Origin of the sequence: Mycobacterium nebraskense (assembly GCF_002102255.1) — a bacterium.
Lineage (GTDB): Bacteria > Actinomycetota > Actinomycetes > Mycobacteriales > Mycobacteriaceae > Mycobacterium > Mycobacterium nebraskense.
Window position 1 is genome coordinate 1 of the sequence record NZ_LQPH01000185.1, and the last position, 56,208, is coordinate 56,208.

The following is a 56,208-nucleotide window of genomic DNA, read 5'->3' on the forward strand; positions in this document are numbered from 1 at the left end:
GCCACACGAAAATCACCACCCCGCACCACAACTCGGCATCAGACCCAGCCCACACCAACTACCATGCAAAATCGAGGTGAGGCCGCCGAATGGCGCATTCTCGCCGACTAGGTCATTGACCGCGGGTCTTGCGGTATGCCTTACAGTTTGTCAGTCGGGCAGAGCTGTCCGGGTACAGGAGGCGTGCTGTTCATGAGTGCTGTGGTGTCGATTCCGCGGTATCCCGGCGACGTGACCCCGCAATGGTTGTCTGCCGCGCTCAGTGGGCGTGGGACACCCGTCGAGGTCGCCGACGTAAACGTGGTCGCGATCGGCACCGGGCAGACCGGTGCGACCTACCGGGTGTCCGCCCGATACGCGACGGATCCCGGTGACCTCCCGCAAACGTTCGTGATCAAGCTGCCGGCCCAGGATGACACCGTGCGCGACCGGGTCGTCATCGGATATCGCAGCGAATGCGCGTTCTACTCATCGGTGGCCGACCGGGTCCAGGTGCCGACACCGAAATGCTTCTACTCCGAGATCACCGAGGATGCAATGGATTTTGCGCTGCTGCTCGCCGATCAGGCGCCGGCGGTGCAGGGTGATCAGCTCGCGGGCTGCGGTGAAGCCGAAGCGCGCCTCGCGGTTACCGCCCTGGCCGGACTGCACGCGCCCAGCTGGTGCGACCCGGTCTGGCTCGACTTCCCGGGCATCGCGTTCGGCAGGCCGGATGAAGCGGGCGCCGGCGGCATGGGCGAGGTGGCGAAGATGAGTGCCGACATCACGCTGGACAAGCTGGGCGACCGGATGAGTGCCGAAGACCGCGAAACATTCAGTGCGGCAATGGGTTTAGTAACGCCGTGGCTGCTCTCCGAGTATGACCGGTTCGCTCTGCTGCACGGCGACTATCGCCTGGACAACCTGCTGTTCGATCCGGACCGAACCCGGGTCAGCGTGGTCGACTGGCAGACGCTCGGCGTGGGTTTGCCGGCCCGGGATCTGGCCTACTTCACCGCGACCAGCCTCAATTCGCAGCTGCGGGCGAGCATCGAGGAAGAGCTGGTCGCCGACTACCATCGCGCGCTAGCGGCTTGCGGCGTCAAAGACTACGACCGCGAAACATGTTGGCGTGACTACCGGCTCGGGGTCTTGCAGGCGCCGCTGATCTCGGCGCTGGGGTTCGCGTTCGCCGCCGCCACGGAACGTGGCGACGACATGGTGCTGGCCATGCTTACCCGCGGGTGTCAAGCGATCCGTGAGCTCGGCACGCTGGAACTGATCGGCTGAGCTCAGAGGTCGCCGGTGAAATCGGCGCTGAGCCACCGATCCGGGCGGATCGTGAAGAGCACCTCTTCCACGCCCTCCATGCTGCGGAGGAACGCGCGGCCACCTTCCTCGCCGAGGTAGCGGATGGCGATGGCCTCCTGCACGTCGGCTGGAGCGGGCCTGGCCGTGTCGACGACGGTGCCTTCGACCACCACGTACTGGTAGGGCAGCTCCTCGCGCTGGACCACCAGCGTCACCGCGCCGGCCCGCTCGATGAGCCGGGCCTTGCGGCTCGATGCCCCGGTGTTGATCCGGATGTCCCCGCCGGGGGTGTAGTCGTACCAGATCGGGACACTGGCCGGCGGTCGGCCGTCGGTGGCGGCGACGGACAGCACGGCGATGTGCTTGGCGGCCAGGAACTCCTGACGTTCGCTCTCCGTGAAGGCTTTCATGTGGCCTGCAAGCCCTGATTCCGGGAATCTATTCCCCGGTGAGCCCGATCAGTACTGCGTCGAGCCCTGATCGACCGGGATCCGGGCCGCGGTGACCTTCCGCGACTCGTCGCTGGCCAGCCAGCACACGGTATCGGCGATCTCCTCCGGCTCGGCGACCCAGTCCGGCAGGAACGGCGTGAGCACGTTGGACAACTGCGGGTTGGTCTCCATGGCCTTGCCCACCGCCGCGACCATTTCGCCCGATCCCATCGCCGTGTTCACCGGCCCGGGATGCACACTGTTGACCCGGATCGAATGCTTGCCCAGCTCGGCGGCGAAAGCCCGCGCCATCCCGGTGACGGCGTGCTTGCTGGCGGTGTAGTGGATCATGAACGGTTGCATCTTCATGCCGGCCGCGGAACTGATCAGGATGATGGAGCCGCCGCGACCCCCTTCGATGATCTTGTCCGCGCCGGCCATTACGGTGTTCCAGGTGCCGGTCACGTTGATGTCCATCACGTCGCGGAAGTTCTCGGGCGTGATGTCGTTCCAGGCCTGTGGAGCCGCGACGCCGGCGTTGGCGACGATGATGTCCAACCGCCCGAGCGCGGCGACACCGTCGTCGACGGCCTCACGCAGAGCGTCGAAATCGCGGGTGTCCACGACCGAGGCGATGATCTTGCGGTTCATTTCCTCAACCAGGCGAACGGTCTCGCTCAGGTCGTCGGGAGTCGCCGGGTCGTAGGGGACGCAGGAGGGCAGCTTGCCGGCGATGTCGACGGCGATGATGTCGGCGCCCTCCCGCGCCAGACGCACCGCGTGCGCCCGGCCCTGACCGCGCGCCGCTCCGGTGATGAATGCCACTCTGCCTGCAAGCTTGCCGCTCATAGTTGCTCCTCTGCTGGGGTTGGCCACTGCGCAGTGCCCGTCACCGCTGCGCCGCTCTTACGAGGTTGGACCCGATGATCAAGCGCTGAATCTCGCTAGTGCCCTCGTACAGTCGCAGCAGTCGCACATCGCGGTAGATGCGCTCGACCGGGACACCATGCATGTAGCCGCTGCCGCCGTGAATCTGCACCGCGAGATCGGCAACGTTGCCGGCCATTTCGGTGCAGAACAGCTTGGCCGCCGACGGCGCGACCCTGCGGTCCTCGCCTGAAACCCAGAGCCGCGCGGCGTCGCGAACCAGCGCGCGGCCGGCCAGCACCCCGGTCTGCTGGTCGGCGATCATCGCCTGGACCAATTGGAAGTGCCCTATCGGTGTGCCGCCCTGCGTCGCGGTGGCGGCGTAGGAGACGGATTCGTCAAGGGCGCGTTGCGCGGCGCCCACCGCGAGGGCGGCGATGTGGACCCGGCCACGGGCCAGCGAGGTCATCGCCGCTCGATAGCCGATGTCTTCGCTGCCACCGATCAGCGCGCCGCCCTCGACCCGGACGTCGTTGAAGCTGACATCGGCGGTCCACGCGCCTTCCTGACCCATCTTGGCGTCCTTGGCGCCCACTTCGACCCCCGGCGCGTCCGCGGGAACCAGGAATACGGCAATCCCGGGGCCCTGGTCGTCGGCCGGCCGGGTGCGCGCGAACACCACGAACAGATCGGCGACGGGCGCGTTGGTGATGAAGCGCTTCTGCCCGGAGATCACCCAATCGCCCTCGTCGCGAACGGCTTTGGTCCGCAGGCCGGCCGGGTTGGATCCGGCGCCCGGCTCGGTCAACGCAAAGGAGGCGACGACGTCGCCGGACGCCATCGACTCCAGCCAGCGGGCCTTCTGCTCATCGGTGCCGAAGCCGACCAGAACCTGGCCGGCAATGCCGTTGTTGGTGCCGAACATCGAGCGCAGCGCCAGCGAGGTGTAGCCCAATTCCATTGCCAGCTCGACATCTTGCATCAGGTTCAGGCCGAGGCCACCCCACTGCTGCGGGATGGCGTACCCGAACAGCCCCATCTTCTTGGCCTGGTCACGCAGATCATCGGGCACCCGATCCTCGGTCAGGATCTCCTGTTCGCGCGGGACGACGGCGGTGCGAACAAAGTGACGGGTCTGGGCGAGGATCTCCTGAAAGTCGTCGTCGGAAACCTCGGGTTGTTCGGCGGTGGACATAGGCAGACGCTCCATCTTTGGCACTCCGTTGGTGGCGAGTCGCTCAGCCCGCAGCGGGCCGGCCGGCTTAACGGCCCGGGTGGCAACCCGGTACCGGAGCAGATCCTATATGAAATATGATATTCGACTGCCGGGGCGTCCCCGGGACAAAAAGCCAGAGGGAGGCGGAATCAGGTGTCGTTGTTGACGGGTCAGACCGCAGTAATCACCGGCGGTGCGCAAGGACTGGGTCTGGCCATCGCGGAGCGCTTTGTCGCCGAGGGGGCGCGAGTTGTGCTCGGCGACGTCAATCTCGAGGAAACCCAGGTCGTGGCGAAGCAGTTGGGCGGCGATGACGTCGCGGTCGCGGTCCGGTGCGACGTCACGCAGGCGTCCGACGTCGAAACCCTGATCCAGACCGCCGTCGAGCGTTTCGGCGGCCTGGACATCATGGTCAACAACGCCGGGATCACCCGTGACGCGACGATGCGCAAGATGACCGAGGAGCAGTTCGACCAGGTCATCGCCGTGCATCTGAAGGGGACCTGGAACGGCACCCGGCTGGCCGCCGCCGTCATGCGGGAGAACAAGCGGGGCGCCATCATCAACATGTCCTCGGTGTCGGGGAAGGTCGGCATGGTCGGCCAGACCAACTACTCGGCTGCCAAGGCCGGCATCGTCGGCATGACCAAGGCGGCCGCCAAAGAGTTGGCCTACCTGGGCGTCCGGGTGAACGCGATCGCCCCCGGATTGATCCGCTCCGCCATGACGGAGGCTATGCCGCAGCGCATTTGGGATTCAAAGGTTGCCGAGGTGCCGATGGGTCGGGCCGGCGAACCCAGCGAAGTCGCCAGCGTGGCGCTGTTCCTGGCTTCCGACCTGTCCTCGTACATGACCGGCACCGTCATGGAAATCACCGGCGGCCGGCATCTATGAGCGCGATGCGCGACACGGTCATTTGTGAACCCGTAAGGACCCCGATCGGCCGCTACGGCGGGATGTTCAAGTCGCTGACCGCCGTCGACCTGGGGGTCGCCGCCCTCAAGGGTCTCCTCGAGCGAACCGGACTCGCGCCCGAGGCGGTGCAGGACGTCATCCTGGGCCACTGCTATCCCAGCAGTGAGGCGCCGGCAATCGGGCGGGTGGTCGCGCTGGATGCCGGCCTGCCGGTGACGGTCCCCGGGATGCAGGTCGACCGCCGCTGCGGGTCGGGCCTGCAGGCGGTGATCCAAGCGTGCCTGCAGGTGGGCAACGGCGATCACGATCTCGTCATCGCCGGCGGCTGCGAGAGCATGAGCAACGTCGCCTTCTATTCCACCGATATGCGTTGGGGCGGCGCGCGAAGCGGCGTCCGGGTGCACGACGGGCTGGCGCGGGGCCGCACCACCGCCGGGGGTCGGCACCATCCAGTGCCCGGTGGGATGCTGGAGACTGCCGAGAACCTGCGCCGCCAGTACGGCATTGCGCGTCTGGAGCAAGACGAGCTTGCCGTGCGGTCGCACCAGCGCGCGGTGGCGGCCCAGAAGGACGGCATCTTTGCCTCGGAAATAATTCCAGTGATCATTCCTACCCGCCACGGCGAGGAACTGATCGACACCGACGAACACCCACGCGCCGACACGTCGGTCGAGTCGCTGAGCAAGCTCAAACCCGTTCTGGCGGGCGAGGACTCAGAGGCGACGGTCACCGCCGGCAACTCCAGCGGGCAGAACGACGCGGCGTCGATGTGCGTGGTGACCACACCCGAGAAGGCCGATGAATACGGTCTGACGCCGTTGGTCCGCCTGGTGTCGTGGGGGCTGGCGGGGGTGGCGCCCCACATCATGGGCATCGGACCGGTACCGGCAACCGAGGTGGCGCTCGCCAAGGCCGGCCTGCAGCTTTCCGGCATCGACCTCATCGAACTCAACGAGGCCTTCGCCGCGCAAGCGCTTGCGGTCATGCGGGAATGGCACTTCGGCACCGCCGACCAGGAGCGGACGAACGTGCACGGATCGGGCATCTCCCTGGGTCACCCGGTCGGCGCGACCGGTGGGCGGATGCTGGCCACGCTGGCGCGCGAGCTCACTCGCCGCGAGGCGCGCTACGGCTTGGAGACCATGTGCATCGGCGGCGGCCAGGGCCTGGCCGCGGTGTTCGAGCGGGTCGCCCCGACGTGACCGGGCCCCTGAGCGGCCTCACCGTCGTGGAGGTCTCCAGCTTCGTCGCCGCCCCGCTGTGTGGCATGACGCTCGGTCAGCTTGGCGCGGAAGTGATTCGGATCGATCCGATCGGTGGCGCGTCCGACGTCCAGCGGTGGCCGCTGGCGGCGGACGGCACGTCGATCTACTGGACCGGGCTGAACAAGGGAAAGCGTTCGGTCACCATCGACCTGCGATCCCCCGAAGGGCAAGAACTGATCCAGCGGCTCATCGTCGAGGGGGACGGCGTGGTGGTGACCAACGCCGCCGGCCTGTCCTGGCTCAGCCACGAGGTATTGACGAACAAGCGGCCCGACGTCATCCACGTCCAGCTCCTCGGACGTGGCGACGGTTCCACCGGAGTGGACTATACGGTCAACGCCGGCATCGGATTCCCGCTCGTCACCGGCCCCGCCGATCATGCCGGCCCGATCAATCACGTGTTGCCCGCCTGGGACGTGTGCTGCGGCCTGTACGCCGCGCTGGCCGTCGTCGCCGCCCTCCGCAGCCGTGACGAATCCGGTGCGGGAGCGCGGATCAGCCTGGCGCTCGAGGACGTCGCACTGGCCACCGCCGGAAACCTGGGCCTGCTCACCGAGCCGCAAGTCACCGGCACGCAACGTCAGCGCCTGGGCAACGCCATCTACGGCCAATACGGGCAGGACTTCACCAGCCGTGACCGCGCCAGGTTCATGGTTGTCACCTTGACCCGCAGGCACTTTCGCGACCTGGTTGACGTGACGGGCACCGGCGCCGCGGTCGCGGCGCTCGCCGATGCGCTGGACGTCGACTTCGGTTCCGAGGGTGACCGCTACCGGTACCGCGACGTGCTGTCCGGCTTGTTCGCCACCTGGTTCGCCGACCACACCGCCGACGAGGTCACCGCCGCGCTGTCCGGCACCACGGTGCTGTTCGAGCGGTACCGCACGTTCGCGGAGGTCGCGGCGGGCCCGAAGGTGACCGCCAACCCATTGTTTTCCCCGTTGCACCAGGAGGGTCTGGGTGAGTATTTCGCCCCCGGCCTGCCGGTCGCGTTCGACGGTGCGCATGCCGCCGGCACAGCCGCGCCGGCCCTCGGGCAAGACACCGCCGACGTCCTCGAGCGGCGCCTGGGATTGACGACCGCCGACATCGAACGCCTCACGAAGGCAAAGACAATCGCTTGCTGAGCAAGCCCAGACGGAAAGACAGCGCATGACCAAACTCGCCCAGACCCTGGGGTTGACCGAATTCCAGACCGAAATCATCGCCACCGTAAGGCAATTCGTCGAGAAGGAAGTCATTCCGAACGCCGCGGAGCTCGAACGCGGCGACACCTACCCGCAGGACATCGTCGACCGGATGCGCGACATGGGCCTGTTCGGGTTGATGATTCCGCAGGAGTACGGCGGCCTGGGGGAGTCGTTGCTGACGTACGCGTTGTGCGTCGAAGAGCTGGCGCGCGGCTGGATGAGCGTGTCCGGGGTGCTCAACACCCACTTCATCGTGGCCTACATGCTGCGCCAGCACGGTACCGAAGCGCAGAAGCAGCGCTTCCTGCCGCGGATGGCGACCGGCGAGTCGCGGGGCGCCTTCTCGATGTCGGAGCCGGAGCTGGGCTCCGACGTCGCCGCCATACGGACTCGGGCGGTGCGCAATCCGGATGGCAACTACACGATCAACGGTCAGAAGATGTGGCTGACCAACGGCGGGAGCTCGACGCTGATCGCGGTGCTGGTCCGGACCGACGAAGGTGCCGACAAGCCGCACCGGAATCTGACCGCGTTCTTGGTCGAGAAGCCAACGGGTTTCGGTGAAGTCGTGCCCGGCCTGGTCATCCCCGGCAAGATCGACAAGCTGGGGTACAAGGGGATCGACACGACCGAACTCATCTTCGACGGTTACCAGGCAGGCGCCGACGACGTTTTGGGCGGCACGCCGGGGCAGGGCTTCTTTCAGATGATGGACGGCATCGAAGTCGGCAGGGTCAACGTGTCGGCCCGAGCGTGCGGTGTCGGTATCCGCGCCTTCGAGCTCGCGGTCCGCTACGCCCAGCAGCGCCACACCTTTGGCAAGCCCATCGCGGAGCACCAGGCCATCGCGTTCCAGCTGGCCGAGATGGCCACCAAAATCGAAGCGGCACACCTGATGATGGTCAATGCGGCCCGGCTGAAGGATTCGGGGGAGCGCAATGATGTCGCCGCGGGGATGGCGAAGTACCTCGCCAGCGAATACTGCACCGAAGTCACCCAGCAGAGCTTCCGGATCCATGGCGGCTACGGCTATTCCAAGGAATACGAGATCGAGCGGCTGATGCGCGATGCGCCGTTCCTGCTCATTGGTGAGGGAACCAGCGAAATCCAGAAGTCCATCATCAGCAAACGGCTGCTCGCCGAGTATCAGGTGTAGCGATGACGGTTCCCGATTTCGCCGCGCGACCGCAACTTTCCGACGACGTCGCACGCTTTATCCGCCAGCGGATCTTCGATGGCACCTACGTCGCGGGGTCCTACGTGCGCCTGGACCAACTGGCCGCCGAGTTGGGAATCAGCGTCACACCGGTGCGGGAAGCGCTCTTCGCCGTGCGCGCGGAAGGCTTGATCGCCCAACAGCCCCGAAGGGGTTTCATGGTGTTGCCGGTCACCGGGCGCGACGTCACCGACGTCGCGAATGTGCAGGCGCACGTCGGTGGTGAACTGGCGGCACGGGCCGCGATCAACATCACCGACGACCAACTGCGCGAACTCAAACAGATCCAGGCGGAACTCGAAGACGCCTACGCCGGTGACGACGACGAGCGGACGGTGAGTCTCAACCACCAATTCCACCGCGCTATCAACGTTGCCGCGGACTCGCCGAAACTTGCCCAACTGATGTCTCAGATCACCCGCTACGCACCGGAATCGGTGTTTCCCGCCATCGAAGGTTGGCCCGAACAATCGATGAGGGACCATCGGCGGATCTTGTCCGCGCTGAAGAAGCGCGACGAGAAGCTCGCACGCGCGGCGATGTCGCAACATCTCGCCGCGGGCGCCGTTCCGTTGATCAATCACCTCACCGCGCGTGGTGTCGTCGTCGACGCGAGCTGTCCGACCTCTGGCTAACTGTTGTTTCCCGCGCACGCCTCGGCATAGGCTGCCTGGGAGGGGGCAACAACATAGAGCGAGGAAAAGTGCCCCGAACGTTTCGCGCATCGGCCCTACTCGTGTCGACTTTGACGGTCATCGCACTTGCACCGCCGGCCGTCGCCGAGCCGCTTGACCCGATCCCCGGCAATGGTGTTTTCATCGTGGGTCCCGACATCGCACCGGGCCTCTACCACACGGGCGGGTCGGGGTCGGCCTTTGGTGTTTGGATAAACAACGTGCCAACCCAGGACTCGATGTGTTCCTGGTTCACCTACAGCACACCCGATGCGAACAAAGAGCATGTACTCCAGACGAATACGTCGATCGGTCCCATGTACGCGAATATCAACTCGGCGGTCAAGGCCTTCGAGTCGCAGAACTGTCAACCCTGGACGCGGGTCTCCTAGGGCAGGTTCGCGTCGGTCAACATCTCGCGCAGCCGACCGGTGTCGACCTTGCCGGTGCCGCCGCGCGGGACGTCGTCGTCGGCTGCCAGCAGCAGCCACACCGTCGGCACCTTGAAGGCGCTCAGCAGCTTTCGCGCGCACCGACTCAGCTGATCGGCGGACACCGCGCCGTCGCACACCACGGCCGCGCCCACCCGCTGGCCCGCCGCTCCGGGCACGTTGGTGACGAAGGCGCTACGGACGCCATCGATGCTGCGCAACGCCCCTTCGACCTCGCTGGGATAGACGGTGGCGCCGCTGACCTTGAACATGTCGTCGGAGCGGCCATGGTAGAACAAGAACCCTTCCTCATCGAGGCGACCCAAGTCGCCGGTGGGGTAGAAGCCGTCGACGGTGAAAAGGTCTTCTCGACTTCGACCGCAGATCCCGCGCAGTGTGTGCGGTCCCCGAATCTGGATCATGCCCACGGCGCCCACCGGGACGGGCTCACCGCCGTCGGGATCGACGATGCGAACCTCCATGCCTGGAAACGGCTTTCCACAGCTGCCCCACGCGGTTCCGGGCATGTCGGTGTCGGCGGGATAGCCGCAGTATGGCCCGAACGCCTCGGTCATGCCGAACAACGTGGCCCGTGCGCCGGGCCGGGCCCGCTGCTCGGGCGGGAGCAGGGCCTGCAGGCTGCCCGGCCGCAGGGCCGACAAATCGGCGCCGACCGTGGCGGCGTGCCGTGCCAGCGTCTCCGCTTGGTCGGGCCAGCCGCGAAACAGCGTCACCCGCTCGGCTTCCAGCAGTTGCAGCGTGGTCTCCGGCCGGGGTATCTCCTCGGTCACCAGCGTGGCGCCGGCCAGCAGCGTGGACAGGATTCCGCTGCCGAAGCCGCCGACCCAAAAGAACGGCATCGGTAGGTACAGCCGGGTGTCGGCCGTGATGCGGCGCGCGGACAGGCCCGACCGCACGGCGCCCAGCGCGCTGCCGTGAGAATGCATGACTCCCTTGGGCGCTCCGCTGCTGCCGGAGGTGAACATGATGACCAACAGGTCGGCGGCCGTGACCGTCGCCGTCATGGCGTCGACGAGTCGGCGGGCCCGATCGCCGGCGGTTGCGTCGGCGAGCCGGTCGGCCGTCCACACCTGACGCAAGGCGGGAAGCGCGGTCCGCGACACCAGGTCGTCGAGGTAGCGGTGCCCGCGGAATTCCTCAACGCTGACCAGGAATTGCACGGCGGCGGCCCGCAGTTGCGCGGCCAGTTCCCCCGCCGCCAGCAGGGTGCTCAGCGGAACCAGCACGGCACCGATGCGGGTCAGGGCGAGGGCCACCTCGACCCAGCGGGCGCCGTTGGGCATGATCAACCCCACCCGGGTCCCTTTGCCGACCCCGGCTTCGACGAAGACCGCAGCGAGATCCCTTGTCGCCGCGTCGAGTTGGCGGTAGCTGATTCGCGACGTCGGGTCGATCACCATCGGCTTGTCGCCGTGAATCTCGGCGCGGGAACGCACTAGCTCGTCGATGGTTGTCGCGTCAGTCATCGAGCAGCTTCCTCAGGTGCGCCCTGTCGACTTTGCCGCTGGAGAGCAACGGTAGTTGGGAGCGTGACACGGCGAGAAACCGCCGGGGGACCTTGTATGCCGACAATTCCGCCTTCAACCGGTCCCGCACCTCCGCCTCGTCGAAGGCGGCGCCGTCCGGCACCACCACGACCGCCGCGACCAGCTGCCCACGTCGGACATCGGGGATACCAAGGACATGGGCAGTCAGTCCGCCGGTGACCTTGGCGATGGCCCGTTCGACCTCCTCCGCCGAGACGTTGGCGCCGGCCGTTTTGATCATCGTGCTGCGCCGACCGGCGTAATAGAAGAATCCGTCGGCGTCGACGCGCACCAAATCGCCGGTGTGGAACCAGCCGTCGGCGTCGAAGCACTCCTCGCGGCTGCGTCGGTGGTAGCGCTGCATCACGTACGGTCCGCGGATGCACAGTTCCCCGACCTCGCCGACGTCAACGGGAAAACCAGTATCGGTGTCGATGATCATGGTGTCGAAGCCGGGCGCCGGCTTTCCGAACGATCCGCGCCTGCTCTCGGGTTGATCGGATTCGTCGTCGCTGATCAGCAGGACGCTGCCGGCTTCGGTCATGCCCAGCATGTTGTGCCGCAGTTCCGGGTCGGCCGGCCGAACGTCGGGCGCCATGATCGGGTACAGGTTGCCGCGCCGCATCGATGACAGATCGCGACGCGGGAAGCTCGGGTGATCGGCCAGGTGAGCGATCCCGGCGCTGAAACCATTGGTCACGGTGGGTCGTTCGGTTTCCAGCAAGTCGAGCGTTTCACCGGGATCGCTCGCGTTGGAACACACCAGCGTCGACCCGGCGACCAAGGTGGCGAGCAGTCCGAACGCGAGGCCGCCGATCCAGAAGAAGGGCGAGTTGCAGAACAGCTTGTCGTCGGCCGTCAAGCCGCGAATCTTGTTGAGGTTCCGCTGATGTCCGAGCAGCGCGGCGTGCGTGTGCACGACCCCCTTGGGGGCGCTGGTGGAGCCCGACGTGTACACGATGGCCAGGGGATCGCAGCCCTGCACATCGTCTTGCGTCGCCGCCAGCAGCTCGGGGGTCACGGTACCGGCAAGCCGGAAGAACCGCTCGATGTCGCGGACGCGCTGCACCGCATCGGGGCGATAGCTGATGCCGACCTGCCGCAGTTGTGGTGCGGCCGGGGAGAACAAGGGTCGGTCGGATTCGAAGTCCGGGTCCGACAGCACCTGCTCCAGCCGTCGCACATAGTCGTGGGTGCGGAAAGACGCGGCGCCCAAGAGTATTTCGACGTCGCCGTCGATCAGCTGCTCGCACATCTCGCGGGCGGTGACGAACGTGGAGAAGGGAACCGCCACGGCGCCGATCCGCGCTGCCGCCAGCATCGCGACGACGAACTCGGGGCCGTTGGGGTACAGCAGGCCGACATGGGTGCCTTTGCCCGCGCCGACCGCGATCAGGCCGCGGGCGAGCTCGGCCGAGCGCGCCTCGGCTTCGCCATAACTGATGCAGTCGCCGTCGCAGACGAGCAACGGATGGTCTCCGCGCGAGCGGGCCTGGTGCGTCAAGACCTCGGCGACCGTCGGGGCGTCACCGCGCATGGTCGCTGTGGGCGACGGGTGCGCTGAAGAAGCGCTGGACCGCACCCAGATCGGCTTTGCCCGACGGTGTCCGGGGGATGGCATCGACGATCGCGATCTCGGTGGGAATCTCGTAGCGCGCCAGCCGCGTTCGCAGATAGTCCACCAGTGCGTCGGATCCGGTGGAGGCGGGCTCACGCAGTTCCACCATGGCGACCGGTATCGCCCCGAGGCGCTGGTCGGACCGGCCGACCACGGCCGCACCCGCCACCGCGGGGTGGCTCTCCAGGGCGGTGCGTATGTCGTCGGGCATCACCTTGAAACCACCGCGGATGATCGCCTGGTCGGCCCGCCCGACGATCCAGACGAAGCCGTCCGCGTCGATCCGCGCCATATCCGTGGTCCGCATCCACTGAGCCGACGGCCCCAGCTGACCCGGCTTGACTTCGAGCAGACCGACCTGGTCGGGTCCGAGCGGCGCGCCATCGTCCCCGACCACCCTAAGGTGCGCGCCGGGGTTTGCGCGGCCGACGCTACCCCGTTTGGTGGACCAATAGCGCTGGTAGTCGGGCAGTGTCCAGCCCGCCACGCCCCCACCGAACTCCGTTGCCGCGTAGGAGGTCAGAACCGGGATGCCGTACTTTTCGGTGAAGGCGTCGGCGTCGTCGGCCGTGAGCGGGGCCGTGCCGCAGGTGACGGCGCGGATGCTCTCCAGGTCGGCCCTCGGCACGTCGGAGTGCAACACCGTCCGCAGGGCCGCGGGCACGAGCGATACCGTGCGCGGGCGGTGTCTGCGCACCGCCTCGACCCATGCATTCAGCTCGAATCGCTCGAGCAGCGCGAATGGTCTTGCATCGGCGATGCATTGCAGCACTCGGAAAATGCCGCCGATGTGCACCAGCGGCGAGTTGACGATCGCGACGCCGCGCCGGAGCTCGGTGGGCGCCGGAGCGCGGTCGGGCTCGGCGCCCATCACGCTGCGCGCCAGCATGTCGTAGCCGAGGTCGATTCGCTTGGGCGGTCCCGTCGTACCGCTGGTCAGCATGCGTACCGCGACGCCGGGCCGCGGATTGGGTTCCGGCGCGGGAGGAATCGTCACACGGCCAACCTGGGAATGGTCCAGGCGACTCGAGATCGTCACGGTGGTCGCGTCACTGGTCGGGGGCACCAGAGTCGCCAGATCGTCGTGCTCCCCGATGATCAGCGGTAGCCCCAGCTCCGCGATGTCGGCCTTGGTGCGCTCGTCACCGCGAGACGGGTTGATGACGACGACGGTGCCGCCGCCCAGCAGTACCCCGAGGAAGGCCGCCACCTGACCGGGGCGGTTGCGCAGCAGCATTCCGACTTCGGGCCGGCGCTCGGCGACCAGACCAGCGATGCGCTGTGCCGTTTCGCCGACCCGCGCCCAGGAGATCCATTGGCCGTCATACTCGATGGCGCGCGCGTCCGGCTGCAGATCGAAGACATCGGCGATGCGTTGACTGAGCGGGTGCGGAGGCATCAGCGGGTCTTCGGGGTGCGTGCGGCGCCTTCGCCGCCGGGATTCTGCTGGGCGGCGAGTTCCGCGGTCCCGAGCGGATTGCCCAGCCGGGTATAGATCAGGCCCTGTTCCATGGCCGCGCGATAAGGCTTGTCCAGCGATTCCCAGATCGCTTTCACCGTGCCCTGAGTCGCGGTCGGTGGCTTCGCGGCAATCGTCACGGCAATCTCGTGTGCGCGGGTCCAGAGCTGCTCGGCGGGCACCACCTCCGAGACCAATCCGATCCGGAGCGCGGTGTCGGAACTGACCCGCTCGTCGTTGCCCATCAGGGCGATGCGCAGCGTCTCGCCTAAGCCGATGCGCCGCATCAGGCCGATCGGCTCCAGCGCGCAGACCAGGCCGGCCGATACGTGCGAGTCGAAAAACGTCGCATCCTCTGAGCAGATGACCACGTCCGATTCGTTGATGAAGTAGAACGCGCCCGCGGTGCACATGCCCTGAACGGCGCACACGACCGGTTTCCACATCTTCTGCCACTTGGGGCTGAGCGCCTCGCCGGGATCCTCGTGATTCCAGATGTTTTCGGGCTGTCCGTATGGCGTTTTGATGTCCAGCCCGGCGCTGAACGCGCGGTCGCCGGCCGCCCGGAGCACCACCGCGTTGACCGACTCGTCGAATTTGACCATGCGCCAGGCGCTGGCCATCTCCTCACACATGGTGCGGTTGAACGCGTTCAGCTGCCCGGGCCGGTTCAGCGTGATGGTCGCTACCCGGTCGGTCTGGTCGACCTCGAGCAGGATGGTCTCGAAAGTCATCGACATTGCCAATCCGGTTTGCGTTTCTCCACGAAGGCCTTGGGCCCTTCGGCCGCGTCCTCGGTGCGCAACACGCGCTCGCGGAACGTTTCGGCCATGATCTCGGCTTCGTGCAGCGGCACATTGAGGCCCTTGAGGATGGCCAGCCGAGTTCCCCGAACCGCCAGTGGTGCATTGGAGTTGACGATGCCGGCGATCTCGTGCGCCCGCTCGAGAAGCCGTTCGTGCTCGACGATTTCGCTGATCAACCCGAGTTCGAAGGCGCGTTGTGCGCTCATCCGCTCGTGCTTGCCCATCAACGCCATCCGCAGGGCAATGGAGCGGGGCAGCACGCGCGACACCCGCACCATCTCGCGTCCGGCCACCAGCCCGATGCTCACATGCGGATCGAAGAAAGTGGCTTGCTCCGAGGCGATCACGATGTCCGATGTGGTGACCCAGTCCATGCCGGCGCCACAGCACAACCCGTTGACCGCGGCGAGCACAGGCTTGGCCGCCGAGCGAAACGGCGGAGTGCCCTCCTGCGGCGCCTCCCATTGGTCGTAGGTCGACAGGTACGGGCGCTCGTAGATCACCTTGCCGTCTTCGGGAATGGCCTTGACGTCGGCCCCCGTGCAGAACGCGCGGCCGGTGCCGGTCACGATGGTCAGCCATACCTTGTCGTCGTTCTCGGCCTCGTCGTAGGCGGCCCGCAGTTCGGTGATCATGTGCGGGCTGAGCGCGTTGAGGGCGTCCGGACGGTTCAGCGTGATAGTGGCGGTATGCCCGTCGACGTCGTAGTTGATGGTGTCGAACGAGTCAGTCGGCATCCTGCTCCCTCATCGGCCTTGGAATTTCGGTGGGCGGCGCTGCCGGAAGGCCGCCAGGCCTTCCTTGAAATCTGCTGTTCGGCAAGATAGTTCGAGGTTGAACAGCTCCTGGGTCATGGATTGGCTCAGCGTCGCGTCCTGGCCGAAGCTCAGGGCCTGCTTGGCCAGCCCGATCGCCGCCGTTGGCCCCGAGGCCAGCCGCTGCAGCAATTCCTCGGTGACGTCGTCGAGTTGGGCGGGGCTCACCGCTTGGTGGATCAATCCCCAGTCGGCCGCGTCCACCGCGCTGACCTTCTCGCCCAGCAGCAGCATTCGCCTGGCCCGTGCCAGGCCGACCAGCCGGGGCAGCAGCCAGGTTGCGCCCGAATCGGGGCTGAAGCCCCGGTCCACGAAGGGCTCCCAGAACACCGCGTCGGTGTCGGCGACGGTGAAGTCGGCTGCCAGCGCGAGGTTGCAGCCGAACCCCGCGGCCCATCCCCGCACGCTGCAGAGCACCGGCAGCTGGATGCTCGCGACGAGCTCGATCACGCGGTGGGCGGCATGAGGGATCCGCCGTACCAGGTCACCGGCGCGGGGGCGCTGCCGGTCATTGGCGGCGACCCAGTCCACTCCGGCGCAGAAGTCGTCGCCGCCCCGGATGTGGACGGCGCGCAACGAATCGTCGGCGCCCGCATCGGTCAGCGCCTCAACCAAGACCCCAATCATTGCCTGGCTCAACGAGTTACGCCGCGATGGGCGATCGAGCGTTACCCGTAACACCGCGCCGTCCCGGCGCGCTGTCACCGAACCGTCGGCACCGGCCGCGTCGGCCTCCTGACTCACCGTCGATTCCGGCCTTTCTGCCGATACGGTTACCCATACAGTAGGCAATACGATTGATACGCTGTATAAGTTAGCAGGGTACGCTGCCGCCGGATATAGCCGGGCCGGAACCCAAGCGAAAAGAGACAAGCATGGCCTTGCAGGAGGGGCGCGCGGAGGGTCGGGCCGCACCCGAGTCGACGCGCACCGGCGACGCCAGATTCGGCGAGCAGCCCCTGGCCCAAACCATGGCCGCCGCCGCCGCCATACGGCGCCTGAGTTCACTGCTGCTCTCACTCGAACATCCGCACCCGACGGTCGACACCATGGTGGAGAAGTTCGCCGAGTGGGAGCGCGAGCTGGCCGTCGCGGCCCCGGTGGACAGCGCGCCGCGGATCGGTGACGTCCCCGACGATCCCCGGCGCGTCTATCTCAACCACGCCACCGACATCGGCGCCTACAATCCGTGCTTTCCGGAGTATCGGTTCGACCACCTCAATGCCGACGAGGCAACCGGGCGAGTTAACTTCCCGCTGGTCTACGAGGGCCCGCCGGGGTTGGTGCACGGCGGCTTTCTGGGTGTCTTCTTCGACTGCGTCATCCAGCACCACAATTGCGTCACGGGCCTTTCCGGCAAGACGCGGTCGCTCGTCGTGACGTTCCGCCGACCGACGCCCATCTTGACCGAGCTGCGGTTCGACATCGTCCGCTCGCAGGTCGAACGCGGCATCGCATCGACAGCGCGGCTGCTGCTCGACGACGAAGTGCTCTGCACCGGCGAGGTGAACACGTTGGCGTCACCGCCGGAAAGGCTGGCCGGGTTTCAATTCGGCAGGCGCCGAAAGGAGTCCACATGACTGCCCCGAACGCCTCGGACGATCGCGTGCTGTTCGAGGTCGACCGCGACTGCCGCATCGCGACGATCACGCTGAACAATCCGGCGCAACACAACTCCTACGACGCGGCGATGCGCGAGGCCGTCGCCCGCTGCCTGGATCGGGTCGCCGACGACGACGACCTGACGGTGGTGCTGTTGCGCGGTGCCGGTGGCGTCTTCTCCACCGGGGCCGACATGAACAACGCGTATGGATGGTACGGCGAGCAGGGCCAATCGGGCGACAACGCGTCGGCCAAGCGCCGTCCCAGTCAGCGCCGGCGACTCACCGTGGACCGCAAGTCTTTTGGGTTTTACCACAACTTCATGGGCTTCCCCAAGGTCACGGTGGGCGAGATCGCCGGCTATGCGCTCGGTGGCGGCTTCGAGATGGCGCTGATGACAGACATCTCCGTGATCGCGCGCGACACGAAGATCGGCATGCCGGCGACCCGCTTCCTCGGCCCCGCGCTCGGCAGCCTGCACATGTTCTTCCACCGGCTCGGGCCGGTGCTGGCCCGGCGCCTGCTGCTGACCGGCGACATCATCGAGGCCACCGAGCTCGAACATCTCGGAATCTTCACCGACACATGCGATTCCGCCTCTGTTCAGGCGCGGGCGCGGTACTGGGCCGAGAAGGCGGCGAAGATGCCCGCCGACGGAGTCGTCATCGCCAAGGAAGCGTTCCGTCTCGTCGAACAGAGTCAGGCATACCAGGGTGAGGAAGTCGCCAGCTATCTCTTCCACGCCTACGGCACTAACCTGCAATTCGGCCCGGGCGAGTTCAACTTCGTCAAGACCCGTGCACAGCACGGAACCAAGGAAGCGTTCCGGCTCCGCGACGAATACTTCGACGTGCCCGAACCCGAAGCGTAATAAGCCGATTCGATGTCGGGCGCTAGCGCGCGGCCGGGGCCTTGGTGCGCGCCCGCGACCCCGGGGACTTGGCCGCCTTGCGTTGCCGTGACGGCGCCGCCTTGCCGTCTTTCGATCCCTTGCCCTCCTCGATCAACCGGCTGGCGTGATCGAGGATGCAGCCGAGGCCGTATTCGAAGTTGGGTTCGTCGGGGGCGCCGATCCGGTGACCGATCCGGCTTACTCGAGCCAGCAGCGGGGTCTTCTCGGGATCGATGGCCACGGCGTCCTCGATCGCGCGCGCACCCTCGTCGGAGGATTGGTTCTTCTCGTACAGCCGCTGCAGCACCACCGAGCCGCGGACGTGCACCGAAACCGCCGAGTACGTGTCGAAAGCATCCTCGGCTGACAGGCCGGCCTCGACCAGATTGGCGATAGCCTTCTCCATCTCCTCGGCGCCCATCCGCGCCGCCTTCGGGCTGAGCGCCGCTCGAATCAGAATCAGGTCGCACAGAATTGGATTGCCCATGAACGTCTTACGCATCAGGCGTGCATGGTTGCGCAGCGTCTCGCGCCAGTCGCTGGCCTCGACGTAGGGGGTGGCGAACACATACTTGCTCAATGCGCGGTCGGTCATCGCGTTGAGCAGGTCGTCCTTCTTGCGGAAGTACCAGTAGATGCTGGTGACGCCGACGCCGAGATGTTTGCCCAGCAGCGGCATGCTCAAGTTGTCAATCGATACTTGCTCCGCGAGTTCGAATGCGCCACTGATGATGTCATCGGGATTGATGGATCCGCGTTCGCGTCGTTGACGCTTATCGGCGGTAGCCTGCTTTGCCACTACGGGCACCTCCATCACGATGTATCCTGTGCATGCGGTCGGAGAGCCGTGCCGACTCACCTGCGCATATGTAGGCGTGTCGCCGCTCGACGATGACCGTCAACCGGCCTTCCGTGCGCTTTTCCATCTGCTACTGTAATACCTATCGTAGGCTTTTTGGTAACGAAGGCTGGACGGGCGAAGATGACCGGGCTAAAGCCATTGAATGAGTCACCCGATGAGCCACGGGAATTGCCATGGATTTAGGCCTGGCGAATGCCGCAACGGTGGTCGTCGGCGGTAGCCGCGGGATGGGTTTGGCGGCGGCCCGTTGCCTCGCCGACGAGGGTGCCCGGGTGGCGGTGATCGGCCGCAGCCGTGACGCGCTCGACTCCGCGGTCGCGGACTTCAAGGCACGCGGTAGCGCGGATGCCCTCGGGCTGGTCGCCGACATCGCCGACCCCGAGCAGGTCGACGGGGCATTCGCCGACCTCGGCCGGCGATGGGGCGGCGAACTCAATGTGCTTGTCAATACGGTCGGGCCGGGCGCGGCGGGCACGTTCGATGAATTGACCGACGAGCAGTGGCGCCAGGCCGTCGAAGACGGCGTGATGGGGATGGTGCGCTGCGTCCGCGCGGCACTTCCGCTGCTGCACAAGGCGCCATGGGCGCGGATAGTCAACTTCTCGGCGCACTCGACCCAGCGACAGAGCGTCATGCTGCCCGCCTACACGGCGGCCAAATCGATGCTGACGAGCGTCTCCAAGAACCTGTCGTTGTTGTTGGCCAAGGATGAGATCTTGGTCAACGTGGTGTCGCCCGGCAGCATCGCGTCCGAGTCGCTGGTCGGTTGGGCGAAGTCGGTGGGTGTCGACGGCGACGACCCCTACGCGCTAATGGACGCCATTGCCAAGCACTTTGGCCACCCGGCGCACATGCCCCGAGCGGGCCTGCCGGAGGAGATCGGGCCGGTGGTCGCCTTCCTCGCGTCGCGGCGCAACTCGTATATGACGGGGGCAAACATCAACGTCGACGGTGGTTCGGACTTCACCTAACCGCCCGGCTCGAAGAAAGTTCGGCTGAGGAGAAGGAGTCGAGTGTGGCAACGGCAAGTGAGGCGCGCGCCTGGGCGCGCGGGGCATTGCGGGGAATCGGCGACTCCCTCTACACCCCGTTCTGCGGTCCGGACGGCGACGACATCGACTGGGACGCCTATCGGACGCTGGTCCGCTACTGCGTCGGCGACCTCGGGCACCCGATGTTGTGGTGCACCAGCGGCCTCTCCGAATTCTGGTCGTTGACCCTCGATGAGCGAAAACGCTTGCTGGAGGTGGCGATCGAGGAAGGGCACGCCGCCAATCCCGACGTCGTCGTGCAAGCCTGCACGGCGGCCATCACGGCGAAGGACTGTCTGGAGTTGACGCTGCACGCTCAGGAGGCCGGCGCCGACATCGCCTACATCCAAACGCCGATGATGGAGGTGCACGGCGGCGAGGGGGTGCTGCGATTCTTCAAATACATCGCCGCCCGCACCGACATCGCCCTGGGCATGTTCAACTCGCCGTCGTCCGGCTACGTGCTGACCGCGGCGGAAAGCGCACGGATCTACGACGAGGTACCCGCGGTGTGCGCCACCAAGGAAGGCGCCTTCCGGCCGGCGAGCAGCCGGATGCTGCATCAGTTGGCCCCCGGCCTGGTGCTCTGGGAATGCGACAAGACGGTGTATCGCGCGGGATGGCTGCGCGACGGCATCGTCTGCCCGGCGCAACTGGGCACCGCGGGCTATCTGTTCGAGACGCCGCAGCGGCGATTGTTTTCCCAGTATTGGGATTTGGTGCAAAACGACAAGCTGCTCGAGGCCATGGACTTCGGCCGTGAGTCGGGCCTGGACCAGTTCGACCTGGACGTCGGATCCTGGTGGACCTGTTATCCGGGACGGCCGGATTACTTCACCCATTGGGGTGGCGCGTTCAAGTACGCCGCCTCGCTACTGGGGCTGCCAATAGGTGCGTATCCGCATTCGCGGCCTCCGCAGGCCGAGTTGCCACCCGAGGCCAAGTCGCAGATTGAGGAGGCCTACCGCCGCCTCGGGCTCATCGGAGCATAGACAGCTAAAAAACCTGCACCACAATCCAACTCATAAAAGAGAGGCCCGGCCACCGACGGTGACCGGGCCTACTCGCTAGCCGTTTACTGTTCGGCCTCCTCGCGCGCCTCCGCCGCCTTGGCCTTGCCGCGGGCCTTCTCGGCCGCAGCTTCCTTCTTGGCCGCGCTGCGCTGCGCGTCGGCCTTGTCCTGCTGGGCCTGGCCCTCGTTGACCAGATCGTTGCGGCCGATGATCGTGCCGACAATCTCCTTGGCCTTACCGAAGACAGCCTCGACGATGCCCTGGATCGCCTCAACCGGGCCGCTCTTGATGTCAACCATCGTGTCTCCCCTCCCTGATAGTGGGTGTCTGTATTGGCTTTCCCTATTCGGCGCTCGGAGAAAACATGATCGGGACGTAGCGCTCGCCACACTCCGGATACGGCACGATCCGTGGCCCCGCAGACCGCGGCCAAAGGTGTGGTTCAGTAAGCCGAAATCCGCTGTTCGGCCGGGGTTCGCGGGGGTGCGGAGGCGGTTGTGGAAAACAGTACCGATAGGTATACAGTATGCGTACAAAACATCGCGGAATTCGTCGGCGATCGTGAGGAGGTACCGGGGGAGATGTCCGGCAGCGACGGCGCTTCCGAGGACGCAGTGCTCTACGAGGCCACCGGCAGCGGCGTCGCGATTCTGACCTTCAACCGTCCGGACCGCCTCAACGCCTGGGGGCCGGACATCGCCGCCGGCTTCCACTCCGCGATCGACCGCGCCGAACAGGACCCCGCCGTCCGGGCGATCGTGCTGACCGGCCGGGGCAAGGGTTTCTGCGCAGGCGCCTATCTGGGCACGCCGAGCTCCGCACCCACCTACGGCGACACGATGGAGAAGGCGAGTCAGACCAACCTTGCCGACTTGGTCGGGGAACGCCCGCCGCATTTCGTGACCACGCTGCGCAAGCCCGTCATTGCGGCCATCAACGGCGCTTGCGTCGGCATCGGCCTGACCCAGGCACTCATGTGCGACGTCCGGTTCGCGGCCGCCGGCGCCAAGTTCGCCGCGGTCTTCGCCCGGCGCGGACTGATCGCCGAGTTCGGCATCTCCTGGGTACTGCCGCGCCTCACCACGTGGGGCGTCGCCCTGGATCTGCTACTGAGCGGCCGTACCTTCCTCGCCGAAGAGGCGGCCGAGCTCGGCCTGGTCAAGGAAGTGGTCGCGCCCGAGGATCTGATGAAGCGTGCGCTGGATTACGCGGAGGACATCGCCCGCAACTGCTCACCGGCGTCCATGGAAGTGATCAAGAGGCAGGTTTACGGTGACGCCACGCGCGATGTCGTGGACGCCACGTCGCGTGCCGAGGTCCTGCTGCACGAGGCGATGCCGCGGCCGGACGTCATCGAAGGCATCACCAGCTTCCTGGAGAAGCGGCCCCCACAGTTCCCCTCGCTCAATTCGACCGACGCTTAGTATTCGCCGGTAATGCCGGAAAGGATGATCATGGCCAACTTGGGTTACAAGGCGATTGACGTCGACAACCACTACTACGAGCCGCTGGACGCCTTCACCCGCCACCTGGACAAGAAGTTCAAGCGCCGGGGCGTGCAGATGGTCAGCGACGGCAAGCGCACCTGGGCGGTGATCGGGGACCGGGTCAACCACTTCATCCCCAACCCCACCTTCGACCCGATCATCGTGCCCGGCTGCCTCGACTTGTTGTTCCGCGGCGAGATCCCGGAAGGCGTCGACCCTGCCTCGCTGATGAAAGTCGAGCGGCTGGCCAGCCACCCCGAGTACCAGAATCGCGACGCGCGGATTGCGGTGATGGACACCCAGGACATCGAAACGGTGTTCATGCTCCCGACTTTCGCGTGCGGCGTCGAGGAGGCGCTCAAGCACGACATCGAAGCGACGATGGCGTCGGTGCACGCATTCAACCTCTGGCTCGACGAGGACTGGGGTTTCGACCGGCCCGATCACCGAATCATCGCCGCGCCGATCATCTCGCTGGCCGATCCGGCCAAGGCGCTCGACGAGGTCGAGTTTGTGTTGGCGCGAGGCGCCAAACTGGTGCTGGTGCGACCGGCGCCGGTGCCCGGTGTCGTGATGCCGAGGTCGCTGGGCGATCCCAGTCACGACCCGGTGTGGGCCCGGCTGGCCGAGGCGGGGGTACCGGTGGGCTTCCACCTCAGCGACAGCGGTTATCTGCACATTGCCGCACAGTGGGGCGGCAAGGCGACCTTCGAGGGTTTCGGCGAAAAGGATCCGCTGGATACGGTTCTCCTCGACGACCGTGCCATTCACGACACGATGGCCTCGATGATCGTGCACGGCGTGTTTACCCGCCATCCCAAGCTCAGGGCGGTCAGCATCGAAAACGGTTCCTACTTCGTACATCGGCTCGTCAAGCGGCTGAAGAAGGCGGCCAACACTTACCCGCGGCACTTCCCCGAGGATCCGGTGGAGCAGTTGCGCAACAACGTGTGGATCGCTCCGTACTATGAGGACGATCTGTCCGAACTGGCCGAAGTCATCGGCATCGACAAGATCCTGTTCGGTTCCGACTGGCCGCACGGCGAAGGCCTCGAGTCGCCGGTTTCGTTCGTTGAGGAACTCAACGGCTTCAGCGAAGCAGATATCCGAAAAGTGATGCGCGACAACGCCCTCGACCTGCTCGGCGTCCCGGTCGCGTCCGGCGTCTAGCCGTTCCCGCTATGAGCGAATGGACCATAGGCGCCGTTCTCGACGAAATCGCCGATGTTATCCCCGACCGGACGATGACAGTGTGCGGCAGTCGCCGCAGCACCTTTCGCGAGTCGGCGGACCGCACCCGGCGACTCGCAAACTTCCTGGCAGGCCACGGGTTAGGAGCCCACCAAGAGCGCGCAACCCTGCAGAACTGGGAATGCGGGCAGGACCGCGTTGCGCTGATCATGCACAACGATCTGTACCCCGACATGGTCATCGGCTGCCTCAAGGCCCGGACCGTCCCGGTGAACATCAACTACTACTACACGCCCCGCGAGGTTGGTGAGCTCCTCGACTACGTGAAACCCCGCGCGGTCATTTACCACCGTGGGCTGGGCGCAAAATTCGCCGATGTGCTGACACCTCTCGGCCTTGACCTCTTGCTGTCGGTCGACGACGGAAGCGGCGCCCCGGAACTGCCCGGCGCGGTCTCCTTGGATGACGCACTGGCGCAAGGGGACACCGACCACGGCGTGACGGCGTCCCCGGACGATCTGCTGATGATCTGCACCGGCGGCACGACCGGTCGGCCCAAGGGTGTGCTGTGGCGACAGTCCGACATCTATGTGTCGTCGATGGTGGGGGCAGACCATGCCTGTGCCCAGGAGATTCACGACAAGGTGCGCGGTAACGCCGGTGCCCCGTGGTTCGCCGTGTCGCCGTTGATGCACGCGGCCGGCATGTGGACGGCGTTCGCGGCGGTCATGGCCGGTACGCCCGTGGTGCTCTACGACACCTCCCGAAAGCTTGACCCGCACTTGGTGTGGGAGACGGCTGAGCGTGAGAAGGTCGGCATGATGACCATGGTCGGGGACGCCTACGCCGCACCACTGGTAGCGCAGCTGCAGCGGGGGTCCTACGACCTGGCGTCGCTGTACGCGATCGGCACCGGCGGTGCCGCAACGAATCCGAAGTACCAGCACGCCTTACTGGAGTTGATACCCCAGCTCACCCTGATCAACGGTTACGGCTCATCGGAGACCGGAAACATGGGATTCGGCCACAGCCGGCGCGGAATGCGAACCGACACCTTCACGCTGCGCGAGGGCGGATTGGTTCTTTCCGAGGACTACAGCCACTTCCTTTCCCCCGGCGAGTCCGAGGTGGGATGGGTTGCCAGGGAAGGGCGAATACCGTTGGGATACTTCAATGATCCCGACGCCACCCGCAAGACCTTCCCCGAGATCGATGGCAAGCGAGTAGTGATTTCCGGTGACCGTGCCGGACTTGAACCCGATGGAACGTTGCGGCTGTTCGGCCGTGACTCGCTGGTGGTCAACACCGGCGGCGAGAAAGTCTTCGTCGAGGAAGTCGAAGAGGTACTGCGCGCCCACCCTTCGATCGCCGACGCGCTGGTCGTCGGGCGCCCCAGCGATCGCTGGGGTGAAGAACTCGTCGCCCTCGTCGAACTCCGTGATGAAGCGACTGCGGCCCCTGAGGAGTTGCATACGCTCTGTACGTCTAGCCTGGCGCGGTTCAAGGCGCCCAAGGAGTTCCTCTTCGTCGAGCAGGTCCAGCGCTTGGGCAACGGTAAAGCCGATTACCGTTGGGCGAAACGCCACGCGACAGCAAAGGCGCCGATGTCGACATGAAAGCAATTGATTGCCTGGTCAACGTTCACTTCGGCGAGACCGAGAAGCAGCCGACATGGATGCTCAAGGTGCGTGACGACTACTTCAAAGGGCCTCAGTCCATGTTCGAACCGGTCGAGTTGTCGGAGCTGCTCGACGAAATGGACGCTCAGGGTGTACGCAAAGCCATCCTGATGGACAACCTCGCCAAGCCGTCGGTGACCGCGCGCAAATTCGTCGAGGAGAAGCCAGAGCGTTTCGCCCTGGCGATGGGCGGGGTGAACCTGTTGCGGCCAATACCGTCCCTGCGGGAACTTTCCGCCATCGTCAATGATCTGCCCGTTGCGTATGCCGCTGTGGGGCCCAGCTTTTGGGGCGACGGCCAGTACCCGCCCAGCGACGCCGTCTATTACCCGCTGTACACCAAGTGCGCCGAGCTCGAATTGCCGCTGTGTATCAACACCGGTATTCCCGGGCCCCCCATTCCCGGGGAGGTTCAAAACCCGATCCACCTCGACCGGGTCTGCGTGCGATTCCCGGAACTGAAGCTATGCATGATTCACGGGGCGGATCCCTGGTGGGACATCGCGATCCGGTTGTTGATCAAATACGCCAACCTACGCCTGATGACTTCGGCGTGGTCGCCAAAGCGGTTGCCGGAGAGCCTGCTGCACTACATGCGGACCCGCGGGCCCAACAAGGTGATCTTCGCTTCCGACTGGCCAGTGCTGAAGATGCGCCGCGTCGTTCCCGAAGCGGCCGGGCTGGACCTGCCCGCCGACGTTCTCGAAAACTATCTCTACAACAATGCACAAGAATTCTTCTTCGGTAGCCACGAGGAGCGTTGAGTATGGACCGTCATGAGCTACGCAGGCTCGACTACAGCCTGACGTCGGATCACGAGGCGTTGCAGGCCGCGTACCGCGATTTCTTCAAGACGCACTGTTCGATCGAAACCGTGCGTGCCGCCGAGGAAACCGGCTTCGACAAGAACCTGTGGGAGCGGTTGTGCGCCATGGGCGCAACGACCATGGCGCTCCCGGAATCCGCAGGCGGAGACGGTGCCACGATCGTCGATCTGACGCTGGTGGCCGAGGAGATCGGCCGGTCGCTGGCACCCGTGCCGTGGATCGACCAGGTTTGCACCGCGCGGCTACTGGCTCGACTCGACGCGGCGGAACCCGATGTCGTGCACGGCAAGCGGCTCGTCGCATTCGATCCGCAGCACGACAGCGCCTCAGGAGCTCGGCTCATCCCCACCGGGTCGATTGCCGACCAGATCATCGTGCGCGACAGCGCGGACGTCGTTGCGCTGACCTTCGGCACACGCCCGTCGAAGGTGGACAACATCGGCCGGCTGCCGATGGCCTGGGTGGATCCCTCGGCCGCTGACACCCGCACCGTGCTGGCCAACGGATCCGATGCGCTAGCGGAATATCAACGGGCGCTGGATGAGTGGCGGGTGCTGACCGCCGCGGCGTTGGTAGGCCTGGTGGAGGAGACCATGACGATCGCGGCCGAGTTCGCCAAGACGCGCTACACGCTGGGCGTGCCGATCTCGACGTTGCAGGGCATCTCTCATCCGCTGGCCAACATCGCGATCACCGTGCAGGGCGGCCGCAATCTGGCGCGGCGCGCTGCCTGGTTCCTGGACAACGAGCCCCACGAGCGCCCGGAACTGGCACCCTCGGCGTTCGTATTCATGGCGGAGGAGGCGGCGAAGGCCGCGACCATGGCGGTGCATGTGCAAGGTGGCCTCGGTGTTTCGTCGGAGGCGGCGGCGACGGCGTATCTGGTACGTGCCCGTGGCTGGGCGCTGGCCGGTGGGGATCCCGGAGCCAGCGCCAAATACATCGGCGAGCTGGTCGCCGCACGCGAAGCTGGAGAGGGCGCATAAGTGGATTTCTCACGAGTCACGCTGTCCGCGGACGACCAAAATTTCCTCGACGAGGCTCGCGAGTTCCTGCGTACGCATGTGACGGAAGACGTCAAGCGCCGGGACCGCGAAACGGGCGACAACTTCGACGAAGGGGTACACCTGGCACTCGGTGCGGCCGGGTATCTCGAACGCGAATGGAAGCCGGAAGCCGATGGTGGTTTCAGCCGGGTGCGCCGCCGCATCTGGGAGCTGGAGAAGCGGCGTGCGCACGTGCCCTGGGTGACCTGGGGTACCACCGCCATGGTGGCCCGTTCGGTCGCGAGGTTCGGCTCCGCCGAGCTACAGGATGAGGTGCTGCCGGGCGTCTTCAGCGGGCATGTCCGGCTGTGCTTGGGCTATACCGAGCCTGAGGGTGGATCCGATGTGGCCACCTGCAAGACCCGGGCGGTTCGCGAGGCGGATGGATCGAGCTGGGTGATCAATGGCTCCAAGATGTTTACCACTGGCGCGCACAACTGCCGATACGTTTTCCTGATCACCAATACCGACCCGGATGCCCCGAAGCACAAGAGCCTGACCATGTTTTTGGTTCCCCTTGATTCCCCGGGCATCGAGATCCAGGGCATCCGTACCGTCGACGGCGACCGCACCAACATCGTCTACTACAGCGACGTACGTGTTGACGACAAGTACCGCCTGGGCGACGTGAACGCCGGCTGGACGGTGCTGCGCGAGCCGCTCAACGTCGAACATGGAGCGGTGGCGGCCGCACCTGACGGACTGCAGGATGTGTCGATCATGATGCACCAGGCTGGCTTTATGGCTGACGCCCTGGATAAGGCCGCCGGTAAAGTGGCGGAGCGGGATCCGAATGGGTGCAGGCTGATTGATGACTCGGCGGTGGCATACCGACTGGGGCGCAGCGCCGCGCGGATGGAAGCGGCGTTGAGTGCGTCCGGCATCTACGGCCGGGTCGCATTGGCGCAGACGATGCGCGACATCTCCCCGGACCTGATGGACCTCCTCGGCACAGCGTCCGCGTTGCCGCTCGGCACCGACGGCGCGGCCGACGACGGCGCCGCGGAGTACGTATTCCGATTCGCACCGCTGGTCGGGATCTACGGCGGCACCCTTGAGGTGTTCCGGAATATGATCGCGCAGTACATGCTTGGCCTGGGCAAGCCGGCTTACGCGCCGCCGGTCAAGAAGGTTTCCTGATCCTGCCATCGCCACTGCTTCGTGCGCGCCAAACCTGAGCGACCCGTCAGCCGTGCCCGTAGATGATCCGCAGCATCTTGAGGTTGATACGGATGAAACGCCCGAACTGGACGAAGATGTTCTGACGCATCCGCAGCGTCGCAGGGGTAGGCAGCGGGGCGTCGGCAATGCGCTCGGCTGTCAGCGCATTCACGTCTGAATAATTGGTTTCGTCGTCCATCGGAGTGCCTTTCACTCAGGGATCAGCCACCAGAATGGGCGGGCTTTCGCCTTGTAGATGAAGAGGTAATGCAACAGCAGCTTGATCCAGTGGCCAGCCAGGCCGAGCTCACCGGAGGTGCCAGCGATGTCACGACCCGTTTGGGGATACTTCACCGGGTCGGGGACAACCGGGAACATTGTCATCGCGGCCGCCGAGCCCTCTCGCAAACCGGTGCCTGCCGACGCAACGCACGCGGCGCCCATGCTCGACATCGAGGCGCGGTGCGCAGCACTGGTTGTTCCCTTGGTGATTCGATCGCGGATGGTCTCGGCAACCGTCTTGGCCATGATGCCCGACGGCATGCCGGTGCGTGGCGGACTGGGCGTGATGACCGTCCCGTTAGGACTCGTGCGCGGCCGAGAGATGGGATGCGGGGGCGCGAACGCGATGCCCGGCGCGAAAATGTTCGGATAGGCAGGGGACTCATAGGTGTGCGGCCAATCCTCGGCAGACCACTCGTCATAGGGCTTGCCCGAGTAGTCTGCGTCGACCTTCAGGAAGCCTGACGGTGCGAACAGAACGGAGCTAATGTCGTTGCCGCGCTTGTCGTATGCCGCGAGGTCAGCTCCCCTGAAAGGGGGCAGCAGCATGGCGAAGTCGAAGTCCAATTCGTGCTCTTTGCCGTCGAGTTGCTCGTAGCGCAGCTTGCCGTCCATCACCTCATGGACGGCCGCTTGCGTGATAGCCCTGACGCCGCGCTCGCGGAACAGCGACTCGGTCCACAGCCGGCTGGACTGCACGAAGCCCTTCTCGACGAAACTCATGCCACCGACGCCGAAGTCGCCCAGTTCGTACTCGTTCGTGAGGTAGACGATCTCGGCGAGGTCTCGCACGCCGGCTGCTCGCAACGTGTGCTCAACGTTGAAGGCGTACTCGAACGCCGCACCCTCGCATGTGCAGGTGCCGTGCCCGACGCCAATGACGAGGCGCTGCTTCTCGCCGGCCTTCATTCTGGCGATGACCCGGTCGAGCGCTTGCGCCGCTTCGACGGCGTGGGCCGCGGTGCACACCGAGTGTGAGTGACCGGCAGGCCCGAGCCCCGGAGTGGCCGCGAAGTTCAGTCGCGGTCCGGTCGCATTGATGAGGTAGTCGTAAATAATGGTGCCGGTCTGGCCGTCGTGCTCCTCATCGGTGTAGGTGAAGTCCACCGATGGTGCCGACTCGTCTTCAGTGCCCTCCGGATGGATTGCCGTGGCAAGCGCTTGATGGAACGCAATGCCCTTGCGCCGGTATATCGGCCTGAGCGGAATCAGCACCTTGGCTGCATCCATCCGGCCCACGCCGACCCAGATGTTCGACGGGATCCAGTTCCAGTCGGCATTGGGAGAAATCACGACGACCTCGTGACTGCGACCTAGCCATCGGCGCAGATGCAGCGCGGCGGTATGCCCGGCGATACCAGCGCCGAGGATCACGACTCGTGCCATTGATACTCCTCCACTCCACGTGCCGGCATAAACCCCCTGCGGTGTAGCTGCTCCGCAAGGGAACACCAGGCACTTCGAGGTCAGATTGCGCTCCCGCGACGACGCATCTCTAGGGCCGATGGACTCTATTGGCGGAGGTATATGTGCACCCAAGGACGATTCAGATGCAACAGGAGGAATACCCCTACCCGTATAGGTATTATAGTAGGCATGACGGAACACAACCACTACCAGCAGGTGCTGGACGACCTCAACCCACAGCACCGCGCCCTGCGCAAGATGATCCCGGATGTGTACCGGGGTTTTGCCGAGATGAGCAATGGCGCACTGACCTCGGGCGCCTTGGACAAAAAGTTCAAGGAGCTGATCGCGATGGCGATCGGCGTCGTAGCCGGATGTGACGGCTGTATTGCCTCCCACGCCCAGGGGGCGGCGCGCGCCGGCGCCTCCAAGGAGGAGGCCGCCGAGGCGATCGGCGTCAGCATCCTCATGCATGGTGGGCCGGCCACGATTTACGGTGCTCGTGCCTACACCGCCTTCTGCGAATTCGTCGACTCGACCTCGGATACCGCCACCCCAGGATCGCCCCAATGATTACGCCCCGTCGCGTGGAGCAGTTAGTCAGCCCGGCGTATCCGGGTCGCTGGGCCTCTTCGGCCCAGATCCGGTCGTAACCCTCAAAGCCCGAAAGGAACAACCATGACCGTCAAAACACTGACCGGCGCCGATTTCGAGTCGACGATACTTGCGAGCACCGTTGTGCTCGTTGACTTCTGGGCCCCTTGGTGCGGACCATGCCGGGCATTCGCCCCGGTCTTCGAACGGTCCGCGGAAAATCACCCGGACGTCGTCCACGCCAAGGTGGACACCGATACCGAGCGCGAATTGGCCGCGACCGTAGGCATCCGCTCCGTTCCGACCATCATGGCGTTCCGGGAGGGCATCCTCGTCTACAGCCAGCCGGGAGCGATGTCACCGGCGGTGCTGGACAACTTGATCGAGAAGATCAAGGGTCTTGACATGGAGCGGGTCCGCGCCCAGATCGCCGAGCGCAAAGCTGCCGTGAAGGCATAGTGGTCCAGCCGCTTCGCCCTGAATAGGAGTGAGCAACCATGTGCTACCCCGTACGCTGCCGTCGCTGCGGCAACATCACCTGGGCGGGCTGTGGCCAGCACGCCGAGAGCGTGATGAAACGCGTGCCCACTGACCAACGATGCATCTGCAGCCCTAGCATCGCCAGATAGCGCACCCCTGGTCAGGTCGTCAGGATGGTCGCCGCGGCGGTGCCTGGCGCGCCATAGAGCTGAGCGAACCCGACCCGCAGCTCACCCGGTACCTGGCGATCGCCTGCCTCGCCGCGAAGTTGCCGCACCAGTTCATGAATTTGGCGCAGACCCGACGCCCCGATCGGCTCGCCGTTGGCGATGAGGCCGCCGTCGGTGTTGACCGGCATCGAGCCGCTGATTTCGGTGGCACCGTCGGCCAGTAACTTCTCCTGCTCTCCATCGGCGCAGAACCCGCACTCGGCCATGTGGATGATCTCCGCGCCCGCGTCGGTGTCCTGCAGCTGGATGACGTCGACGTCCTCCGGCGCCACGCCCGCCCTCTCGAACGCGGCGCGCGACGCGTACACGGTCGGCGACACGTCCTCGTCGACCGGGGCGAAGGTGGTGTTGACCTCGTAGGCGCCATACCGACGGGTGCGCACTTCGACCGCCCGCAAGAAGATCGGCGTGGCGGTGTAGCGATGCGCGATGTCCGCGCGGCACATCACCACTGCGGCCGCGCCCTCGTCGGGCGCACAGAACATATACTGGGTGAGCGGGTAGTTCAGCATCGCCGAATTCAGGATGTCGTCTTCGGATATCGGCTTGCGGCGAAAGGCGTTGGGATTCAACGCCCCATTGCGAAAGTTCTTCGCGGCCACCTTGGCCAGTGTCTGCTGTGAGATGCCGTGGTCGTGCAGGTAGCGGTTGGCCTTCATCCCGAAGAACTTGGTGGTGAGGTACTGCCCGTTCTCGGCGTACCAGCGCGGCATTCCCACCAGGGCCGGGTCCTCGGTGAAGGCGCCGCGCGGATGCTTGTCCAGACCGATGGCGATCCCGATGTCGTAGTCGCCCAGCCGGATGCCGTCGGCGCAGGCCTTGGCGGCGCTGGCCGCGGTCGCGCACGCGTTGAACACGTTGGTGAACGGGATGCCCGACAAACCCACCATGGCGACGATCGCGTCGGGATTGGCCACCGTCCAGCTGCCTCCGGTAGCGGCTTGGATGTCCTTCCACCCGATGCCCGCGTCGGCGACCGCGAATTGAATTGCGTCCGCGGCCATCTCCATCGCGGACTTGCCCTCGAAGCGGCCGAACGGGTGCAGGCCGACACCGATGATGGCCACGTCATTCATGAGCGCCGCTCTCCCCCGCAAGCGGGAGGTGCCCCCACCTCATCGCTCAGCTCTGCATCGTCGACGGCGCGGTTCATGCAATAGCTCCCGAGTCCTTCAGCTCCTCGATGCGGTCCCAATCCATGCCCAGTTCCATCAGCACGATCTCGGTGTGCTCGGAGGCCTGCGGCGCCCGCGTGGTCACCAGCGGCTCGTGGTTGAACTGGACGGGGCCGCGCACGACGCGGAAAGGCTTTCCGCCGCTGGCGAGCTCGACCTCGCTGATCATGTCGTTGGCAAGGGCCTGCTCGTCGTCGACCAGGTCGAGCAGGCTCTGGAACGGTGCCCACTGACCCTTCATCGTTTTCAGGTGCTGCCGCCAGTAGTCGAAGGGCTTGGCGGCGAAGGCCTTTGCGATCAGCTCGGCGGCCGCGCCGGCGTTCTGTATCAGCGGGAGCACCTCGGAGAAGCGGGGATCGTCGGCGGCCTCAGGGATGCCCAGATGCTCGAACGTATCGCGGATCAAGCCGGTCGGACTGATGATGCACAGGTTGATCGTGCCGCCATCGGAGGTTTCGTAATTGCCCATGAAGGGGTTGACCGACATCGCGGTGGCGGAACCCGGCATGAATGTGCGCATGACTTCTCCGGTCTCCATGCCCTGCGTCACGCTCGCACCCGCCGCCCACCAGGCCGTGCTCAACAACGACACGTCGAGCTCGAGGGCTTCGCCGGTGCGCTCGCGATGCAGCAACGCGGCCGAGATGCCGCCGGCGATGAACATGCCGCCGATGGAGTCCCCGAACGCGGGAATGCCTTGCCCCAGTGCGCCGCCCAGCTCCTCCGGCGTCAGCGCGTATCCGATGCCGCTGCGCGTCCAGAATGCCGTCCCGTCATAGCCGCCCACGTCACGCTCGGCGCCCTTGTCGCCGTATGCCGAACCGCGCGCGTAGACGATGTTCGGGTTCACCGCGCGGATGTGCTCCACGTCGAACTTGTGCTTCTGCCGCCGCGCCGGCATGTAGTTGGTAAGGAACACATCGGCGGTCTTGGCCAGTTCGTAGATCACTTCCTGACCGCCCGGCGTGGAGACGTCGATCCCGACGCTGCGCTTGCCCCGGTTGGGATGTTCCATCAGCGGATGCCGCTCCGGGTCGACTTGGATGCCGCCCATGTTGACGAACCCGCGTTGGGTGTCGCCCCGCAGTGGGTGCTCGACCTTGATGACGTCCGCGCCCCAATCGGCCAGGATGGCACCCGCCGCCGGGACGAAGGTGAATTGCGCAAGTTCCAGGACCCGGAAGCCCGACATAACTTTGACCATTTTCGGGACCCTACTTTGCGTCGAACGTCACGGGAAGCGCCGTCGGCGAACGGAAGGGCTGGCCGTGGATGTGTGGGTCGTCGTCGGTCAGCAACCTGACGTTGGTCACCCGATCCAGCAGGCATTCGACCGCGACGCGGGTTTCCAGCCGGGCCAGGTGCAGACCCAGACACGTGTGCTCGCCGGCGGCGAAGGAGATGTGCGGCACGTGCTCGCGGAAAATGTCGAACTCTTCCGGACGATCCCAGCGCCGCTCGTCGCGGTTCGCCGACCCGATGCACACGCCGACCACCGAACGCGCCGGAATCTCGACACCTTCCAGCTCGGTGTCCTCGGTGGTGAAGCGCTGCACGGTGGTCAGCGGCGTCTCGAAGCGCAGCCCTTCCTCGATGGCCTGCGCCAAGAGCTCGCCGTCGGCCTGCACCGCGGCGAACTGATCGGGATGAGTGAGCAGCAGGTACAGCAGGTTGCCCGACGAGCGGTACGTGGTCTCCAGCCCGGCCGGCAGCAGCAGCCGCAGGAAGGAGTAAATGGCCTCGTCGCTTAGTTTTTCGCCGTCGATCTCCGCGGTGACCAGATCGCCGATGATGTCCTCGGTGGGCTCGGACTTGCGCTGTTCGATCTGCTCTACGAAGTAGTCCTTGAGCGCCGCCGATGCCTCGAAGGCACGCTCGTAGTCGACGTGGTAGCTGATCAATTGCACGGCGCGCTTGCGAAACGTCGGCAGGTCGTCGGCGGGCAGCCCGAGCAGTTGGGCGATGACGCGGGTGGGGAATTCGAAGGTGAAATTGCGGACCAGGTCGGCTTCACCGGTGTCGATGAACTCGTCGATCAGTGCGTTGCAGATCGGTCGCACAATGGTGTTCTCCCAGCGGGCCAGCGCCTTGGACTTGAATGCCGCGGACACCAGGTTGCGATGGTCGCGATGCTTCTTTCCCTCCATCGCCAGGATGGTCGGGCCCATGAAGAGGCCGATCGTCTTGTCATACGGTGCGGAGCTGAACACCCGGCCGTCCCGGAACACCTTGTTCACCGCATCGAAGGACACCGCGGAGTACTCGCGCTTGGGCATCAGCGACTCGGGGGTCCTGGAATAGTCCATGACCGTCCCGTGGAACACCCCCGATTCGCGGCGCTTCCGGGCGAAGAACGGGTAGGGATCACGCAGGCTGACGGTCTGGCCGTCGGCACCGGCGGCGGCGTGAACGTTGGTCGTCACCTTGGATCTCCAGCATCTTCAGCGTGAACGGCATGGCCTTGCGTAAGATCCTACTGTAATTCTTACAGTAGACAATATGGGCGGGCCGGAAGTTGCTCGCTTGGGACCGCCTCAGCGATCGGCGTGGGCTGAGCCGGAGTTGGTCAATTTCGCGGCGCGGGCCAACAGGCCGGCGTATCCCGCGCCGAGCAGGCGGGGCAGCGCCGCCATCGCTCGCCCATCGGGACCGATCAGGATTCTGGCGCGGTTGCGTTCCGCGTCGCGGAGAATCAGCCGGGCCGCCTTCGTGGCAGAGGTGAGCGCCGCACGGTCGAACAGCTTGGCCGCAAGATCGGGGTCCTCGGCGCCCGCGGTGCGCATGTTGGTCCCGAAGTTGGTGCGCACGACACCCGGATGCACGCAGTGCACCGTCACGGGGCGGCGTTCGATGATCATCTCTTGGCGCAGCGCTTCCGTGAAGCCGCGCACCGCGAACTTCGAAGTGCTGTAGGCGCCTTGGTAGGGAATGGCGATGAGGCCGAAGGCGCTGGACAGGTTGACCAACCGCGCGGGGCGCTGGGCGGAACCCGATTGGAGGAGTTGTGGCAGAAAGGCTTTGGTGCCGTTGACCACGCCGCCGACGTTGATGCCGATCAGCCAGTCGTAGTCCTCCCAGGACATGTCCGCCACGCCGGCGAAGAGGTCTACGCCGGCATTGTTGAACACCATTGAGGCGGGCCCGTGTTCGCGGCGTGCGTCGTCGGCGAAGGCCAACACCGCCTCGCGGTCGGCCACGTCGACCCGATACGTCGTGACATGCCCGGGAGGACAAGCCGCCTGGGTTTCCGCCAGACCGTTCGGGTCGATGTCGGACGCCGCCACATGCGCCCCGCCGCGGGTGAGCGCGAGGGTCAGTGCGCGACCGATGCCCGAGCCAGCGCCGGTGACCACGGCGACGCGGTTCCGGTATCTCATGGACTCGTTGCCGGTCAGCCGTTCACCGCCTGCTCGCGGGCCCACCGGTAGTCGGCCTTACCCGACGGGCTGCGCTCGATTGCCGCACGGAACGCGATCGCTTTGGGAAGTTTGTAGCGAGCCAACGATTGGCCGGCGTGCGCGATCAGTTCCTCGGCGTCCGCGTGGGCGCCTTCGGCCAGCGCGACGACGGCCACGACCTCCTGGCCCCACCGTTCGCTGGGTCGTCCGGCGACCACGACGTCGGCCACCGCCGGGTGCGACGCGATGGCGGTCTCGACCTCCTCGACGAAGATCTTCTCGCCGCCCGAGTTGATCGTCACCGAATCGCGGCCCAGCAATTCGACGCTGCCATCGGCGTGGTGCCGTGCCCGGTCGCCGGGAATCGCATAACGCACCCCGTCGATGACGGGGAATGTCTTGGCGGTCTTGGCCGCATCGCCCTTGTAGCCCAGCGGAACATAACCGCGCTGCGCCAGCCAGCCCATTCCGTCGTGACCCGGTTCCAGGATGGTGGCCAGATCCTCGGCCGCCACGAACGTGTCCGGTCCCGCGTTGAAGGTGCCGGTCGACACCGCCCCCGACGTCGACATGTGGTGCATCTGCGCGCCGGTCTCCGAGGATCCGACACCGTCGACGACGACGGCGTTGGGCAGCACTTCGATCAAACGCTGCTTGACGAACGGGGTGAGCAACGCGCCTCCGTTGGCGACCACGGCCAACGACGACACGTCCGCGATCCCTTTCTCGATGGCGGCGACCAACGGACGGGCCATCGCATCACCGACCACCGTCACCACGGTCACGCGCTCGCGTTCGATGGTTCGGACGACCTCCTCGGCGTCCAAACGATCGACGACCGACGGGAAGACGACGGATTGGCCGGTCGTGATCGCCGTCATCACACTCCACTGGGCAGCGCCGTGCATCAGTGGCGGCAGGATCATCAGCTTGGTGCCGGGACCCGCGGCCACCCCCGCCGCGATCTCCTCGACGGATCCGAACGGCTCACCGGTCATCAGGTTGCGCCCGCCGAAGGACGTCATGAAGATGTCGTGCTGGCGCCACAGCACGCCTTTCGGCATTCCCGTCGTGCCGCCCGTGTACAGGACGTACAGGTCGTCGGGGGAATGCTGCACCTGCGGGGGCTCCGGCGCGAAGGACGCGATGGCGCGCTCGTAATCCACTGCGCCGTAGATCAACTCGTTGCCCGAGTCATCGGCGATCTGAATCAGCACCCGCAGCTGGGGAAGGTCCGGAAGAATTTCGGCCACCCGCGGCGCGAACGCGGCGTGGTAGATCAGCGCGGTTGCCCCCGAATCCGCCAACAGGTACTGCAGCTCGCTTTTGACGTAGCGGAAGTTGACGTTGAACGGGGCGACTCGAGCCTGGAACGCGCCCAGTAATCCCTCGACGAATTCATTCCCGTTGTATGCGTAGATGCCGAGCAGGTCCTGACCCACCTCATGGCCGGGCAGCGCGGAACGTTCGGTGTGGCAGCCCAGCCCGCGGGAACGCAGGTACGCGGCGAGGCGGTACGACCGTTCGACCACCTGTTCATAGCTGTAACGCCGTCCGCCCTGGATCAGCAGCTCCCGATCGGGGATCGCGGCCGCGACGGCTGCCGCGACGGCGGGTACCGTGAATTGTGTTGCGGTGTCGGACATTAGGCCTCTCAAGGCTGGTGGGGGAGCAGTCGGACCATCAGGCCGTTGGCTTCGGTGAGCAGCGTGCCGTCAGCGGCCGTCATCGTAGCCGAGATGAAAATCTTCCTGCCGTCGATATCGGTGATGCTGCCGTGGGCGGTCAACGCCTCGTCGATCGGGGTGATGTTTCGGTAGTCGACATGCAGGTATGCGGTGCGGGTGGGCGGCGTGCCGGCTGTGGAGACGACCATCCCGAACAGCCAGTCGTAGAACAGGGGGATCATGCCGCCGTGCACGGCGTTGTTTCCACCCACATGGGATCGGGTGAAGTGGCCTTTCATCGTGACGCCGCTCGGACCGGATTCGGTGACGGTCCACGGCGGCAGCAGGGGATGACCCAGGCCGGGCAATTCGACGACGCGGCCGGCGGGCGCCATGCCTTCGGGCACCTGATGGCCGTCCAGCAAGGCGCAGGCTTCTTCGACGTGCCAGGCCGCGGTGGTCCACGCCGAGCTGTCCGGATTGCTGGCGACGGTCAGATCCTGCAGGCGGCGCATCGCGTCGACGAACCCGCCCAGGCCGGGCGGCGCGTGCTCGGCCGGCTTGATCTCGGGGAACCCGCCGCGAACCCCGGGTGCGGTCTCGGTCATCGCCGCGCCCAGGTCTGGAGCAGCTCGTCGGTGGTGGTGATGGTCGCGAGGAGCGACAGGGTGTTGGCGATGATGGCCTCTCCGTATTCGGTGGGTATGCCGGCGACGGCGTCGCGGGGCACGATGACGCGGTAGGCGGCATTGACGGCGTCCATGACGACGTTGGGGATGGCGATGTTCAGCGACACCCCGACGACGACAATGGTGGAGACTCCCAGGTTGCGCAGTATCGCATCCAGATCCGTGCCTCCCATCGGCCCGACGCCGTGCCAGCGGCTCAGCACCAGATCGCCTGGCTCCGGACCCAATTCGGGCAGCACGGCCGCCCCGGGCGTGCCCGGGGTGATGTCGACTTGACCGTGCCCCATGGCGAAGATCTTGGCGTTGTGGTTGGAGCCGAGCCCGTCGGGCCGTCGCTGCACCAAGCAATGCACGACACGTACCCCGGCCGCCCGGGCCGCCGGCAGCAGCCGCACGATATTGGGCAGTGCAACCCGACGTGCCTCCTCGGCGAGCATTGCCAGCCCGGCGTTCGGGCCGACGACCGCCCCCTGGCACTCCTGCGTGACGATCGCGGTGTGCTCGGGCGCCGCGATTTTCCCAAGTTCCGGTGTCATGCCGACGCGAACGCTTCCGGCGGCACGTCATAGAACTGCGTCGCCCACTTCCGCAGCGCCATATACCCTTTCGCGTCGACCTTGGAGAGCGCCGGATGTTCCACGTATTTCTGGTAGCGCCAGATTTGCAGATCGTCGAACACGGTGGACAGGAATTGCTTTTCGATCAGGTCGCGCAGCTTGCCTTGCGGGACGTCGGAGTCATCCCCAGGGAGCCGCGGCCACCAGATCGAGTAGAACAGGTCCGAACACTCGTCGTCGACTGGCGTGCAGGTGAAAATCAGCCGATGGTTCTGTGCCCCCTCGAAGACGCTGATCGCTCCACCCAGGCCGAACAGGTGGCTGTGGAACCGCAGCGCGAGATCCTCGGGGTTGTCGCTGCGTGCGTCCGGCCACCCCGCGACAAACTGCCACTCGTGGTCGACGATCTTCCAGTCCAGCACCCGCGGCGTCACCGTGGCGTGGTGCACGTATTCGAAATGTGCGCTGTCGGGAGCGTTCTCCGCGACGATCTGCGGATGCACCGGTTCGCGCTCGGCGCGCCGGGAGAACTCCGGATACGCGCGGTAATAGGCCGCCGGGTCGGTTTCGAATTGCGGAAATTTCCGGAAGATGTCCGGCATCTCCCACTGCGGCTCCTTGCCGTCCGGCTGATGCCAGATGAACACGCAGTCGTACTGCTCACGTACCGGGTACACCCGGAGTCGCAGCGCGCGGTTGGGCCGGTCGGGTTGGTAGGGGATGTACCGGTTGGTGCCGTCCGGGCCCCAGCGCCAGCCATGGAAGGGGCACTCGACACAATCGCCTAGCACCTTGCCCCCGTGGCCGATGTGCGCGCCGAGGTGTTTGCAGTGCGCTTCGAGAACATGTAGTTCACCGGACTCGTCGCGGTAGGCCACCAGATCCTCGCCGAAGTACTTCAGCGGCCGCACCTCACCGACGGGAAACTCGGGAGACCACCCGACCATGAACCACCCGGTGACCTTCCAGGTGAATGGCACTTTCACGCCGAAGCCTCCGATTGCCTGATACTAAGTCCGTTACAGTATAGATTTCAGCAGTCCGGCCCGTGCACGGCAAGGAGCGAAATGACAGAGGCGGCTGACGAGCTGGAAGCGATCCGGCAATTGAAGGCGCGCTCCTGCCGATTCCTGGACACCGAGGACGTCGAGTCCTGGCGCGGTGTGTTCGCCGCGGATGTGGTGGTCACCCTGGACATGGCGGTGTCCACCGGGGGCACCGACCCGCAGACGGCGCCGGGCCCGGTAGGGCCAGAAGATCGAGACAACTTCGTGCCGTTGGTGATGGGCGGGCTCGAGACCGTCGCGACGATGCACCACTGTCACACCCGGGAGATCACGCTGACCTCGCCCAAGACCGCGACCGGGATCTGTGCGATGGAAGATCTGCTGATGTTCGGGGATGGCCGCGAGTTGCACTGCGCCGGTCATTGCCACGAGACCGACGAGAAGCGCGATGGCTCGTGGCGGATCAAGGCCCTGCATCTGACCCGAACCATCCTGAAGATGAGTGGTGGCCATGGTGGACGCTGACACTCGCTTCGACGTGATCGTCGTCGGTGCGGGTTTCTCCGGGCTGTACATGCTGCATCGGCTGCGGCAGTTGGGCATCCGGGCCCGCGTCCTGGAGATGGCCGAAAACGTCGGCGGCACCTGGTTGTACAATCGCTATCCGGGCGCCCGGTGCGACATCGAGAGCATCGAATACTCGTACAGCTTCTCCGATGAGATTCAGCAGGAATGGGTTTGGACCGAATCGATGCCGGCCCAGCCGGAGATCGAGGCTTACCTCAACTTCGTCGCCGACCTGCTCGATCTTCGCCGCGACATCCGATTCGACACCAAGGTCGTCGCGATGGCCTTCGACGAGGACGCCGGCGAGTGGATGCTGCGGACCGAGGACGGCGAAACATTCCGGGCCCCGTTCGTGGTCGCCGCCTCCGGCATCCTGTCGGTGCCGCTGAAACCCGACCTCCCCGGCATGGAGACCTTCGCCGGGACATCGCTGTACACCAGCCACTGGCCCAAGGAAGGCTTCGACCTGACCGGCAAGCGGGTTGGCGTCATCGGAACCGGTTCCACGGGCGTTCAGCTCGTTCCCGTCGTCGCCCGGGAAGCGCTGCAGCTCTGCGTGTTCCAGCGTTCACCGGCGTACACCTTGCCCTGGCGCGTGCACCGGTTCGAGGCCGGCGAGCTGGACGAGATGAAGGCCCGCTACGACGAAATCCGCGCCGCCCAGCGGGCTCACCCGATCGGGGCGGCGCGGCTGAGCGCGTTCTCGGTGCTACTGGAAATGCTGGGCAGGCCACCGATCAAGTCGTCGACGCGCGAAGAGCAATTGCGCGCCATCGAGGAGCACGGCGTGATGGGTGCCCTCAACTGGGGCGACATCTTCTTCGACATCGAAGCGAATCGGATGGCCGCCAAGCTGTACGGCGAGGCGGTGGCCCGCATCGTCAAGGACCCGGAAACCGCGGCCTCGCTGGTGCCCGTCCATCCGTTCGCATGCAAGCGGCCCATCATCGACCAGGGCTACTACGAGACGTTCAACCGGGACAACGTCACGCTCGTCGACCTGCGTAAGTCGCCGATCCAGGCGGTGACCCCGAGTGGCATCCGTACCGAGGACGACTCCTTCGAACTGGACGTTATCGTCTACGCCACGGGATTCGACGCCATGACCGGGGCGCTCAGCCGCATCGACATTCGCGGCCGCGACGGGATGTCGCTCGGAGAGTTCTGGGCGAGCGAGGGCCCGCTGTCCTATCTTGGGTTGGCGGTCGCCGGCTTCCCGAACCTCTTCACCATCCAGGGCCCGGGCAGTCCCAGCGCCGCCACGAACTTCGTCGCCGCGCTAGAACAGCATGTGGAGTGGATCGGTGATTGCATCGCACACCTGCGCGCCCGTGGCATCCGCACGATCGAGGCGTTGGCCACCGCGCAGCAGGAGTGGATCGACCACGCCACCGCACTCGTTGCGCCGACGGTGCTGGTCCATCCTTCCTGCAATTCCTGGTACAACGGTGGCAATGTGCCCGGAAAGAAGCGGATGTACATGGGTTACACCGGCGGAATCCCCGAATATCGGCGCCGCTGTGACGAAATCGCGGCCGGCGGATACACCGGTTTCAAGCTGGCGTAGGTGAGCGGCATGTCGAAGGTGACGCGCGGGCTGGGTCTGGTCAGGGAGGCGACCCGCGAGCTGGGCATGTTGCTGCCCCGCACGGTGGCGGGCCTCAACCAGTCGACCGGCTGGGCGCCGGCGTCGCCGCGCGGCGCGCGGCAGTTCGGCGAGGTGCTGCTCGACGAGCTTGTGCTGAGCGGATTTTCGCTGCTCGGTGGCAGCCCCGCGGCCATCCGGCCACTGGATGGGTGCACCGGCGCCGCCGAAGAATTGTCCGCCCTGGGCATCGACCGTGCGCACGCGGACCCGATGCCCCTGCGGCCGACCTCGGTGCGGCGGCGGCGAATTGGCAACCTCGCGTATGAGCGAATGGCGTTCGAGCACGACCCGGCGTTGCCGAAAACGCTGGAAGCCGAGGGCCTGGGTGGACCGGCGAGGGCGGTGGTACACCTGTGCCGCCACGATGACGGCCCGAGGCCATGGCTCATCTGGGTGCACGGCGCCGGTCAGGGCGGCACCGAAGACCTGCTGCTGAGTCGGATCGGTCGGATACATCACCAGCTTGGATTCAACGTCGCGCTGCCGGTGCAGCCCGGTCACGGCTGCCGGCGCCGCGAATTGCCCGCCTACCCCGACATGGACCCCTTGGGCAACGTCGCCGGCATGATGCGCGCGGTGTCGGAGATCCGCGCAGTGGTGCGCTGGGCGCAACCGCAGGCCACTGCTGTTGTGGTGGCGGGGATTTCGATGGGGACCCCGGTGGCCGCGCTGGTTTCGCACCTGGAGAGGCAGATCGATGCGGTCGCGCTGTATACGCCGATCCTGGGACTCAACGCGATGATCGCCCGGCACCTGGGGCGCTGGGGATCGTCCCGGGACGGATTCCGGGACCTGTTGGCGTCTCCGGAGGTGGCGAAACTGACCTCGGTGATCGATCCGCTGCGGGTGGATCCCGCGCCGCCGCCGGAACGCCGGCTCATCGTCGGCGCCTGGCACGACCGGATGGCGATGCGGGAGCCCGCTGTTGCGTTGCAGGAGCGCTGGGGTGGCGAGCTGTACTGGTATGACGGCAGCCACGTCGGGCACATATTCTCGCGTCGGGTGCAGCGGGTGACCGACCGATTCCTGCGCACTGTGGCCGGCTGATGGCGGCCACGCGCACGGCCCGTGAGGTGGTCGAGCTCTACAACCTCGTCGTCTGGAACGAGCACAACCTGACCCTGGCCGAGGAGCTGTTCGCCGACACCGTAATTCGGCACGAGGTGGGCGAGGCGCACACCCTCACCCGCGAACAGGCCGTCAGCCGAGTCAAGGACGTCTGGGCGATGTTCGACAAGCTGCGCTTCGATCTGAACATCGTCGCCTCCGGGGACGACGGCGAGCACGTCGCAATCGTCTACGACTCGTCGATGACCACCAAGGACGGCACCGAAACCAACGTCGCCAGCATCGAGGTGTTCCGCGTCGTCGACGGGAAGATCACCGAAGTCTGGAATTGCGGCTACAAGCAAGGAGTTTGGAGTTGACCGATCGCACGCTTGATGAATTGGGCTACTACCTGCTGGCCGGTGCCGGCGGGGAAGGCCCGGCAACGTTGATCGACGAGGCCCGCCGCGGTGAGGAGCTGGGCATGGGCACCGCGTTCATCTCCGAGCGCTGGAACGTCAAGGAAGCGGCGTCCCTCGTCGGGGCAGCGTGCGCCGTGACGACAAGGATGCAAATCGCCACTGCCGCAACCAATCACAACACCCGCCACCCATTGATCACCGGATCGTGGGCCACCACCATGCACCGGCTCTCAGGCGGGCGCTTCACGCTGGGTATCGGCCGCGGCATCGCGGCGATCTACGGTGCGTTCGGCATACCGGCGGTCACGACCGCGCAGATGGAGGACTGGGCCCAGGTCATGCGCCGCCTTTGGCACGGCGAGCTGATCTTCAACCACGACGGCCCGATGGGCAAATACCCGATCCTGTTCCTCGACCCGGACTTCAACGAGGACATCCGGTTGGCCCTGGTGGCTTTCGGGCCCAAGACCCTCGACCTCGGGGGAAGGGTGTTCGATGACGTCATCCTGCATACCTATTTCACGCCGGAGACGCTGCAGCGCTGCGTCAAGACCGTGAAGTCCGCGGCCGAGAAAGCCGGCCGCGACCCGGACAGCGTGCGGGTGTGGTCTTGCTTCGCGACGGTCGGCGACCACCTTCCCGAGGAGTTGCGGCTCAAGAAGACGGTCGCCCGACTGGCCACCTATCTGCAGGGCTACGGCGACTTGATGGTACGCACGAACAACTGGGATCCGGCTGTGCTGCAACGATTCCGGGAAGACCCGGTGGTGACGTCGATCGCGGGCGGGATTGATCACAAGGCCACGGCCGAGCAGATCGAGCACATCGCGACGTTGATCCCCGACGAGTGGCTGGAGCCCTCGGCCACCGGGTCGGCCCGGCAATGCGCGGATCGCGTCCGCAAGGAATTCGACTACGGGGCCGACGCGGTGATCATGCACGGCGCCACACCGGACGAACTGGAGCCCGTGATCGCGGCGTATCGAGCCCGGTATTAGCCCCGTCAGGGCAGGATGACGGTCCGGCTGACCGGTTCCGCGGCGGCCTGCCGGCTGGACAGTCCACGAAGCAGTGAACTAAGTAAGGCATCACGGGTTTCGCGGGGATCGATGAGTTCGTCGAATCCCAGATGTTCGGCCGAGCGATAGGACGCCTGCAACTCGGCGTCACGCAGCTTCGCGGTGATGTCCTCACCGGCATGCGTCGCCCGGCCCAGCGCTGCCGCGCTCATCGCGCCCATGGTCGCGCCCGGGTAAGCGAAGGTCGCGCTCTGGTGATCGAAGCCCAATAGCGACATGACCATCGAGCCGAATCCGTATGCCTTGCGCAATGTGACGTGCAACTTGACCGTGGTTGCCGCCGTCTGTGCGGCGAACATCCGCGCACCGGCGCGTAGCACGCCGCTGCGCTCGGACCGACTACCGGGCAGCATGCCGGGGTTATCGGCAAGGAACACGATGGGCAGGTGGAACGAGTCGGCCACCAGGATGAAATGTGCCGCCTTGTCCGCCGCGTCGGCGTCGATCGACCCCGCGAGCACGTTGGGCTGATTCGCGACGACCGCGACCGGGTGGCCACCGAGATGGGCCAACGCGCAGATGATCGCCTTGCCGTACTGCGGCTGGACTTCGAACCAGTCGGGCCGGTCGAAGACCACGTCCAGCACGGCCCGCATGTCGTATACGCGCCGGTTGTCGCGCGAGACGATGTCGAGCAGTTCGGGCGTCGCACGCGGCTCGCTGTCCGCGTCCGGCGGCAGCGGCGCCGGGTACGACCACGCGCTCGGCGGGAAGTACGACAGGTACCGCCGGATATCGGCGATCACGGCTTCGTCGTCTTCGGCGACGTTGTGGATCACCCCGCTCGGCAAGGCGGTGACGGGTCCGCCGAGGTCCTCCTTCGAGATCTCTTCTCCGGTGGACTCTTTGACGACCGGCGGTCCGGCGGTGAAGATGGCGCCGTGGGCGCTCATGATCCGGAAGTCGCAGACCGGGGCGACGAGGGCGCCATGTCCGGCCGAGGGGCCGAGCACGGCGGCAACGGTCGGTACCCGGCCCGAGCACTGCGCCTGGGAGAGCAGGTCGGTTGGGGTGCGGCCGTAATGTCCACCGCCAGGACGAAAGCCGGCGCCTTCGAGCAGCATCACCAGGGGAACCTTGTCGCGCAGTGCCAGTTCGGCGATGCGGTAGCGCTTGGAGTTGCCGCCGGGTCCGATGCTGCCGGCCATGGTGGTGAAATCCTCCGAGCCCAACATCACCGGCGAACCATTGATCGATCCGGAGCCGACGACCAGCCCGTCGGCCGCGATGTCGCCGCCGACCAGCGTGCCGATTTCGCGAAAGGTCCCCGGGTCGAGGAGGCGCTCGATGCGCGCGCGGGCGTCGAGCTTGCCCTTGTCGCGGTGCTTGTCGAGGCGTTCGGGACCACCCATGCCCCACGCGTGTTGCCGGCGACGCTCGAGGTCCTCGAGCGTCTCCTGCCAATCCGGGGGTTTTGTCATGCCTATGTCCTACCTCACGGGGGTCTCGTCACGCGACTAGATGTGCAGGGTCACATACTGGATTGCTTACTGTAAAGTTACCCGCATGGCCGACGCCGCCCGCCTCAAGGTCGACGGGGGCATCCCCAATCAGCTGGGACGCGTGACCGACGCGGCGGTCGCCCTGGAACGAGATGGGTATGACGGCGGCTGGACGGCGGAGACCAGTCATGACCCATTCCTGCCGCTGCTGCTGGCCGCCGAGCACACGTCTCGGCTCGAACTCGGAACCAACATCGCGGTGGCGTTCGCCCGCAATCCGATGATCGTCGCCAACATCGGTTGGGACCTGCAGGCGTACTCGAAGGGCCGGTTCATCCTCGGCCTGGGCACTCAGATTCAACCCCATATCGAAAAGCGGTTCAGCATGCCGTGGAGCCATCCGGCGCGCCGGATGCGCGAGTTCGTCTCCGCCCTGCATGCGATCTGGTCCGCATGGAAGGACGGCGGCAAACTGCGTTTCGAGGGAGACTTCTACACGCACAAGATCATGACCCCGATGTTTACGCCGGAGCCGCAGCCCTATTCTGCGCCCAGGGTTTTCATCGCGGCGGTGGGCGAAGCGATGACCGAGATGTGCGGCGAGGTCGCCGACGGTCACCTCGGTCACCCGATGGTTTCCAAGCGCTACCTCGACGAGGTTACCGTGCCGGCGCTGCTGCGCGGCATGCAGCGAGCCGGCCGGCGCCGCAGCGACTTCGAGGTGTCGAGCGAGGTGCTGATCGCGACCGGCGAGAACGAGGATGAATTGACGGCCGCCACCGCCGCCGTGCGCAAACAGATCGCCTTCTATGGGTCAACGCCCGCATACCGCAGGGTGTTGGAGTTGCATGGTTGGGGAGACCTGCAGACCGAACTGCACCGCCTGTCGCTTGCGGGTGAGTGGGATGCCATGGGTTCGCTGATCGATCACGAGGTGCTCGCGGCCTTCGCGGTCGTCGGCCCGGTGGACACCGTCGCCGCCGCCCTCAAGGATCGCTGCGAAGGCGCGGTCGACCGGGTCCTACCGATCTTCTTGAATGCCACCCAGCCCTGTATCACGGCCGCACTGAAGGAGTTTCGCGAGTGAGCACAACCACGGTAGACGAGTCCGCCAAGCTCTTGGCAGATCCCTTGGCGTACACCGACGAGCGGCGACTGCATGCGGCGCTGACTCGCCTGCGCGCCAGCGCGCCGGTCTCGTGGGTTGAGGTGCCGAACTACCGGCCGTTCTGGGCGATCACCAAGCACGCCGACATCATGGACATCGAACGTGAGAACATGCTGTTCACCAACTGGCCGCGCCCGGTCCTGACGACCGCCGAGGGCGACGAGATGGCCGCGGCCGCAGGGGTGCGCACGCTGATCCACCTGGACGATCCGCAGCATCGGGTGGTGCGCGCGATCGGCTCCGACTGGTTCCGCCCGAAGGCGATGCGGGCATTGAAGCTTCGCGTGGACGAGCTCGCCAAGATCTATGTCGACAAGATGATGTCCGCAAGTCCGGAGTGCGACTTCGTCCAGGAAGTGGCGGTCAATTACCCGCTCTACGTGATCATGTCGCTGCTGGGTCTGCCGGAGGCCGACTTCCCGAGGATGCTCAAGTTGACCCAGGAATTGTTCGGCAGCGACGACTCCGAATTCAAACGGGGCACCACCAACGAGGATCAGTTGCCCGCGTTGTTCGACATGTTCCAGTACTTCAACGGGGTCACCGAGTCGCGCCGCGAGCACCCGACCGAGGACCTGGCGTCCGCCATCGCCAATGCCCGCGTCGACGGCGAGCCGCTGTCGGACATCGACACCGTGTCGTACTACCTGATCGTCGCCACCGCCGGCCACGACACCACCAGCGCGACCATCTCGGGTGGCCTACAGGCGCTCATCGAAAACCCCGACCAGCTCGAGCGCGTGCGCGACAACCTCGACTTGATGCCACTGGCCACCGAGGAAATGATTCGCTGGGTCACCCCGGTCAAGGAATTCATGCGCACCGCCACCGAAGACACCACCGTGCGCGGGGTGCCCATCGCGGCGGGGGATTCGGTGCTGCTGTCCTACGTGTCGGCCAACCGTGACGAGGACGTATTCGTCGACCCGTTCCGCTTCGACGTCGGGCGCGACCCCAACAAACACCTTGCGTTCGGCTACGGGGTGCATTTCTGCATGGGCGCGGCGTTGGCCCGCATGGAGGTCAACAGCTTCTTCACCGAGCTCCTGCCGAGGCTCAAATCCATTGAGCTGACTGGTGAGCCGGAACTGATGGCCACCACCTTCGTCGGCGGCCTCAAACACCTGCCGGTGCGTTACACGCTCGCCTGAGGGGCCACCGGGGGTGAGCGACCCGCTTAGTTAGAGTGTGCGACGATCGCGATCGTCACACTCCGCGTGGAGGACTGGGCAATGACGCGTAGGACGATTGTCATCACCGGTGCCAGCGATGGCATTGGCGCCGCGGCGGCCCGCCGGCTGAGCCGCGGCGGCGCGAACGTCGTACTGGTCGGGCGGACGGAAAGCAAGGCCGCCGCCATGGCCGCGGAGCTGGACGCCGCCTATTTCGTGGCCGACTTCGCGGAGCTGTGCCAAGTGCGGGCCCTGGCGGACAGGATCCGCTCGCAATACCCGCGCATCGACGTATTGGGCAACAACGCCGGTGGGGTGTTCAGCAAGCTGCGCGACACGGTCGATGGCCATGAGATCACCATTCAGGTCAACTACCTGGCGCCTTTTCTGCTCACCACGCTGTTGCTCGATGTGCTCGTCGCTTCGCGCGCCACGATCGTCAACACGTCGAGCTCGTCGCAGCGGCTGCTCCGCCACGTCACCCTCAACGATTTCGAAACGACCGCCCGGCGCCGGCCGAGCACCGCGTACGCCGTGGCGAAACTGGCAAACATCCTGTTCACCAGGGAATTACATCGGCGCTACCACGCCGACGGGCTTTCGGCCGCCGTGGTGCACCCGGGCTTCGTCAACACCAACATCGGTCACTCGTCGGGATCGCGATTTCTGACGACCATGCAGCGCACCCCGGTGAGCCGCCTCATCAAAACCCCGGACCAGGGTGCCGACCAGCTGGTCTGGTTGGCCTCCAGCACGCCCGGCGTCGACTGGTCTCCCGGCGAGTACTACTCGAAAGGCAAAGTCGCGAGGGCCAACCGCGCGGCCGACGATCCCGTGCTCGCGCGCGAGCTGTGGGATCGCACCTTGGCCAAGGTCACATAGCAGTCCCGGCGACGGCCGAACGTCACGCCAGCGTGACGACGGGCGCCGAACGTCACGCCAGCGTGACGACGGGCGCCGAACGTCACGCCAGCGTGACGACGGGCGCCGGCGACGGGGTGGAGGCGGACTAAACTCGCATCTTGTGCAAGGTGATCCCCCCTCGGCCCTGGTGACCGGAGGCGCGTCCGGCATCGGGCGCGAGGTCGCCGCACGACTGCGCGAAGCGGGGCATGACGTCGTGGTGTGGGACCTCTCGGACGCCGACATCGCCTGCGACGTCAGCGATCCCGACGCGGTGACGACCGCCATGCAGCAAACCGTGCGCGACCACGGCGCGCCCAGCAGGATCGTCACCTGCGCCGGAGTCGGCGCCTCGGGCCTGTTGCTCGAACAGTCGCCCGCGGAATGGAACCGGGTGTTGGCGGTCAACCTCACGGGCACCTGGCTCACGATTCGCGCCGGGGCGCAAGCCATGGTCGACGCTGGGGTGGGCGGCTCGATCGTCGCGGTCTCCAGCATCAGCGGCACCCTCGCCGACCGGGACATGGGCGCCTACTGTGTGTCGAAGGCGGGGGTGGACATGTTGGTGAAGGTCGCCGCCGTGGAGTGGGGCGTGCACGGCATCCGGGTGAACGCCGTCGGGCCGGGCGTCACGCGCACGCCGATGCTGGCGAAACCCGAACAGCTCCCCGGCTGGGTGGAAGCCCTGTCCGAACGAACGGCGCTGGGCGGTCTGGGGAACGCCCTCGACGTGGCCGGGGCGATCGTGGGCGTCCTCGAGTTGCCTTGGGTGACGGGCCAAGTCGTGCACGCCGACGGCGGCCTGGCGCTGCACAGTCCCATCGACGCGTACGGCCAACTGCAGCGGGTGATGGGCCGCAAAGGCCTCAGCTGATCCCGAAATCGATGATGCCCCGGATGATTTTGCCGTTGCGGAGGTCGTCGTAGGCATCGTTGATCTCGTCGAGGCGATAGCGGCGGGTGATCATCTCGTCGAGCTGGAGCTGGCCGGTTTGATACAGCCTGGCCAGCCGGGAGATGTCCGCCCTCGGGTTGCACGAGCCGAATATTGTCCCCGCCAGCGTCTTATTCATCAGGATGAAATCCTGCAGGTCGATCTTCACCGATCGGGTCAGCTGTGAGGTCATGCCGGTGAGCACACATGTTCCGCCCTTGCGCGTCAGCTGCACGGCGTCCCGGACGTCGTCGGCGGTGATCAACGAAGGCGAGACCACGACGGCGTCGGCCATGACGCCGTATGTCAAGTCCCGCACCATGTCCTGCGCCTCGGCGATCGTGGCGGCGCTGTGGGTCGCGCCGAACCGCAGCGCCGACTTCTGCTTGAATTCCACCGGGTCCACGGCGATGATCTGTGCGGCACCGCTGATCCGCGCGCCCTGGATCGCGCCCGTACCGATTCCGCCCGCGCCGATGACGACGACGGTGTCACCGCCGCGCACCCCGGCGCGATTGGCGGCCGAACCGTAGCCGGTCGGAATGGCACACGACAGTAACGCGCTCGGCGCCAGCGGCAGGTTCGGGTCGATCTTCACCAGTGAATTCGTCGACACCACGGTGTGTTCGGCGAACGCCCCGACCTTGGCCAGATGTCCCAGCGGCCGGCCGTCGGCGGTGTGATGACGAAAGGTGCCGTCGGTGGGCATCCCCGGGGTGAGGGTGAAAGCGCCCACGTCGCAGATGTATTCCATGCCGGTCGCGCACCAGCGGCACTGCCCACACACGGCGACGAACGACATCACCACGTGATCGCCGGGGGCGAAATCCGTTACGCCTTCGCCGACTTGGCGCACGACGCCGGATCCCTCGTGGCCTCCGATCGTGGGGAACATGGTCGGCAGTCCGAGGGATCGCATCACCTCGTTGGGTGCCGACATGTCGCCCTTGAGGATGTGGTCGTCGGAGTGGCACAGCCCGGCCGCCGCCATCTCGACCAGGACTTCGCCGGCGCGGGGCGGGTCGAGCTCGAATTCCTCGACGGACCAGGGCCCGCCGACGTCGTGCAGGAGTGCCGCGCGGCTTCTCATGCGGCCGGGGCGAAGGTGACCGGAAGCTTGTTGGGGGAGCGGAACGTGAGCCCGACGATCTTGGACTCCTGGCCCGTTCCGTCGTCGGCCACGAAGGCCAGGTCCTTGACGCGGTCGAACAGGCTGTTCAGCATGACTCGCGTCTCGAGCCGAGCCAGATGCATGCCGAGACACATGTGGATACCCCCGGCGAACGCAATGTGCGCTTGGCGCGGCCGGCGGATGTCGAAGGTGTTGGGGTCGGTCCAGCGGCTCTCGTCGCGGTTGGCCGATCCCATGCACATGTCGATCTGCGCGCCGGATGGGATTGTCTTGCCGCCGATTTCGACCTCTTGCGTCGTGGTCCGCATGACCATTGTCAGTGGGGTCTCGAAGCGCAAACCCTCTTCGATCGCCATCGGAATCAGCGACCGGTCCTGGTAGACCTGCGCCAGCTGCTCGGGATGGGTCAGCAGCAGGTACAGCAGGTTTCCCGACGAACGGTAGGTGGTTTCCAGCCCGGCAGGTAGCAGCAGGCGCAGGAACGCGATGATGGCCTCGTCGGTGAGCTTCTCGCCGTCGATCTCGGCGGCCACCAGGTCACCGATGATGTCATCGGTGAGTTTGCGCCGCCGCTGCTCGACCTGTTCGAGGAAGTAGCCGTGCAACTCCGCCGCCGCGTTGAGCCCCGCGACGATGTCGGTCGGGATGGAGATGAGATCCAGGGACAACCGCCGGAAGAAGTCGAGATCCTCAGGCGGCAGACCGAGGAGCACGGAGATGATCCGGGTGGGGAACTCGAACGTCACCGCCTTGACCAGGTCCGCGTGCCCGTCGTTCTTGATTTCGTCGACCAGTTGATCGCACACCGGTCCGATGACCGACGGCTCCCAGCGTTCCAGCGCGGTGGCGCGGAAGGCCTTCGCCACCAGGTTGCGGTGATCGTGGTGCTCCTTGCCGCCCATCGCGAGGATGGTGTGGCCCATCACCAATCCGATGGTCTCGTCGTATTTGTGGGAGCTGAAGATGCGGTCGTCGCGGAACGCCTGGAACAGGGGGTCGTAACCGAACAGCACCCACTCGTCGTTCGGCCGCAGCTCTTCCGGCATCTGGGAGTGGTCCGCCAGCGCGCCGTGCCACACCGGGTCCGTGCGCCGCATGTATTCGAAGAACGGATAGGGGCTGGTTTCACCGGTGAGGTCCAGTGTGACGGGCTGGTTGGCGGGGTCGGTGCTGAGCGTCATGCAGCGCTCCTCCTGAACAGCCGGTAAGCGGATTGGTACGCGGGAATATCGCTATCATAGTATAAATAGCAACTAAGCCCAACGGGCTTGTCGTGGTTACCGTAACGGGCACAGTATTGAACTGCGTGGCGTCAGAGGCGGTGATGCAAATGCCCGAGCGGCGATTTGTGTGCTCCCTGGACGATCTGCCGCCCGGCGGGATGAAGCTGGTCGACGTCGGGAAGTTCGGCGTGGGCGTGTACAACGTGCGGGGCGAGCTCTATGCGATCGTGAACTATTGCTCGCACGAGGGCGCCCCGCTGTGCCTCGGATTGCTCGGTGGCACCAACGAGTTCGCCCCGGACGAACCCGGCGGACTGCGGCGCGTCCGCGACGGCCAAATCGTCCGATGCCCCTGGCACAATTGGGAATTCGACATCACCACCGGGCAAAACCTCGCCGATCCGACGCGGCGTATCCGCACCTACCGGGTCGACGTCGCCGACGGGGAGGTGTACCTGACCGCATGAGCCGGATCATCGATGCCAACGTACAGCCGCATTTCCGATCCAACGCGGAGATTCGGCGCTACCTGCCCGCGGCCCACAAGTTGCGGTCGATTCCGGACGTCGAGCAGCAGTGGTATCAGGCGCCCGGCGGCGACTACCGGCAAGACCTCTACGGGGAGCACTACCCGGGGTCGGACCCGGAGACGGTCAGTCGCGACCTGTTCGCACGGGGTGTCGAGTACGCCATCCTCAATCCGCTGACCCGCGGCAACATCGCCGACTACCTGCTCAACAGCAGGATCTGCGCGGCGGTCAACGACTGGCTGCTCGACCGCTGGATCGAGCCCGACAACGCCGATCGATTCCGGGGCACCATCCGCGTCAATCCCGAAGACCCCAAGGGGGCCGTCGCGGAGATCGAGCGGCTGGCCGATCACCCGAAGCTGGTGCAGGTCGGCGTCCCGATGCAGTCACGCGAGCCCTACGGCAAACCGATGTTCGAGCCGATCTGGGAGGTCGCTGCAGCGCACGGGTTGCCGGTGGCGGTGCATATCAACGGCGGCAACGGCGTCGACTATCCGCCCACCTTCGCCGGGCACGCGCACACCTATCCGGGATACGCGGCGTTCATGCCGCTGAACTACTTCGTGCACCTGGCCACCCTCATCGTCGAGGGCGTCTTCGGCAGGCACCCCGGCCTCAAGTTCGTCTTCGCCGACGGCGGTTACGACATCCTCACCCCGTTGATCTGGCGGCTGGACACCTTCTGGGTGTCGATGCGCGATCAGACGCCGTGGGTCGACCGCTACCCGAGCGAATACCTGCCCGACCATGTGAGGTTCTGCTCGTCGGCGTTCGACGGACCGACGGATACCGGCGACATGCAGCGCTGGATGGACTTCACCGGCAAGTCCGACCTGCTGATGTATGGGTCGGCGTATCCCCATTGGTCCACGTCGCCGCCGGAGAGCGTTGCCGAGGGCCTCGACGCCGCACAACGCGACAACGTGCTGTGGCGAAACGCCAGCGAGCTGTACGGGCTGAAGGAGCGTGTCTGATGACCACGATCGAACGGGTCGCGTCGCCGACCGGCCACGACGACGAAATAGCAGTCACCATCGTCGACACCGACGTGCACCCGTTGCCCGTCTCGACCGACGTGCTCAAGTCGTACGCGGCGCCCGAATGGGTCGACAAGATATGGCCGACTGGCAACGCGGTCACCCCGGTCCCGCATTTCTACGACACACCGGATTCGTACAAGACCATGTCGCTGCGCTTGGACGCCGCCCCGCCGGGTGGCGGGTTCGCGGGCAGTGACCCCAAGTTCGCCGCCAAGCAGTTGCTCCTCGATGCCGGCGTCAGCATCGCCACGCTGGAGCCGATGTGTGACGCCCAACTGCCACAGGCCGAACATGTTCTCAAGTCCGCCTACAACGACTGGCTTGCCGACGTCTGGCTCCACACGAACAACGCGCACGGCCGCTGGCGCGGATCGATCAGCGTCAGCGCGCAGACGCCCGAACAGGCGGCGCGCGAGGTCGAACGGTGGGCGGGACATCCGTACCTGGCTCAAGTGCTGATGACCCCGCAGACTCGTGGGATCCCCTTCGGCAACCCGCATTTCGACCCGCTCTATGAAGCCGCGGCGCGCAACGGTTTCCCGGTGGCCACGCACCTGATGGGGCAGACGCCGTTCGAGCTGATCCCGCTGTACCCGGTCGGCAATCCCGCGCACTGGCACGACTTCTTTGCCTCCTGGCCACTGTTGTACGTCTCGCACCTGATGAGCCTGGTCTTCGACGGCGCTTTCGACCGCCACCCCGACCTGCGGGTGGTGTTCGTCGAAGGCGGATTTACGTGGGCGATGCCGGTGATGTCGCGGATGGATCGGATCTGGGAAGCCCGCCGGGGCGACCTGCCCCACGTGCGGCGTCGTCCGTCGGAGTATGTCCGCGAACATGTTCGGTTCACCACCCAGCCGCTGGAAGATGCTGACACTGTGCGGTTCCGGGAGTACCTGGAGATGATGGACCTGGGCGACAACCTGATGTTCTCGACGGACTACCCGCATTGGAGCTACGACTCGCCGGCCTACGCGATCAACCGATTCCCCGCCGACCAGCGGGAGCGGATCATGCGCGGCAACGCGACCGCTCTTTACGGGCTACCGGCGACGGTCAAGGCGCTGCCCGGGGAACGGTAAATCTGGCCCAAGCTGAGGCGACTGGCCCCTCGTCTTTCACCGCACGGAATCGCAGGTCTACCTTGAAGAGGGTTTTTCGGCGCGCTCCCGCGCCGGGACCGGACGAGCCCGCATCATGAGCCCGGAAGATGAGAAGGTATGACACAGACGAATCTGACGCGGCCGCAGGGCCTTACCCGGATCGACCCGGTGCTCCGGGAGGCTGCCACCGCACTGGGCGTCGTCGAATTCCGCGCCGAGACACTGCCCGCCGAACGGGCACACGCCAACCGGCTCGCAGCGGAGCGTGCCGCGGCAGTCGACACCGCCGACGTGGCCGTCGAAACGCGCGCGATCGCCGGCCCGGGCGGCCACGAGCTGAACCTTCGTTTCTACCGGGGTCCGGACCTTGATCGAGCCGGGTCAGGTTCGCCCCTGGTCCTCTACGCCCACGGCGGTGGCTTCGTGACGGGAAACCTGGACACCGATCACGCCCAATGCGTGGAGCTGGCCAGAGAAGGCGGTTGCCTGCTGATATCGGTCGACTACCGGCTCGCACCGGAGCATCCGTGCCCGGCGGCGTTGGACGACGTCGAGGCCGGCTTCTACTACGCCATCCGTAATTGCGGCGAGCTGAACGTGGACGTCAACCGCATCGCGGTGATGGGCCGTGACGCGGGCGCGGCGCTGGTCGCGGGCCTGAGTCAGCGCATGTTCGATGACGAAGGCCCGCAGATCCTGGTGCAGATCCTGCACCAGCCGATGCTCGACTCCGACGCCACCCAGTCCCGGCGTGAATTCCAGCGCACGCCGGGCCTCAACG

The 56,208-nt window shown here is 65.9% G+C and carries 56 protein-coding genes (1 of these 56 only partly in view); 32 read left to right on the forward strand and 24 right to left on the reverse strand.

Annotation, left to right across the window (positions count from 1 at the left end; all coding sequences use genetic code 11):
• Positions 1–192 precede the first annotated feature (192 nt).
• The gene (locus AWC17_RS30515; protein WP_046185082.1) at positions 193–1,269 is read left to right on the forward strand and encodes a phosphotransferase family protein; all 1,077 of its coding nucleotides are present in this window, start codon (positions 193–195) and stop codon (positions 1,267–1,269) included.
• A gap of 2 nt (positions 1,270–1,271) precedes the next feature.
• Here AWC17_RS30515 and AWC17_RS30520 read toward each other — a convergent pair whose 3' ends face one another.
• Genes AWC17_RS30520 through AWC17_RS30530 form a run of 3 tightly spaced genes read right to left on the reverse strand, consistent with a single transcriptional unit; the run spans position 1,272 to position 3,783 of the window.
• Positions 1,272–1,700 (reverse strand): pyridoxamine 5'-phosphate oxidase family protein, encoded by a 429-nt coding sequence (locus AWC17_RS30520; protein ID WP_046185072.1) that lies wholly within the window; start codon positions 1,698–1,700, stop codon positions 1,272–1,274.
• Between the two features lie 48 nt (positions 1,701–1,748).
• Positions 1,749–2,570 (reverse strand): mycofactocin-coupled SDR family oxidoreductase, encoded by an 822-nt coding sequence (locus tag AWC17_RS30525; protein ID WP_046185073.1) that lies wholly within the window; start codon positions 2,568–2,570, stop codon positions 1,749–1,751.
• Positions 2,571–2,610: 40 nt separating this feature from the next.
• Positions 2,611–3,783: an acyl-CoA dehydrogenase family protein gene (locus AWC17_RS30530; RefSeq protein WP_197083452.1), complete on the reverse strand. Its 1,173-nt coding sequence runs from the start codon at positions 3,781–3,783 to the stop codon at positions 2,611–2,613.
• A gap of 174 nt (positions 3,784–3,957) precedes the next feature.
• Here AWC17_RS30530 and fabG point away from each other — a divergent pair, with 174 nt between their 5' ends.
• The 6 genes from fabG to AWC17_RS30560 all read left to right on the forward strand — a co-directional run bounded on the left by fabG (position 3,958) and on the right by AWC17_RS30560 (position 9,456).
• Positions 3,958–4,698 (forward strand): 3-oxoacyl-ACP reductase FabG, encoded by a 741-nt coding sequence (gene fabG, locus AWC17_RS30535; protein WP_047322137.1) that lies wholly within the window; start codon positions 3,958–3,960, stop codon positions 4,696–4,698.
• Positions 4,695–5,921: an acetyl-CoA C-acetyltransferase gene (locus AWC17_RS30540; protein ID WP_047322136.1), complete on the forward strand. Its 1,227-nt coding sequence runs from the start codon at positions 4,695–4,697 to the stop codon at positions 5,919–5,921. Before fabG ends, AWC17_RS30540 begins: the two co-directional genes overlap by 4 nt.
• Positions 5,918–7,111, forward strand: a complete 1,194-nt coding sequence (locus AWC17_RS30545; RefSeq protein ID WP_047322135.1) for a CoA transferase — start codon at positions 5,918–5,920, stop codon at positions 7,109–7,111. The genes AWC17_RS30540 and AWC17_RS30545 overlap by 4 nt, the downstream gene beginning before the upstream one ends.
• A 25-nt stretch (positions 7,112–7,136) precedes the next feature.
• On the forward strand, positions 7,137–8,330 hold the full coding sequence (locus AWC17_RS30550; protein ID WP_085165695.1) for an acyl-CoA dehydrogenase family protein: 1,194 nt from the start codon (positions 7,137–7,139) through the stop codon (positions 8,328–8,330).
• A 2-nt stretch (positions 8,331–8,332) separates the two neighbouring features.
• On the forward strand, positions 8,333–9,025 hold the full coding sequence (locus tag AWC17_RS30555; protein WP_085165697.1) for a GntR family transcriptional regulator: 693 nt from the start codon (positions 8,333–8,335) through the stop codon (positions 9,023–9,025).
• 68 nt (positions 9,026–9,093) lie between these two features.
• Positions 9,094–9,456: an Rv1352/Rv1906c domain-containing protein gene (locus AWC17_RS30560; protein ID WP_046185080.1), complete on the forward strand. Its 363-nt coding sequence runs from the start codon at positions 9,094–9,096 to the stop codon at positions 9,454–9,456.
• Here AWC17_RS30560 and AWC17_RS30565 read toward each other — a convergent pair.
• From AWC17_RS30565 to AWC17_RS30590, 6 genes are read right to left on the reverse strand one after another with little or no spacing between them, the layout of a single operon-like run.
• Entirely contained in the window at positions 9,453–10,982 is a 1,530-nt protein-coding gene (locus AWC17_RS30565) for a class I adenylate-forming enzyme family protein (RefSeq protein ID WP_085165699.1), read from the reverse strand. The two genes, AWC17_RS30560 and AWC17_RS30565, sit on opposite strands and share 4 nt — an antisense overlap.
• Positions 10,975–12,579: a class I adenylate-forming enzyme family protein gene (locus tag AWC17_RS30570; RefSeq protein WP_085165701.1), complete on the reverse strand. Its 1,605-nt coding sequence runs from the start codon at positions 12,577–12,579 to the stop codon at positions 10,975–10,977. The genes AWC17_RS30565 and AWC17_RS30570 overlap by 8 nt, the downstream gene beginning before the upstream one ends.
• The gene (locus AWC17_RS30575; RefSeq protein WP_085165703.1) at positions 12,569–14,059 is read right to left on the reverse strand and encodes a class I adenylate-forming enzyme family protein; all 1,491 of its coding nucleotides are present in this window, start codon (positions 14,057–14,059) and stop codon (positions 12,569–12,571) included. Before AWC17_RS30575 ends, AWC17_RS30570 begins: the two co-directional genes overlap by 11 nt.
• Positions 14,059–14,859, reverse strand: coding sequence for an enoyl-CoA hydratase/isomerase family protein (locus AWC17_RS30580; protein ID WP_085165705.1), 801 nt, complete (start codon positions 14,857–14,859; stop codon positions 14,059–14,061). The genes AWC17_RS30575 and AWC17_RS30580 overlap by 1 nt, the downstream gene beginning before the upstream one ends.
• A complete protein-coding gene (locus tag AWC17_RS30585) occupies positions 14,850–15,662 on the reverse strand; it encodes an enoyl-CoA hydratase/isomerase family protein (protein WP_047322128.1) in 813 nt (270 codons plus the stop codon). The genes AWC17_RS30580 and AWC17_RS30585 overlap by 10 nt, the downstream gene beginning before the upstream one ends.
• 9 nt (positions 15,663–15,671) lie before the next feature.
• A complete protein-coding gene (locus tag AWC17_RS30590; RefSeq protein WP_047322127.1) occupies positions 15,672–16,484 on the reverse strand; it encodes an enoyl-CoA hydratase/isomerase family protein in 813 nt (270 codons plus the stop codon).
• 131 nt (positions 16,485–16,615) lie between these two features.
• On the opposite strand from AWC17_RS30590, the gene AWC17_RS30595 reads away from it, so the two are divergent.
• Both AWC17_RS30595 and AWC17_RS30600 read left to right on the forward strand, forming a co-directional pair.
• Positions 16,616–17,320, forward strand: a complete 705-nt coding sequence (locus AWC17_RS30595; RefSeq protein ID WP_085165706.1) for a hotdog family protein — start codon at positions 16,616–16,618, stop codon at positions 17,318–17,320.
• Complete coding sequence (locus AWC17_RS30600; protein ID WP_047322125.1) at positions 17,317–18,213, forward strand: enoyl-CoA hydratase/isomerase family protein; 897 nt, start codon at positions 17,317–17,319, stop codon at positions 18,211–18,213. Before AWC17_RS30595 ends, AWC17_RS30600 begins: the two co-directional genes overlap by 4 nt.
• 22 nt (positions 18,214–18,235) lie before the next feature.
• Here AWC17_RS30600 and AWC17_RS30605 read toward each other — a convergent pair whose 3' ends face one another.
• Positions 18,236–19,048, reverse strand: a complete 813-nt coding sequence (locus tag AWC17_RS30605; protein ID WP_046181879.1) for a TetR/AcrR family transcriptional regulator — start codon at positions 19,046–19,048, stop codon at positions 18,236–18,238.
• A gap of 221 nt (positions 19,049–19,269) precedes the next feature.
• Here AWC17_RS30605 and AWC17_RS30610 point away from each other — a divergent pair, with 221 nt between their 5' ends.
• Together AWC17_RS30610 and AWC17_RS30615 are read left to right on the forward strand one after the other, a co-directional pair.
• Complete coding sequence (locus AWC17_RS30610; RefSeq protein ID WP_046181880.1) at positions 19,270–20,067, forward strand: SDR family NAD(P)-dependent oxidoreductase; 798 nt, start codon at positions 19,270–19,272, stop codon at positions 20,065–20,067.
• A gap of 44 nt (positions 20,068–20,111) precedes the next feature.
• Entirely contained in the window at positions 20,112–21,119 is a 1,008-nt protein-coding gene (locus AWC17_RS30615) for a dihydrodipicolinate synthase family protein (protein WP_046181881.1), read from the forward strand.
• An 83-nt stretch (positions 21,120–21,202) separates the two neighbouring features.
• On the opposite strand, the gene mbp1 is transcribed toward AWC17_RS30615, so the two are convergent.
• Positions 21,203–21,439 carry a microaggregate-binding protein 1 gene (mbp1, locus tag AWC17_RS30620; protein ID WP_046181882.1) on the reverse strand — a complete coding sequence of 79 codons (237 nt, stop codon included), beginning with the start codon at positions 21,437–21,439 and terminating at the stop codon, positions 21,203–21,205.
• Between the two features lie 282 nt (positions 21,440–21,721).
• Here mbp1 and AWC17_RS30625 point away from each other — a divergent pair, with 282 nt between their 5' ends.
• From AWC17_RS30625 to AWC17_RS30650, 6 genes are read left to right on the forward strand one after another with little or no spacing between them, the layout of a single operon-like run.
• The gene (locus tag AWC17_RS30625) at positions 21,722–22,564 is read left to right on the forward strand and encodes an enoyl-CoA hydratase (protein ID WP_046181883.1); all 843 of its coding nucleotides are present in this window, start codon (positions 21,722–21,724) and stop codon (positions 22,562–22,564) included.
• A gap of 30 nt (positions 22,565–22,594) precedes the next feature.
• Positions 22,595–23,797, forward strand: a complete 1,203-nt coding sequence (locus AWC17_RS30630) for an amidohydrolase family protein (RefSeq protein ID WP_085165717.1) — start codon at positions 22,595–22,597, stop codon at positions 23,795–23,797.
• 11 nt (positions 23,798–23,808) lie between these two features.
• Complete coding sequence (locus tag AWC17_RS30635) at positions 23,809–25,434, forward strand: acyl-CoA synthetase (protein WP_046181884.1); 1,626 nt, start codon at positions 23,809–23,811, stop codon at positions 25,432–25,434.
• Positions 25,431–26,261, forward strand: coding sequence for an amidohydrolase family protein (locus AWC17_RS30640; protein WP_046181885.1), 831 nt, complete (start codon positions 25,431–25,433; stop codon positions 26,259–26,261). Before AWC17_RS30635 ends, AWC17_RS30640 begins: the two co-directional genes overlap by 4 nt.
• Positions 26,262–26,263: 2 nt before the next feature.
• The gene (locus tag AWC17_RS30645) at positions 26,264–27,310 is read left to right on the forward strand and encodes an acyl-CoA dehydrogenase family protein (protein WP_047322124.1); all 1,047 of its coding nucleotides are present in this window, start codon (positions 26,264–26,266) and stop codon (positions 27,308–27,310) included.
• Positions 27,311–28,510, forward strand: coding sequence for an acyl-CoA dehydrogenase family protein (locus tag AWC17_RS30650; RefSeq protein ID WP_046181887.1), 1,200 nt, complete (start codon positions 27,311–27,313; stop codon positions 28,508–28,510).
• 46 nt (positions 28,511–28,556) lie between these two features.
• On the opposite strand, the gene AWC17_RS32955 is transcribed toward AWC17_RS30650, so the two are convergent.
• Complete coding sequence (locus AWC17_RS32955; protein WP_156174097.1) at positions 28,557–28,730, reverse strand: hypothetical protein; 174 nt, start codon at positions 28,728–28,730, stop codon at positions 28,557–28,559.
• An 11-nt stretch (positions 28,731–28,741) separates the two neighbouring features.
• The gene (locus tag AWC17_RS30655; protein WP_085165708.1) at positions 28,742–30,199 is read right to left on the reverse strand and encodes an NAD(P)/FAD-dependent oxidoreductase; all 1,458 of its coding nucleotides are present in this window, start codon (positions 30,197–30,199) and stop codon (positions 28,742–28,744) included.
• A gap of 210 nt (positions 30,200–30,409) precedes the next feature.
• On the opposite strand from AWC17_RS30655, the gene AWC17_RS30660 reads away from it, so the two are divergent.
• Together AWC17_RS30660 and trxA are read left to right on the forward strand one after the other, a co-directional pair.
• Entirely contained in the window at positions 30,410–30,793 is a 384-nt protein-coding gene (locus tag AWC17_RS30660) for a carboxymuconolactone decarboxylase family protein (protein ID WP_046181889.1), read from the forward strand.
• Positions 30,794–30,898: 105 nt separating this feature from the next.
• A complete protein-coding gene (gene trxA, locus AWC17_RS30665; RefSeq protein WP_047322123.1) occupies positions 30,899–31,273 on the forward strand; it encodes a thioredoxin in 375 nt (124 codons plus the stop codon).
• A 181-nt stretch (positions 31,274–31,454) separates the two neighbouring features.
• Here trxA and AWC17_RS30670 read toward each other — a convergent pair whose 3' ends face one another.
• The 8 genes from AWC17_RS30670 to AWC17_RS30705 all read right to left on the reverse strand — a co-directional run bounded on the left by AWC17_RS30670 (position 31,455) and on the right by AWC17_RS30705 (position 39,996).
• Positions 31,455–32,600, reverse strand: a complete 1,146-nt coding sequence (locus tag AWC17_RS30670) for a thiolase family protein (protein WP_085165710.1) — start codon at positions 32,598–32,600, stop codon at positions 31,455–31,457.
• 73 nt (positions 32,601–32,673) lie between these two features.
• Entirely contained in the window at positions 32,674–33,891 is a 1,218-nt protein-coding gene (locus tag AWC17_RS30675; protein ID WP_046181892.1) for a CaiB/BaiF CoA transferase family protein, read from the reverse strand.
• A 22-nt stretch (positions 33,892–33,913) separates the two neighbouring features.
• Positions 33,914–35,122, reverse strand: a complete 1,209-nt coding sequence (locus AWC17_RS30680; protein WP_046181893.1) for a cytochrome P450 — start codon at positions 35,120–35,122, stop codon at positions 33,914–33,916.
• 111 nt (positions 35,123–35,233) lie between these two features.
• Positions 35,234–36,076 (reverse strand): SDR family NAD(P)-dependent oxidoreductase, encoded by an 843-nt coding sequence (locus tag AWC17_RS30685; protein WP_046181931.1) that lies wholly within the window; start codon positions 36,074–36,076, stop codon positions 35,234–35,236.
• Positions 36,077–36,090: 14 nt separating this feature from the next.
• Positions 36,091–37,743: an acyl-CoA synthetase gene (locus AWC17_RS30690; protein WP_046181894.1), complete on the reverse strand. Its 1,653-nt coding sequence runs from the start codon at positions 37,741–37,743 to the stop codon at positions 36,091–36,093.
• 8 nt (positions 37,744–37,751) lie between these two features.
• A complete protein-coding gene (locus tag AWC17_RS30695; protein WP_046181895.1) occupies positions 37,752–38,372 on the reverse strand; it encodes a PaaI family thioesterase in 621 nt (206 codons plus the stop codon).
• Complete coding sequence (locus AWC17_RS30700; RefSeq protein ID WP_046181896.1) at positions 38,369–38,989, reverse strand: cysteine hydrolase family protein; 621 nt, start codon at positions 38,987–38,989, stop codon at positions 38,369–38,371. The genes AWC17_RS30695 and AWC17_RS30700 overlap by 4 nt, the downstream gene beginning before the upstream one ends.
• The gene (locus AWC17_RS30705; RefSeq protein WP_046181897.1) at positions 38,986–39,996 is read right to left on the reverse strand and encodes a Rieske 2Fe-2S domain-containing protein; all 1,011 of its coding nucleotides are present in this window, start codon (positions 39,994–39,996) and stop codon (positions 38,986–38,988) included. The genes AWC17_RS30700 and AWC17_RS30705 overlap by 4 nt, the downstream gene beginning before the upstream one ends.
• Positions 39,997–40,077: 81 nt before the next feature.
• On the opposite strand from AWC17_RS30705, the gene AWC17_RS30710 reads away from it, so the two are divergent.
• From AWC17_RS30710 to AWC17_RS30730, 5 genes are read left to right on the forward strand one after another with little or no spacing between them, the layout of a single operon-like run.
• Positions 40,078–40,542, forward strand: a complete 465-nt coding sequence (locus AWC17_RS30710; protein ID WP_046181898.1) for a nuclear transport factor 2 family protein — start codon at positions 40,078–40,080, stop codon at positions 40,540–40,542.
• Positions 40,529–42,151 (forward strand): flavin-containing monooxygenase, encoded by a 1,623-nt coding sequence (locus AWC17_RS30715; RefSeq protein ID WP_085165719.1) that lies wholly within the window; start codon positions 40,529–40,531, stop codon positions 42,149–42,151. The genes AWC17_RS30710 and AWC17_RS30715 overlap by 14 nt, the downstream gene beginning before the upstream one ends.
• Positions 42,152–42,160: 9 nt before the next feature.
• On the forward strand, positions 42,161–43,279 hold the full coding sequence (locus AWC17_RS30720) for an alpha/beta hydrolase (RefSeq protein ID WP_046181933.1): 1,119 nt from the start codon (positions 42,161–42,163) through the stop codon (positions 43,277–43,279).
• A complete protein-coding gene (locus tag AWC17_RS30725; protein ID WP_046181899.1) occupies positions 43,279–43,659 on the forward strand; it encodes a nuclear transport factor 2 family protein in 381 nt (126 codons plus the stop codon). Before AWC17_RS30720 ends, AWC17_RS30725 begins: the two co-directional genes overlap by 1 nt.
• The gene (locus AWC17_RS30730; RefSeq protein WP_046181934.1) at positions 43,656–44,699 is read left to right on the forward strand and encodes a TIGR03857 family LLM class F420-dependent oxidoreductase; all 1,044 of its coding nucleotides are present in this window, start codon (positions 43,656–43,658) and stop codon (positions 44,697–44,699) included. The genes AWC17_RS30725 and AWC17_RS30730 overlap by 4 nt, the downstream gene beginning before the upstream one ends.
• Positions 44,700–44,704: 5 nt before the next feature.
• On the opposite strand, the gene AWC17_RS30735 is transcribed toward AWC17_RS30730, so the two are convergent.
• Complete coding sequence (locus AWC17_RS30735; protein WP_046181900.1) at positions 44,705–46,201, reverse strand: acyl-CoA carboxylase subunit beta; 1,497 nt, start codon at positions 46,199–46,201, stop codon at positions 44,705–44,707.
• An 85-nt stretch (positions 46,202–46,286) separates the two neighbouring features.
• Here AWC17_RS30735 and AWC17_RS30740 point away from each other — a divergent pair, with 85 nt between their 5' ends.
• The 4 genes from AWC17_RS30740 (at position 46,287) to AWC17_RS30755 (ending at position 50,339) form a co-directional block, all read left to right on the forward strand.
• Complete coding sequence (locus AWC17_RS30740) at positions 46,287–47,309, forward strand: LLM class F420-dependent oxidoreductase (RefSeq protein ID WP_046181901.1); 1,023 nt, start codon at positions 46,287–46,289, stop codon at positions 47,307–47,309.
• Positions 47,306–48,541 carry a cytochrome P450 gene (locus tag AWC17_RS30745; RefSeq protein WP_046181902.1) on the forward strand — a complete coding sequence of 412 codons (1,236 nt, stop codon included), beginning with the start codon at positions 47,306–47,308 and terminating at the stop codon, positions 48,539–48,541. The genes AWC17_RS30740 and AWC17_RS30745 overlap by 4 nt, the downstream gene beginning before the upstream one ends.
• 81 nt (positions 48,542–48,622) lie before the next feature.
• Positions 48,623–49,444 (forward strand): SDR family NAD(P)-dependent oxidoreductase, encoded by an 822-nt coding sequence (locus AWC17_RS30750; protein ID WP_046181903.1) that lies wholly within the window; start codon positions 48,623–48,625, stop codon positions 49,442–49,444.
• Between the two features lie 142 nt (positions 49,445–49,586).
• Complete coding sequence (locus AWC17_RS30755) at positions 49,587–50,339, forward strand: SDR family NAD(P)-dependent oxidoreductase (RefSeq protein WP_046181904.1); 753 nt, start codon at positions 49,587–49,589, stop codon at positions 50,337–50,339.
• On the opposite strand, the gene AWC17_RS30760 is transcribed toward AWC17_RS30755, so the two are convergent.
• Together AWC17_RS30760 and AWC17_RS30765 are read right to left on the reverse strand one after the other, a co-directional pair.
• Positions 50,332–51,489 (reverse strand): Zn-dependent alcohol dehydrogenase, encoded by a 1,158-nt coding sequence (locus AWC17_RS30760; RefSeq protein WP_046181905.1) that lies wholly within the window; start codon positions 51,487–51,489, stop codon positions 50,332–50,334. The genes AWC17_RS30755 and AWC17_RS30760 overlap by 8 nt on opposite strands.
• The gene (locus AWC17_RS30765; RefSeq protein ID WP_046181906.1) at positions 51,486–52,712 is read right to left on the reverse strand and encodes a cytochrome P450; all 1,227 of its coding nucleotides are present in this window, start codon (positions 52,710–52,712) and stop codon (positions 51,486–51,488) included. The genes AWC17_RS30760 and AWC17_RS30765 overlap by 4 nt, the downstream gene beginning before the upstream one ends.
• A 125-nt stretch (positions 52,713–52,837) precedes the next feature.
• On the opposite strand from AWC17_RS30765, the gene AWC17_RS30770 reads away from it, so the two are divergent.
• The 4 genes from AWC17_RS30770 to AWC17_RS30785 all read left to right on the forward strand — a co-directional run.
• Positions 52,838–53,221, forward strand: a complete 384-nt coding sequence (locus AWC17_RS30770) for a Rieske (2Fe-2S) protein (protein ID WP_231588318.1) — start codon at positions 52,838–52,840, stop codon at positions 53,219–53,221.
• Positions 53,218–54,258, forward strand: a complete 1,041-nt coding sequence (locus tag AWC17_RS30775) for an amidohydrolase family protein (RefSeq protein ID WP_046181908.1) — start codon at positions 53,218–53,220, stop codon at positions 54,256–54,258. Before AWC17_RS30770 ends, AWC17_RS30775 begins: the two co-directional genes overlap by 4 nt.
• Complete coding sequence (locus tag AWC17_RS30780) at positions 54,258–55,406, forward strand: amidohydrolase family protein (RefSeq protein ID WP_046181909.1); 1,149 nt, start codon at positions 54,258–54,260, stop codon at positions 55,404–55,406. Before AWC17_RS30775 ends, AWC17_RS30780 begins: the two co-directional genes overlap by 1 nt.
• A gap of 138 nt (positions 55,407–55,544) precedes the next feature.
• On the forward strand, positions 55,545–56,208 hold the 5' portion of the coding sequence (locus AWC17_RS30785) for an alpha/beta hydrolase (RefSeq protein WP_046181910.1). The gene runs 308 nt beyond the window's last position; the window shows 664 of its 972 coding nt (coding positions 1–664); the start codon lies at positions 55,545–55,547; the stop codon falls past the right edge of the window.

Bases quoted from the DNA above. Each gene is read 5' to 3' on its own strand.
- AWC17_RS30725 (WP_046181899.1), top strand. From the start codon at position 43,279: ATGGCGGCCACGCGCACGGCCCGTGAGGTGGTCGAGCTCTACAACCTC.
- AWC17_RS30710 (WP_046181898.1), top strand. From the start codon at position 40,078: ATGACAGAGGCGGCTGACGAGCTGGAAGCGATCCGGCAATTGAAGGCG.
- AWC17_RS30675 (WP_046181892.1), bottom strand. From the start codon at position 33,891: ATGTCGGGCTTCCGGGTCCTGGAACTTGCGCAATTCACCTTCGTCCCG.
- mbp1 (WP_046181882.1), bottom strand. From the start codon at position 21,439: ATGGTTGACATCAAGAGCGGCCCGGTTGAGGCGATCCAGGGCATCGTC.
- AWC17_RS30645 (WP_047322124.1), top strand. From the start codon at position 26,264: ATGGACCGTCATGAGCTACGCAGGCTCGACTACAGCCTGACGTCGGAT.
- AWC17_RS30585 (WP_047322128.1), bottom strand. From the start codon at position 15,662: ATGCCGACTGACTCGTTCGACACCATCAACTACGACGTCGACGGGCAT.
- AWC17_RS30765 (WP_046181906.1), bottom strand. From the start codon at position 52,712: ATGACGCTCAGCACCGACCCCGCCAACCAGCCCGTCACACTGGACCTC.
- AWC17_RS30635 (WP_046181884.1), top strand. From the start codon at position 23,809: ATGAGCGAATGGACCATAGGCGCCGTTCTCGACGAAATCGCCGATGTT.
- AWC17_RS30695 (WP_046181895.1), bottom strand. From the start codon at position 38,372: ATGACCGAGACCGCACCCGGGGTTCGCGGCGGGTTCCCCGAGATCAAG.
- AWC17_RS30760 (WP_046181905.1), bottom strand. From the start codon at position 51,489: ATGAGAAGCCGCGCGGCACTCCTGCACGACGTCGGCGGGCCCTGGTCC.
- AWC17_RS30750 (WP_046181903.1), top strand. From the start codon at position 48,623: ATGACGCGTAGGACGATTGTCATCACCGGTGCCAGCGATGGCATTGGC.
- AWC17_RS30690 (WP_046181894.1), bottom strand. From the start codon at position 37,743: ATGTCCGACACCGCAACACAATTCACGGTACCCGCCGTCGCGGCAGCC.
- AWC17_RS30660 (WP_046181889.1), top strand. From the start codon at position 30,410: ATGACGGAACACAACCACTACCAGCAGGTGCTGGACGACCTCAACCCA.
- AWC17_RS30580 (WP_085165705.1), bottom strand. From the start codon at position 14,859: ATGTCGATGACTTTCGAGACCATCCTGCTCGAGGTCGACCAGACCGAC.
- AWC17_RS30625 (WP_046181883.1), top strand. From the start codon at position 21,722: ATGTCCGGCAGCGACGGCGCTTCCGAGGACGCAGTGCTCTACGAGGCC.
- AWC17_RS30525 (WP_046185073.1), bottom strand. From the start codon at position 2,570: ATGAGCGGCAAGCTTGCAGGCAGAGTGGCATTCATCACCGGAGCGGCG.
- AWC17_RS30740 (WP_046181901.1), top strand. From the start codon at position 46,287: ATGGCCGACGCCGCCCGCCTCAAGGTCGACGGGGGCATCCCCAATCAG.
- AWC17_RS30540 (WP_047322136.1), top strand. From the start codon at position 4,695: ATGAGCGCGATGCGCGACACGGTCATTTGTGAACCCGTAAGGACCCCG.
- AWC17_RS30550 (WP_085165695.1), top strand. From the start codon at position 7,137: ATGACCAAACTCGCCCAGACCCTGGGGTTGACCGAATTCCAGACCGAA.
- AWC17_RS32955 (WP_156174097.1), bottom strand. From the start codon at position 28,730: ATGGACGACGAAACCAATTATTCAGACGTGAATGCGCTGACAGCCGAG.
- AWC17_RS30775 (WP_046181908.1), top strand. From the start codon at position 53,218: ATGAGCCGGATCATCGATGCCAACGTACAGCCGCATTTCCGATCCAAC.
- AWC17_RS30685 (WP_046181931.1), bottom strand. From the start codon at position 36,076: ATGAGATACCGGAACCGCGTCGCCGTGGTCACCGGCGCTGGCTCGGGC.
- AWC17_RS30595 (WP_085165706.1), top strand. From the start codon at position 16,616: ATGGCCTTGCAGGAGGGGCGCGCGGAGGGTCGGGCCGCACCCGAGTCG.
- AWC17_RS30720 (WP_046181933.1), top strand. From the start codon at position 42,161: ATGTCGAAGGTGACGCGCGGGCTGGGTCTGGTCAGGGAGGCGACCCGC.
- AWC17_RS30670 (WP_085165710.1), bottom strand. From the start codon at position 32,600: ATGAATGACGTGGCCATCATCGGTGTCGGCCTGCACCCGTTCGGCCGC.
- AWC17_RS30780 (WP_046181909.1), top strand. From the start codon at position 54,258: ATGACCACGATCGAACGGGTCGCGTCGCCGACCGGCCACGACGACGAA.
- AWC17_RS30715 (WP_085165719.1), top strand. From the start codon at position 40,529: ATGGTGGACGCTGACACTCGCTTCGACGTGATCGTCGTCGGTGCGGGT.
- AWC17_RS30735 (WP_046181900.1), bottom strand. From the start codon at position 46,201: ATGACAAAACCCCCGGATTGGCAGGAGACGCTCGAGGACCTCGAGCGT.
- AWC17_RS30700 (WP_046181896.1), bottom strand. From the start codon at position 38,989: ATGACACCGGAACTTGGGAAAATCGCGGCGCCCGAGCACACCGCGATC.
- AWC17_RS30605 (WP_046181879.1), bottom strand. From the start codon at position 19,048: ATGGAGGTGCCCGTAGTGGCAAAGCAGGCTACCGCCGATAAGCGTCAA.
- AWC17_RS30575 (WP_085165703.1), bottom strand. From the start codon at position 14,059: ATGCCTCCGCACCCGCTCAGTCAACGCATCGCCGATGTCTTCGATCTG.
- AWC17_RS30570 (WP_085165701.1), bottom strand. From the start codon at position 12,579: ATGCGCGGTGACGCCCCGACGGTCGCCGAGGTCTTGACGCACCAGGCC.
- AWC17_RS30555 (WP_085165697.1), top strand. From the start codon at position 8,333: ATGACGGTTCCCGATTTCGCCGCGCGACCGCAACTTTCCGACGACGTC.
- AWC17_RS30655 (WP_085165708.1), bottom strand. From the start codon at position 30,199: ATGGCACGAGTCGTGATCCTCGGCGCTGGTATCGCCGGGCATACCGCC.
- AWC17_RS30600 (WP_047322125.1), top strand. From the start codon at position 17,317: ATGACTGCCCCGAACGCCTCGGACGATCGCGTGCTGTTCGAGGTCGAC.
- AWC17_RS30530 (WP_197083452.1), bottom strand. From the start codon at position 3,783: ATGTCCACCGCCGAACAACCCGAGGTTTCCGACGACGACTTTCAGGAG.
- AWC17_RS30610 (WP_046181880.1), top strand. From the start codon at position 19,270: ATGGATTTAGGCCTGGCGAATGCCGCAACGGTGGTCGTCGGCGGTAGC.
- trxA (WP_047322123.1), top strand. From the start codon at position 30,899: ATGACCGTCAAAACACTGACCGGCGCCGATTTCGAGTCGACGATACTT.
- AWC17_RS30515 (WP_046185082.1), top strand. From the start codon at position 193: ATGAGTGCTGTGGTGTCGATTCCGCGGTATCCCGGCGACGTGACCCCG.
- AWC17_RS30520 (WP_046185072.1), bottom strand. From the start codon at position 1,700: ATGAAAGCCTTCACGGAGAGCGAACGTCAGGAGTTCCTGGCCGCCAAG.
- AWC17_RS30630 (WP_085165717.1), top strand. From the start codon at position 22,595: ATGGCCAACTTGGGTTACAAGGCGATTGACGTCGACAACCACTACTAC.
- AWC17_RS30565 (WP_085165699.1), bottom strand. From the start codon at position 10,982: ATGACTGACGCGACAACCATCGACGAGCTAGTGCGTTCCCGCGCCGAG.
- AWC17_RS30640 (WP_046181885.1), top strand. From the start codon at position 25,431: ATGAAAGCAATTGATTGCCTGGTCAACGTTCACTTCGGCGAGACCGAG.